Origin of the sequence: Butyricicoccus pullicaecorum (assembly GCF_002160355.1) — a bacterium.
Classification (GTDB): domain Bacteria; phylum Bacillota; class Clostridia; order Oscillospirales; family Butyricicoccaceae; genus Butyricicoccus; species Butyricicoccus pullicaecorum.
On sequence record NZ_NFKK01000014.1, the window covers coordinates 1 to 57,256 of the forward strand.

The window sequence follows — 57,256 nt, forward strand, 5'->3', positions numbered from 1 at the left end:
TTTTCCCGTTTTTCGTGAGAAAAATCTCACCGGAAACGGTTTTTTGTTTTTTTGCATACTTCAATAGCTTGCGGCACAGCTTATTCGGCAGTAAAATCACACGAATCTTGCCCTTGAGTGCAATTTCCGCCCGTCCGGCTCTGGCCGCTTCAACCGTCAGATATTTGACCTCAGACACCCGGATTCCGGTGGCGGCGATGGATTCCAGCAGCAGTGCGAGGCGCTCTTGTCCCTTGCGCTCGGCAGTCTGGACAAGTCGTTCATATTCTTCTCGGGTTAATTCTCGTTCCTGACTGCGGAATAATTTACGCTGGATGCGCAGCGTATGCACCCGACAGTCCGAACGATCGATAAAGTCCAGAAAACGATTGAGTGCGATGATCATCGAGTTGACCGTTTCCGGCGCGTAGCCATCGGCAAGCAGCGTCGTTTTCCATGCACAGACCTGCACTTTTTCCAGCGCTTTATCGGCCAACCAGCAAAAAAAATTGCGCACATCGCGCATATATTTTTCAATCGTACCCTCGCTGCGTTCATCCTCCCGGAGCTGTTCTGCAAAAGCTGATAATTGGTTCGTTGCATCGTGCATGGCCATTCTCTCCATCCTTGTAAATATCAAAGTATCATATTTATTTTACTGGAAAGATCAAAGCTGTGCAGCAATTGGTTCTCATACACGCAAAAACCAAAAGAGACACCGCTTACGCGACGTCCCTCCACTTAAACTTCATATTTTCCTGTCAGAACACTTTCCCTCGCACAAGATAGAACAGTTTATTTTTTATACTGGTTACGCACAATGGGTAAGACATACAACTGCTTTATACAATGAGCGGCTGCACAAGAGGTACAGCCGCTCAAAAAAAGATTTGGGTAAACAGTATAGGGTTAGAAATCGTAGCCGCGCTCTTCGAGCAGCTTACGGGCAGCGCATCTTTGAACGACTGCACCTTTCTTTTCGATTTTCAGCAGTTTTTCATCATCATAATTGCGATAACAGTACATCCAATGCTCCACATCTTCATTGAACTTCTCCATCTTTTCGCATGCTGATTGACCCAGCGCACTTGCTTTTTCCCAGAATGACATAAAAAACCTCTCCTTGACTGCAAATTACAATTATTTTTTGGACAGAAAGCGTGAGAAAGGAGTTTTTTTGCTCTCGCGAGAGACAATACGACCGGTGCTGCGGATGAGATCAGGCACGGTGTCGCGCGTGTCATCCTGCTTGGAGCGGTTGCAGTGCCTGCACATACATTGCAGGTTCCATTCTCCGTCAGCACCGCCTCTGCTTTGGGGGATGATGTGATCGATATCCACATCGCCGCGCCGCAGTTTCCGACCACATCTGACACACGTGTACCAACCGTGGTCGCTGGGATTGCTGCCAAAATAAGTATCACGGTAATTTGCCATCTGCTGCACCTCTTTCGTACATGGAATTAGAGGGAATCATTTGTAGCTTACAAGCATATATTATCTCAAAACGAGATAAAAGTCAATGCCATGGTACAGCATCTTTACAATTGATATAAGGAGGCTGCCCATGTATCCAAATCGAATCAAAGAACTGAGAGAAGACCGTGATATTACCCAGCGGGAAGTTGCAGAATATCTCCAGGTTGCGCAGAACACCTACTGCAACTATGAAAATGGGGTGCGAGAGATCCCGATTGAACTTTTGATCCGTTTGTCCCGGTTTTACAAGGTCAATGTGGAGTATCTTCTGGGATTGACCGATCAGGCAGCCATGCTGCCACCGTCCAAAACCTTTCATTCTCGCCATAGCATGTTTTCAAAAGAACCGAAAAAGTGAGACTCAAATCAAATCGAATATATAGTATAGAAGTGAAGCCGAAGGACAAATCCTTCGGCTTTTACTATTCTATAAGGAGCTGATCCCTATGAAATCCCGTTACATCACCCATGGTATCCAGACCACCATTCCACCTTGGCTGCAAACGCTCTTATGGTATATGAGAGACAGCATAGAAGTCCCCGAGCGGGATTATCTGCAAATCTTCCGATTATCCTGTGATGGTGACCGCCAGCGCATTGAGCATGTTCAGGAGCAGCCGGAATACCAGCACGTTGTCGTGATCCCGGGCGAGCAGCCTGTTGATGCCAAGGTGTACATCATCGAAGATCCCGATCACATCACCATGTTGTTAGCAGAAGAATATTAAAGGAGGACTGCATTATGAACGATCATTTTTATGTCTGTGAGCGCTGTGGTGAACGAGTCCCGGCGGATGCCTGCACGATGGTAGCCGATACGATTTTGTGCCCAGACTGCGTGGATACCTCTACCACAGTCTGTGATTGCTGCGGAGAGCGGTTATTTCTGTCGGATGACCACGGAGACGAAAACATCACTCTGTGCGAGCATTGCTACGAGCGGCATTATACGCACTGCGAACGCTGCGGGCGCGTCATTTCATACAGCGATGCCTACTACGAGGACGACGATGAGGACGAACCGCTGTGCTACGACTGTCTGCAAGCTCGTTTGCAGCAGGCGACCATTCACGATTACAGCTACACACCGCGGCTGGTTTTCCATGGCGAGCGCGACAATGCACGTTTCTTTGGTGTAGAACTGGAGATCGACGGCAATGGCAAGAGCCGCAAGAATGCCGGAGAAATCCTGAGTGTCGCCAACGAGGACGCGCAGAATTTATACATTAAAAGCGACGGTTCGCTCGACTGCGGCATGGAACTGGTCACGCATCCGATGACCTTGCAGTACCATCTAGAACAGATGCCATGGAAAAATGTCCTGCGCAAGGCGGTCGGGCTTGGCTATCTCAGCCACCGCACGACAACCTGCGGACTGCACGTTCACATCTCCCGCGCCGCTTTCGGCGAAACCGAGCAGGAGCAGGAACTGTCGATTGCGCGGCTGATCTACTTCGTTGAGAAATTCTGGACGGAGTTGCTGCGGTTCTCCCGACGCACCGAGCGGCAGATCAACCGCTGGGCAGCACGCTATGGTATGAAATTATCGCCGAAAGCTGTGATGGAGTCGGCAAAGGACTCCCGTGCGGGACGCTATACCGCCGTGAATCTTACCAACGAGGACACCGTAGAAATCCGAATTTTCCGCGGCACGCTCAAATACAACACCCTGATCGCCACGCTGCAGTTGGTAAACGCCATCTGCGATGTGGCTGTCTTATTGTCTGATGGGGAATTGCAGGAGCTGTCCTGGCATGGATTCCTTGACCGGATTCATGAACCTGAGCTCATCCAGTACTTAAAAGAACGGAATCTCTACAAAAATGACCCGATTGCTTACGAGGAGGATGAATAAATGTGCAGTTTGTTTGGACTGATCGACTATCAAAATGCCCTGACAACACGGCAAAAGAACCACATTTTACAGGTGCTTAGTAAAGAATGCGAGGTGCGCGGAACGGACGCGACGGGTATCGCGTATAACTTTGGCGGGAACATTAAGGTATTCAAGCGCCCGTTCGCCGCGCATAAGCTAAAGTTTCATGTGCCCAATGGTGTGAGTGTCGTCATGGGACACACCCGGCTTGCCACTCAAGGCAGACCGGCAGACAACTTCAACAATCACCCGTGGTCAACCGGCTCTTTCGCCTTGGCACACAATGGCGTATTGTGGAACGACAGAGAGCTCCGGCAGACCGAAAATCTTCCGGATACCCGGATTCAGACCGACAGCTATGTCGCTGTGCAGCTGCTCGAACAACAGAAAACCCTGGATTTCACGGCCATCAGCGCAATGGCGGAGAAAATCCAGGGTTCTTTTGTATTTACGGTGCTCGACCGGGACGACAACCTGTATTTTGTTCGTGGCGATAACCCGCTCGCGATCTTTGATTTCGGCGGCTTCTACTTATATGCGTCCACCGAAGAAATTCTGCGGCGGGCAATGCGAAAGCTGCGCCTGCACCATCGGGAAGAAATCCATACCGAAGAGGGCGATATTTTGAAGATTGATCGAACCGGCCAGCGCAGTTTTGGACGCTTCACTCCAAATCACAGCATGGAACACTTTTGGCGCAATCCACGGTTTCGCATGCTTTCATGGTTTGATGAAGTGGACGAGCCGGAAGCAATAGATGGGCAAACCGACCTTCTAATTCAGACTGCGAAATCTATGGGCGTGTCCGAAGATGAGGTGCTGGCGCTGGTCGATCTGGGATACGACCCGTGCGAAATCGAGGAACTGCTGTACAATCCGGCACTGCTGCACGAAGCCGCGGCCGAGTTGTTATACGCATACTACTAATAAGAAAGGGGAGTGAACCTATGGGTCTAGGAACCATTCTGGTCGTGATCGGTGAGATCATTGATCTGCTGGAAGACGAGGACGGAGATTAGACAACCCATCATTTGAGTTCTCTCAAGATGTACTCCGAGGTCAACAGAAAGGGAAGGTGCATATACACCTTCCCTCATGTTGGACTTATAACGGATTATGATTCCGTCGTATCCTCAGCATAATATGGTGCGATTCTGACCAGCTCCGCAAAATAAAAACCAACTGCGCACATAGCCTCATCGTAGAGTAGTTCTTGCACACTTTCCTCATCCTTTTCAGGAAGTGACTCGTACTTGTCCCACTCTATAACTTTGACCTTCTCTTTTTCACGTTCAAGATCGTTCAAATACTTCTGCTTGATCTTTTTCCAGTGTTTCTCTGCCTCTGATTTAAATGAGGTGGGTTTATCTTCGTGAAGCGTCACGAGTTTAATCGCATCGCGCACGGTCAGATGCTGTTGAATCCTTTTTCGAATTTCTTTTTTACCGCTCGATGTTCCCCAGAAGTTATCTATACTTTTTCTATAGTATTTAGGAAGATTCTTTCCGCTGCCTGTATAGGGACGATACGGTGCAGAACGATAAATTAACTCCTTACCCAGCTTCGTATACATGAAGTACTTATCAAAGAATTTCTTTACGGCCTTATCACGCGTCGGATTCTCACGTGTGATAAAGAATTTAAGTTCATCTTTTTCAAGATTGTCCAAGTTATTATTAAAAATTACGTTTAATGCTGTCTTGCCGTAATAAGTATCTGGTTTGGTAAATATCCGAAAGAATTGAATCAAATGAAGTACAGTTTCACCATATTCTTCTTTAATATTATCTCCATTGTAATTGAAGTCCAACAAATAATTTGTGATGTTTTCATACAGTTTCGCTGTCTTCTGAGAATCTAACTTGGCAAACTTGGCCACTTTCGATGCTACTAAATGTACGCGGCAAACTGGAGTTGGAAATTTCAATTGTCTAGAAAAGTATTTATTCCAGTCTTTGATCTCCTCATCTAGGTTTTCCTCATAATCTTCAGGCCAAAAAGCTTGTTTGCAGATATTCATTTTGGTAACATGCTGCAAACCAATGGTATGATACAACTCTCCTAGCTGATCTACTAGATCTGTTCCCAGTTTTTTGGTCAAATCGATTAATTCCTTATAAATCACTCTTGTATCCGCAATTTTGATATCAGCGATATGTGGAGTGACATTGATTTTGAGCAAGCTTTCTTTACTCGGAGATCGATTGTAAAAGATTTGGACTGCTGCGGACAGCGCAAACAATGCGGGAAGCGCTGGATAAATCCAATAGTCTGAGAATAGTAGTTGAAGCAGAGGTTTTTTGCACTTTGCTTTTCCTTTCAACAAAGTGGATGTCGTTAATTGGTGCTCCAATTTCTGATAAAATAACTGATACTGCGTATTAATACGTTCTTCCAACGGTTTAAGGATTTCATCCTTCGCTATTCCTGCCGGAAGCTCAATATTTTGCTCTGAACGTTTAAGCTTAGAGTTGAGTCGAGCTAAAAATACTTCCAGATATGCTTCCAGCTCTAAACGATCATCATATTCTTTCAGGTACTCAAAGGATACTTCCTCTATAATTTTCCCGTATTCGTTATACTCACCGAAAACAAACGGTACTATCGCTTGGAAATCCTTTAAATTATCTCGTATTTTTTCGTTGGAAGACAATAGATTGAGCACTTCAAAAATCTGGTGTAAAACAGATGCATTGTTTTCTTGCTCATTCAAAAATGCCTTTAATCTTTCGTTTTTATCTAATAATTCCTTGATGCGAAGACTTCTGTAAAGATCCTTTTTCAAAAAATATGGAGATACCGGGACAGATACGAGTGTATTTAGATTCACACCAATTCCTCCTCTCTGTTTGTTTTATTGTAGCACTCGCGATTAATCTTGTACAGAATCTGTCATCCAAATGACTTAAACTTGTATAGACTTGATACATATTTCTTTCATCAAGTTCACATGCAGAAATATGTCAATAATCGAGTATTATTTCAAAAGAAAGTCAATATATTCTTGGTATACAGCTATAATTTGTGTGTAAATCATAAATCAAGCGATTTTTTACTGTTACAAACTCCCGTCAAAAATCCGTTAAATTTGGCAGAAAAATGCATATTTTTTGACGAGATATCTTATCCATCACCGTGTTATCATACACTTGTCATCGATGAGATTCACACCCGGCGATCGTGCACAATCGCCGGTATACATCACAGGCGCTGGGGGATCTGGAAATTTCGCCCAGATCCCCCAGCAAATTAAGGAGATATCAATGAAAAAGCACGGAATCTGCGACTTCGTCCCCGACTTTCCCGGGGGTAAGAAGGCACGCAAAGACATGGTCGTCAAGGTCGATCTGACCCCGTTGATGAGGCAGATGTACAACGACAATCTTGAGATGGCCGAGAAGCTGGGTCGGTTGGAAGCCCGGCTGGAAATGATGCAAAACAAGCCCACGGTCGAAATCGACCCGGCTGACATTGAAGAGATCGAAAACGAGGAGGAGAACGAAAATGCGTAACAAAGTAACTGTGATTGAAGGCCGAGGTCTGTATGTAGGCGACCGCATGATTTGTAATGGAATTCCGGAGATTGTTGAGGCATTCCATCGCCCAGGCGACTCTGCGCCTACGTGCATCCGGGTTCGCATCCGTATCGGCAGCTTCGTAGACCAATGCGTCGATGTCGCGGTGGGCGATCTGGGATACAGGGCACTGCATCGGGCGATTCCCCTACTGCAGTGCTCGTCATCTCGTCATCGTGCTGTGCTCGACACGTATCTAGTCGAGATTGCGCAGAAATTTCTTGAAAATCCCGAGAAAAACACCGTCAGAGCATACTTTTTCGCCCAAAATGGCATCGTGCATCTTGATAATGGAGCGACCTGCGTCGTGCTCGGCAACCGCGTCCTCGGATACAAGGGTAACCGGTGTATCGCTGAACCCATATGCTCGTGGCGCATTCCTGAAGGCACCCCAGATGCGTGTGTTACCCTTGCCAAGCTGCTCACGAACCAACCGTCTGCGGTGCTGCTGACCACGGCGTACACGCTGCTGACCACCGTTCGCTCGGCAGTTATCAAGTCCGGCGTTGACCTGCAGGCAGTTTTGTACATTACCGGTGCACAGGGCCTGGGCAAGACCACCCTTGCACGGCGTGTTGCCGGTTTCGTAAACAATATCGACACCGACCGACCTGCGTTGTTGTTCGACGCCGGCAGTACGCTCGCTGCCACCCGGGACGCCATGGCCAGTGCACGCGACCTTCCGATCGTTGTGGATGATCTCTGTCTCTCGGCCAGCCGTGCCGCCCAGCAGCGGCGCAAAGATCTGGGTGCGCAGCTCGTACGCGAAGCGGCCAACGTAACCAAGATCATTAAAAAGGCCCCCGGTGGACAGACAATGACGCTCCATAATGTTGCTGGCGTCATCATGACCGCAGAATTCCTGCTGGAAAACGCATCGGACGTGACCCGCTGCGTGATGGCTCCCATTACACAGCCGCTGGACTTACCGGACGCACTGACTCCAAGAGTCATGGCAGGCGCGGTTGAACTATTTCTGCAACATTATCTGCTTGATTCGGAAAAATTACTCCGCCGATTACATCATCTCCTGAAAAACAACGAGCAGATTCCTGCACTGCAAAACTGCCCCGAACAGCGTGTTCGCACCAACCTGACCGCACTGTATTGGGCTTTCCAGGAGTTCGTCGCCATTTTTGCAACAGATATCCAATTTGACAACTTGGCACGCGATCTTGTCCAGAATTTTAACCGTGCGCTCGCCGACTCAGTTGAGCAAACAAATGCAGCGCTTGCCCGTGTGCGCAGTCTGACACCTGAGGGCAACATTGCCTACGTCCTGCTGAATGCATACCACAGGCAGCAATTCAACCTGATGCCAGAAGGTAAAAAGATCCGCAAACTGCTAAAATACGACGGTCTGCTGATCAAAAATAAGCTCTGCCTTCGTACATGTGCGCTCCAGCAGGTAGTAAACCAGAGTCCCGGATACCGAGGTTGGACCCTCAATCGCATCGTTGCAGAACTTGTTTCCTGCGGTGCATTGTGCATCCAAGAACAGGGGACCTACCAGATCAAGGTGTCCGATGACTCGGACGCTCTGCGGGTCTACTGTATCAAAATTGACGTTCTGGAACAAGCCGCAGAGCGTTATTGAGTGCAATTCCATGCGGTGCAGCTTGATGACTGCACCGCATGGATTCTCAGACCTTTCAATCCGTTTTGGTGTATAAACCCGCTCAAAACGGTGGAAAATATTGTCACGGAGGTGAACGCCCATTGCAGATGCAAGTAAACGAAAAGACAAAAACCATAGAGCTCTGGCTGACCCGTGCCGAGAAAAACGACCCGGCTTTTCGTGCGTCACTCAAGCCGCTGTATCAGCAGTACACAGCGCAAAAATATATTGTCGCGGTGTTCCTGTCCGGCGATGGCGATTTGTACCAGCAAACGCGCGATTTATTGATCTATAACCGCAAGCGCCTCGCCGAACAAGAAGTACAAAAGCAGCGTCAGTCAGCCATATTTATGTGATATCGGGCAGCAGCCAAAAACTGCTGCCCTGTTTTTTCACGCGGTGCTTGCAATTTACCGCAATCCGTTTTACAATGTTGTCTGTAATATAAATTCAAATTTTGTTTTGTGTTGATAAGAGGAGGGCATCATGGAACAATCCCCCATGCAGCAGGGTCAGATCCTGCTCTACAACAATGGCAGTGAGAAGGAGTTCGTCAACGTCGTGTTTCAGGACGAGACCTTCTGGCTGACGCAGAGTGGTATGGCCGAGCTGTTCGACTGCTCGACCGACAACATTTCTGTACACCTCAAAAACATCTATGCCGAGGAAGAGCTATCCCCCGAGGCAACTACCGAGAAAATTTCGGTAGTTCGTCAGGAGGGTTCCCGACAGGTGCGCCGTACGCTGGACCACTATAATCTTGATGCCATTATCGCCGTGGGCTATCGGGTCAACTCCAAGAAAGCCACCCGCTTCCGCCAGTGGGCAACCAAGACACTCAAAGAGTACATCCAGAAAGGCTTTGTACTCAACGATGACATGCTCAAAAACGGTAATCCCTTTGGTCGGGACTACTTTGATGAACTGCTCGAGCGCATCCGTGAGATCCGCGCCAGCGAGCGCCGCGCCTACCAGAAGATTGCCGATGTATTTGAGCAGTGCAGCTATGACTACGACAAGAATAGTCAGACGACCAAGGATTTTTATGCCTTCGTGCAAAACAAGCTGCACTTTGCTGTAACCGGCAAGACCGCTGCCGAGCTGATCGCTGAGCGGGCAACACTGGACAGTCCGACCATGGGACTGACCACTTGGAAGGGTGCGCCCGACGGCAAAATTCTTAAGAGCGATACGCTGGTGGCCAAAAACTACCTCAATGAAAAAGAGCTGTCCAAGCTCAACCGACTGGTAGCCATGTTCATCGACTACGCCGAACTGATGGCAGAGGACGAGCAGCTGATGAGCATGGAGGATTGGCTGCACGAGACCGACCGCTTTCTTACAAACAATCGCCGCAATGTACTCGATCACAAGGGGCATATCTCGCGGGAGGCGGCAGTCAAAAAGGTCAGCGAGATCTATGCCGAGTTCCGCAAAAAGCAGGACGAGGAATATGTCTCGGAATTTGACCGTGTGATGGAACAATACCTGAAGGGAGGCAACCATACATGATCGAAAAATTTGACATTGCAGGCTACTGCCGAATTTCGGTCGATGACGATCTGGATCGGGACAACGTGTCCATCGAAAACCAGAAGGCGATCATTCAGGACTTTGTCAGACAGAAATTCCCGGGCAGCACCCTCACCTTCTACGAGGATCGTGACCGCTCCGGTTACACGTTTGAACAGCGCGAGGGCTATCAGGCACTGCGCAAAAAGCTGATGGGACACAAGTATGAAATCCTCATTGTCAAGGATTTTTCCCGTTTTTCGCGCCGCAACAGCCGTGGTCTGGTTGAGCTGGAAGATCTGCGTGATGCCGGCGTGCGCATCATTTCCATCGGTGACGGCATCGACTTTCCCAACGATGATGACTGGCTGAAAATCCAGTTTCAGTTCCTCATCAACGAGATGCCGGTCACGGATACCAGCAAAAAGGTAAAAAATGTCATCAAGCGCCGACAGGCTGACGGCAAGTGGATCTGCGCTGCACCCTACGGATACATCATCAACAAGCGGCAGGAGTTTGAGATCGTCCCCACTGAGGCCGACATTGTGCGCACGATCTTCCGTCTGTACAACGAGGAAGGGTGGGGTTACAAAAAAATTGCAAACTATCTGACCGAGCAGGGCATCCCGACCCCGCGTATGGCCGAGCGTGACCGCAAAGAGGCGGCTGGTGAGGAATACAAGCGTGCGGTTAAGGCATCCTGGGCGATTGTGACCGTACAGGGTATTCTGGACAACGATTTCTACATCGGCACGCTGCGTCAGGGTAAGTACACGCGCAAGAAGATCAACGGCAAGGATGTCCGGCAGGCCGAGGACGAACAGATCGTGATCGAGAACCATCATCAGGCGATCATTGACTACCGCACGTTCGCGGTCACCCGGGCCCTGCGCGAAAAGCGCACAACTTCTCACTATCGCGGCATCAAAAAATACGACAATGTCTACTCTGGTTTTCTGGTCTGCGGCGACTGCGGCAGTCCCATGTTCGCCATGAGCCGCAAGGATCTCAAGAGTGCGTACACCTGCGGTTCCTACCACCGTCGCGGGCGAGCGGGATGTACCTCGCACCACATCCGGACGGACAAGCTCGACGAGCTGCTCAAAAGCTACATCCGGCAGGTGATGGAACATTCCGCAGACATGCTCGAGCGACTCAATCAGGATCTGGCCCGTGAGCAGGGGGACGTGACCGAGACCGAACAGAGCGCCGATCATCTGGCAGAGGTTCTGGTCGATCTGCAGAGCGAATTAAAGGCGACCAAGCGCCAGCGCATCCGCGACCTGATGAAGCACCCCGATCAGGAAGAACTGCTGGAGGAAACCTATGATGAACTCGAGGCAGAGCTGCAAAAGAAGATCGAGGGCATTCGCCATCAGATTGATATGCTGTCGGACAAGCGCAACACCATCATTCAGGTCAACCGTGCAGCCCGCACGGCGATGGATGTCTTTGCCGACATCCTGAACAAGGATCCGCTCGAGCGGAATGATCTGGAGCTTATTATCCGACAGATCAAGGTCTTTGAGGATCATCTGGAGATCGAGCTGCAGGCCGATGTCGATGCCATCCTGCGGGCGGGTACGCTGGAGGACGCCGTAAATTTTAAGAACGGCATGGAGCATATCGCACCCGTCACCATTGTCCAGTCGTCGAGCAAGCGCCCGGACAAGGTGTTTCATGCCAATGTTATCAGTGACGGCGATCCGCTGGAGATCTACACCGACCGCGACGGCGAGGTCATCTTCAAGAAATATTCGCCCATGGGCGAGCTGGGCACCTTCGCGGGCGAGCTGGCCGAGGCACTGTCCCGAACAGCCGGTCTGTCGTGCGCCATCTGTGACCGCGACGCGGTAATCGCTGCGGCGGGCGGCGCCAAGAAGGATATCTTCGAAAAGGCCATCTCAAACGACCTGGAAACCCTCATGGAGCAACGCCACGTCTACGAGCACACCGGCTCGGATGACACCCTGCACGTATCTGACAACGACCCCTACCAGGTCGTTGTCGCTGCACCCATCATCTCCGAGGGCGATGTGACCGGCTGCGTAGCACTCCTGTCGGACAGCACCGACATGGTTGCCACCGAGGTCGAGAGCAAACTCAGCCAGACCGCCGCCAGTTTCCTCGCGCGGCATGTAACCATGTGACCGTCAGGACTGTCTCTTGTCAGGGACAGTCCTTTTTTCCGTCCGCTATTGACGTGCCTTTTCGTATTTGTTACAATAATGCAAGAAAGCGGGGCATTTTCCCCGCATTTTTTCGCAAAAGGAGACCCTTTCATGGATTCACACGCACATGCACGCTATGAGCGGATGCCGTTCTTCCTCTGGGGCTATACTGCCCTGCTTTTGGTTGCCGGTCTGCTGCTCGGCCCGCTCTCTCAGCTGCCCGCCGGTCTGTCCAAGATCATTTTGACTGAAACCGCGCTCATCACCGACTATGTGCTCGTCGCAGGCCCCGGTCCCGCGCTGGTGAATGCTGCGCTGGTCACGGCCATCAGTATCCTCATTCTGCATTTTGCCCGCGTACCCTACAACGGTATCACGATGGTCGTCATCGGTCTCATGTCCGGTTTTTCGCTGTTCGGAAAAAACTTCCTCAACATCTGGCCCATTCTGCTCGGCGCATGGCTGTACGCCAAGAGCCGTCACGAGCCCTTTTCCAAGTACGCACCCACCGGTCTGATGGCAACCGCGCTGTCTCCGGTCGTCAGCTACTTTGTACTCGACAACGGCTGGGGTACCCTGCCGACCGGCATCCTCGCCGGTATGATTATCGGCTTTATCCTGCCCGCCCTGTCGGCCTATACTTATAAAGTACAAAACGGCATGAACCTTTATAATGTCGGTTTTGCCTGCGGTCTGGTCGCCTTTCTGGTCGTGCCGCTCATCAGCTCGCTCGGTGCCACCCCGACCACCCAGTACCGCTGGGCAACCGGCTGCACCCTGCCGTTCACCGTTCTGCTCGTCGTCCTGTGCGCCGTGCTCATCCTGTCCGGCCTGCTGCTGTGCGGTCAGCGCCCGGCGGCTGTGCTCTCGACCTATCGCCGTCTGCTGCGCACCAGCGGACGCGCTCCCAGCGATTACCTGCGCATGTTCGGTCCCGCACCCACGCTGGTCAACGCTGGCATCAACGGTCTGATCGGTTTGGCACTCATCCTCGCCATCGGCGGCGACCTCAACGGCCCCACCGTCGGCGGTATCCTCACCATCATGGGCTTTTCTGCTTTCGGTAAACACCCGGCAAACATGTTCCCGGTCATGTTCGGTGTCCTGCTCGGCAGCGTGGTCATGCACTGGTCGCTCGCGGACAGCGCCGTCCAGCTTGCCTGCCTGTTCTGCACCACCCTCGCACCCATCAGCGGCTATTTCGGCTGGCCGTATGGCGTGCTCGCTGGTTTTATCCATGCATCGGTTGTACTCTATACCGGTTCCCCGGTCGCAGGTATGAATCTATATAATAATGGATTCTCCGGCGGTCTGGTCGCCATCGTATTGTACGCAATCATTATCGCTGTCATCCGTCACCGTCGACCGGAAATTCAGGACGAGGATTACTTCGATATCGTCACACACGATGAACCCGCAACGCCGCGCACCGCTTATCAGGTAACCGAAAAGAAGGAATAAGGAAAACCCGCCGAAGGCGGAAATCGGGATTCTCAAGGGACGCGTCCCTTGAGCCCGTCCAGGTGGAACCTGGTCGCCGTCCGCAGACGGCGAAATCCCCTCTTGATTCCGGTCTTTTGGCCGGAATCAACTAAAATAAAAAAGAAAAGCGCGACCCGCAGGTCGCGCAATCTCTGAAAAGACCGTCCATGTGGACGGTCTTTTCTTTTTGTTTGTTTTGGTTGAAACCCGGGTCGGACACCGGGTTTCAAAGGGGGATTTCGCCCGTTGCGACGGGCGACTCAGGGCTCTGCCCTGAGAACCCGCAAACCTTTGAAAAGGTTTGATCCAAACTTCAATATTTGGTGCGGTGCTTTCTGTTAGATCTTTACCAGTTCATAAGTTCTGGTACCCAGTCCCAGCTTTTCCGCGTGCTCGAGTGCACTCTGCCAATTGGTCTCCGGGTGTGCTGCATGGAAATGATCGTGATGATCGTGTTCTGCACCCTCGTCAAACAGTGCCGACTGCGGGTTTGCAGGCATTGCATTGACCGCATCTGCGCATGCCTGATCGAGTGCAACCGGGTCAAACGATGCGAACATACCGACATTGGGTACGATCGGCACATCATTTTCTGCATGGCAATCACAGTTGGGCGAAACGTCCAGAACCAGCGAGATATGGAAGCACGGACGGCCATCGACGACCGCCTTGGTGTACTCGGCAATCTTGCGGTTAAGTACGATATTGGACTCATCGTAATCGCACGCGATGGCATCCTGCGGGCACATACCGATGCAGCGGCCGCAGCCGACGCACTTATTATGGTCAATGCTTGCCTTGCGGTCTGCGATGGTGATTGCACCATGCGCACACACGCGGGTACACATGCTGCATCCGACGCATCTCTTTTCATGCACGCGCGGCTTGCCTGCGTTGTGCATCTCCATCTTGCCGGCACGCGAGCCGCAGCCCATGCCGATATTCTTGAGCGCACCGCCAAAGCCGGTGTTCTCGTGACCCTTGAAGTGGCTCAGCGAGATAAATACGTCGGCATCCATAACCGCCGTACCGATCTTAGCTTCCTTGATGTACTCACCGCCCTCGACCGGGACGTAAACCTCATCCGTACCCTTCAGGCCGTCACCGATGATGACATGGCAGCCGGTGGACAGTGGCGAAAAGCCGTTGAGATAAGCCGAATCCAGATGATCAAGCGCGTTCTTACGTCCGCCGACGTACAGGGTATTGCAGTCGGTCAGGAAGGGCTTGCCGCCGTGTGCCTTGACGTAATCTGCAACCGTCTTTGCCCAGTTCGGACGCAGAAACGCCAGATTGCCTGGCTCACCAAAGTGCATCTTGATTGCGGCGTACTTTTTATCAAAGTCAATCGTTCCCATTCCCGCCTTGTCCAGCAGTCTCCACAGCTTCTGCTGCAGGTTCTCGGTCAAGGTCGTGCGGAAATCGGCAAAATATACCTTTGAAGCTTCCATAGTCAAAAAAACTCCTCTCTCTGTCTCTTTTTCAAAAGACCTCTCGAATCAGTTTTAGTATACACCATGGAGTCTACTCCAAGTCAAGCCATCCCGCTTCCTTTTCCCTCTTTTCTCTGCCGCATTGCAATACTTCGCAAAAAATGCCATTTTCTTGCGTTTAATAGTTGTCCTGACGCATAAAAAACGGTATAATAAAGAGTGCCCGACGGCATAGCCGTCACAAGATGTCAAAATCTGAATCATGAAAGAGGATTGAAATTTATGGAGAGAATGATCGGTACTGTATCGCGCGGTGTACGCGCCCCTATCATCCGTGAGGGCGACGACCTGGCACAGATCGTAGTCGATTCGGTGCTGGCCGCTGCCGAAAGCGCACCGTTCACCATCGAAGACCGTGACGTTATCGCAGTCACTGAGGCAGTTGTCGCACGTGCACAGGGCAACTACGCAAGCGTACAGAACATCGCTGCTGATGTCAAGAACAAGCTGGGCAGCGGCACGGTCGGCGTGATCTTCCCCATCCTGAGCCGTAACCGTTTCGCGATCTGCCTCAAGGGCATCGCAATGGGCTGCAAGAAGGTCGTGCTGATGCTGAGCTATCCCTCTGACGAGGTCGGCAACCACCTGATCGATCTGGACGAGATGGACGAAAAGGGTGTAAACCCCTGGACCGACGTGCTGACCGAGGAGAAGTACCGCGAGCTGTTCGGCTACAAGACCCACGTATTCACCGGCGTTGACTACGTTGACTACTACAAGAAGCTCATCGAGTCGACCGGCGCTGAGGCTGAGGTCATCTTTGCAAACGACCCGCGTGCAATTCTGGAGTACTCCAAGAATGTTCTGGCCTGCGACATCCACACCCGCGCACGCACCAAGCGTCTGCTCAAGAAGGCTGGCGCAGAGGTTGTCTGCACCCTGGACGACATCATGACCGCAAGCATCGATGGTTCGGGCTACAACGATCGTTTCGGCCTGCTGGGCTCCAACAAGGCAACCGAAGAGACCGTTAAGCTGTTCCCGATTCACTGCGACGAGATGGTTTCCAAGATTCATCAGATGATGGCCCTGAAGACCGGCAAGAACGTCGAAGTTATGATCTACGGCGACGGCGCATTCAAGGACCCGGTTGGCAAGATCTGGGAGCTGGCTGACCCGGTTGTCTCCCCGGCATACACCGCTGGTCTGGAAGGCACCCCGAACGAAGTCAAGCTCAAGTATCTGGCTGACAACGACTTTGCAGACCTCAAGGGCGATGCGCTCAAGGAAGCAATCAAGGGCTACATCCACGAGAAGGATGAGAAGGCTCAGAGTCTCAAGGGCACCATGGTAACCCAGGGTACGACTCCCCGCCGTCTGACCGATCTGATCGGTTCGCTGGCTGACCTGACCTCTGGTTCGGGCGATAAGGGTACCCCGATCATCTACATCCAGGGTTATTTCGATAACTATACCAAGTAATTATCACCGCACCCCTAATAAAAGCTTTCGCCAGCCTTTCTCGAAAGGCTGCGGGTTCTCAGGGCAGAGCCCTGAGCCGGACTCCGCAGAGTCCGGAATCCCCTTTTGAAACCCGGTGTCCGACCCGGGTTTCAACCAAAACAAACAAAAGGAAAAGACCGTCCATCAGGACGGTCTTTTCAGAGATTGCGCGACCTGCGGGTCGCGCTTTTCTTTTATATTTTAGTTGATTCCGGTCAAAAGACCGGAATCAAGAGGAGATTTCGCCCGTTGCGACGGGCGACTCAGGGCTCTGCCCTGAGAACCTGCAAGCCTTTCGAGAAAGGCTTGAGCGAAAGCTTCATTTCGCCTGCGGGCGGGATTCCGTCTTTTCGGGCGGGATTCCGTCTCTTTAAGAATGGTGGTAGACGTGCTGGCCGAAGGTCGTTTGTTCGAGTGCACGTCTTAAAACAGGCACCAGAACCAATGCGACAACCACGCCTGCCGTTGCGTTAATGAGCGATGCGGTGATATTGGTCGTAACAGCCAGCACAGCATTGGTCACGGACGATGCACCGAGTGCCATCTGACCGATGATCTTACTGCCGATGTACATTGCCGAATAGCTATATGCGCCGACGATTGCTGCGACGACATTGCGCGGGAAAGATTTACCGGCAGCGCCATGCCAATGTGCAATGGTACCGCACAGGCCGGCCATAATAAAGTAACGAATGAATGTGATCCATGCTTCCTTTGCATAGACGGGGTCGAGCAGGTCAAACAGTGTACAGCCGATTGCCGCCGACAGTGCACCGCGCCAGCCGCCGAGCAGCAGTGCAGCGAGGATGCAGATGCCGTTGCCGAGTTTAATACTGGTCTTACCTCCGATGGTGGGCAGGTCGATCTTGAAGAAATAGGTTGCGACGAAGACAAAGGCCGCCATCAGCGCAATCGCTACGATATCGTAGGTGCTGATTCCCTTTTTTTGCGTGTTCATGGTGTTTACCTCCCTGTTTTGTGTGATCTTTTATTGCACTAAAGTTTATCAGGGAACTGACCTCTTTTGAATAGTCAATTTTATATATTTTTATAGGGTCAGAATAAAATGCTGGCAGGTGCTCCATACTATACCGGAACTCCCAAATGACTGAAACCTGAGAGGAAGTGTCTTCCATGAAGCTGACAAAAGAAGAATACGCCGAAATGCTGGGCAGTCAATCTCCGCCGTCCAACCTGCTGCTCGACATGGTCTGGGCGTTTGTGGTCGGTGGTCTGATCTGCACGATCGGTCAGGCGGTGTCCGAGTTTTACAAATCCCGGGGTCTGGACCAGACCGCTGTCTCGGCTGCGACTGCAATCACGCTGGTATTCCTCGGCGGACTGCTGACCGCCCTGCATCTATATGATAAGATCGCCAAAAAAGCAGGTGCCGGTACGCTGGTGCCCATCACCGGTTTTTCCAACGCCATCGTCTCCCCTGCCATGGAATTTAAGTCCGAAGGCTTTGTGCTCGGTCTGGGCGCCAAGCTGTTCGCCATCGCCGGGCCGGTTCTGGTCTATGGCATTTCGGCCAGCGTCATCTATGGACTCATCCTGTTTTTCATCTCCTAACGGCCGCAAATATTTTTACCATTTTGGTGTACAAAGCATTGACGGCAGGCGCGATGCGGTGTATCATACCCCTAGATTCCCATTTTCGACAGAAAGGAAGTTTTCTCCATGGGTATGTTTATGCAGACCTTTCACACCATCTCGCCCGAAGAGGCCAAGAAGATGATGGATGAAAAGCCGGTCACCATTCTGGACGTGCGCGAGCCGTCCGAGTACGCGACCGGTCATATTCCGGGTGCACGCAATCTGCCGGTTGGCTCCATCCGCCGCACCGCGCAGGCCGAGCTGCCCGATCTGGACGCAACCATTTTGGTCTACTGTCTGACCGGTGCGCGTTCGGCGACCGCATGCACAATTTTAACCGAACTCGGCTACACTGCGGTGTACGACTTTGGCGGGATCGCACTCTGGCCATACGAAATCGAGGACTAAAACCACATAATTTGTCGAAAAGACCGCGGCAAGCGGTCTTTTTACTGTCGTGAATAAAAAATTTTTGTTTCCTTTTGTAGAACTCGGTCTTTTCTCCGTGTTCTACTCCATCAAAAGATGACTTTTCGTTGTGTTTCTCAACATTTCACCCGTTGTTGTTTTATGAATGTATCAGATAAAAGCGTTAAAATGTTGCGTATTTTCCTACATTTCCGTAAAATGACATTGATTTTAGTCTAAGAAAGTGTTAAAATTGTCACATCGTGATGTTTGGAAAAACCGCTTCCCGGCGATTTTCTTTGACACAATCTACTAGCAAAGGGATGTATTACGTATGACTTATAAGATTACCGGTTATCAGCCCGAGCGGCTGTTCCACTTCTTTGAGGACATCAGCGCAATCCCGCGCGGATCGTCCAACGAAAAGGCTGTCAGCGACTATCTGGTTGCCTTCGCTAAGGAGCGCGGTCTGTGGTATCACCAGGACGCGCTGCACAACGTCATCATCAAGAAGCCCGCAAGTGCAGGCGCTGAGGACAAGCCGGCTGTTATGCTCCAGGGTCATCTGGACATGGTATGCGAGAAGCTGGCCGGTGTTGACCACGACTTCGAGAAGGACGGCATTGACCTGATCGTCAAGGACGGCGTGCTGACCGCAAACGGCACCACGCTGGGCGGCGACAACGGTGCAGCTGTTGCGCTCATGCTGGCAGTTCTGGACGACGATGCGCTGGCACATCCGGCGCTCGAGTGCGTCTTCACCACCCAGGAGGAAACCGGTCTGACCGGTGCTGCCGGCCTGGACAAGTCGCTGATCTCGGCGCGCACCATGATTAACCTGGACTCCGAGGAAGAGGGCATCGCAACCGTCAGCTGCGCTGGTGGTATGCGCTTCACCATGACCCGTCCCATCACCCGTCACACCGCTTCTGGCAAGCTGCTGACCATTGACGTATCCGGTCTGCTGGGCGGTCACTCGGGCACCGACATCAACAAGGAGCGTCAGAACGGCATCATCCTGCTGGCGCGTCTGATTAACCGCGTGCTGCACGAGACCGGTGCACAGCTGGCTTCCTTCGCAGGCGGTTCCAAGGACAACGCAATTCCGCGTGAGGTCAGCGCTGTTCTGGTCTGCTCGGATGCTGACATCGAAAAGGCACAGTCCATCGCAGACGCGCTGGCTGCTGATTTCGCTGCCGAGCTGGTTCCCTTCGAGCCCGACTTCAAGTGCGCTGTCTCGGTTCAGGATGGTGCAGCTGAGGTTCTGTCCGAGGCTGACGCCAAGGCATTCATCAGCGCAATCTGCCTGGCACCCAACGGTGTACGCCGCCGCAACCTCAAGCAGGACGGCTTCGTCGTAACTTCGCTCAACTTAGGCGTTGCCCGCATGGACGACACCACCGCGTCTCTGGTCTTTGCACCCCGCTCTTCGGTTGCATCGCTGCAGAACTACACCACCGACTGCCTGTATCTGTTGGCTGAGACCTTCGGCTTTGACTGCGACATCGCAGGCGCATATCCGGGCTGGAGCTTTGCAGAAGAGTCCCCCATCCGTGACACCTTCATCGCAAGCTATCGCGAGCTGTTCGACGCAGACCTCAAGATCGAGGCAATCCATGCCGGTCTGGAGTGCGGTCTGTTCTCGGATGCACTGCCCGGTCTGGACGCGATTGCAGTCGGCCCGACCATCCGCGGATGCCACACCCCCGACGAGTATCTGCCCCTCGATTCCTTCGAGCGCTTCTACTCCCTGCTGACCGACGTGCTCTCTCGTCTGGCAAAGCACTAAAAAACCGGTCACATTTTGACTAAATCTTATGCACCTCTGCATAAATTTCCATTTCTGTCACCAAAAGGACTTTCCTTTTGACAGCTAAAATGGTATAATGACCAAGTTCGTCAAACATTTGCTGCTTCTCAGAGGCAAATTACGGCAAAACACAAAATAAAGAGGAATTTTAGAAAGGAAAAGATTCCATGCCAAACAACAAGAATGATTTCAAGCCGTATATCCCGGCCGAACGTGTTGTTCCCGAGTTTACGGTGACTTCGATCTTGATTGGCGTCCTGCTGGCCATCGTTTTCGGTGCGGCCAACGCATACCTCGGTCTGCGCGTCGGTATGACCATTTCCGCTTCCATTCCCGCGGCGGTCATCTCGATGGGTATTATCCGTATGATCCTGCGCAAGGACTCCATTCTGGAAAACAACCTGGTTCAGACCATCGGTTCTGCCGGTGAGTCCGTTGCTGCCGGTGCCATCTTCACCCTGCCCGCACTCTTCCTGTGGGCAAAGGAAGGCGTCATCGATCCCCCGAGCATGGTAACCATCTCTCTGGTTGCTCTGGTCGGCGGTCTGCTCGGTGTTGCATTCATGGTTCCGCTGCGTCAAGCCCTCATCGTTGAGGAGCACGGCACCCTGCCCTTCCCCGAGGGTACTGCTTGTGCAGAGGTTCTGCTCGCTGGTGAGCAGGGCGGCTCCAAGGCAAGCACCGTATTCGCTGGTCTGAGTATTTCTGCTCTCTACAAGTTCATTGCAGACGGCATGAAGGTATTCCCCAGCGAAGTAAACTACGACATCACCGCTTACAAGGGTGCAGCTGTCGGCGTACAGGTTCTGCCTGCACTGGCTGGCGTTGGCTACATCTGCGGTCCCAAGATCTCGAGCTACATGCTCGCTGGTTCTACCCTGAGCTGGCTGGTTCTGATGCCCGCGATCGCTCTGTTCGGCGGCGACGCCATCATCTTCCCCGGCGACGTTCCGATCTCCACCCTGGCTCCTGGCGATCTGTGGGGTACTTACATCAAGTACATCGGCGCTGGCGCAGTTGCTGCCGGCGGTATCATCAGCCTGGTTAAGAACCTGCCTCTGATCGGCCGTACTTTCGCACAGGCGATGCAGAGCATGAGCAAGAACCACACCGCTTCCAAGACCCTGCGTACCGAGCAGGATCTGCCGATGCCCGCTCTGCTGGTTCTGATTCTGGTTCTGGCTGTTGTCGTTTGGCTGGTTCCGGCGTTCCCGGTTAACCTGGTCGGCGCTCTGATCGTTGTTGTATTCGGTTTCTTCTTTGCAACCGTTTCCTCGCGTATGGTCGGTCTGGTCGGTTCGTCCAATAACCCGGTTTCCGGTATGGCAATCGCTACCCTGATCATCGCTACTCTGATTCTGAAGTCCACCGGCGTTACCGGCACCACCGGTATGATGGGTGCAATCTGCATCGGCGGTATCATCTGTGTTATCGCTGCAATCGCTGGCGACTGCTCGCAGGACCTCAAGACCGGCTTCATCGTCGGTGCTACCCCGAAGAAGCAGCAGATCGGTGAGATGATCGGTGTTATCGCTTCCTCTGTTGCAATCGGCGGCGTTATGTACCTGCTCGATCAGGCTTGGGGCTACGGCTCTGACCAGATCCCCGCTCCGCAGGGTACTATGATGAAGATGCTCGTTGAGGGTATCATGAACGCTCAGCTGCCGTGGGCACTGATCCTGATCGGTGTATTCGTTGCAATCGTTGTCGAAATCCTGAAGATTCCGGTAATGCCCTTCGCAGTTGGTATGTACCTGCCCTTCAGCCTGAACGCTGGCATCATGTGCGGCGGTATCGTCCGCTTCATCATGGAGCGCCGTAAGGCTCCGGAGCAGGAGAAGAAGGAAGGCATCGACCGCGGTATCCTGTACACCTCCGGCCTGATCGCAGGCGAAGGTCTGATGGGCGTCGTTCTGGCAGTTCTGGCTGTCGTCGGTGTCGATAAGGTTGTCGACGTTTCCGGCTCCTTCTCGATCGGAAACATCGGTGCGCTCGTCGTATTCGTACTGCTGCTCCTCTCTCTGGTCCGCGTTTGCCTCGGCGGCAAGAAGAGCAAGTAATTTTTCACTCTGAGATACAGCATTTGCCCCGATGCAGCCCGCCCGCTTTTGGGCCGGCTGCATCTTTTTCCCTCACGACAAAGGAGTTTCACTATGGCAAAAAAGAAAGACGCCGGGAAGAATTATCTGGACTTTGTCCCGGTGCGCAACCCCTCGTTCGACTTCACCGTTGCCGATGACGGCATCGTCACCATCGCGGTCGAGTGGCAGGGCTTCTACCATCGCATCGCCCAGCGCTTTTTCCGCCGTCCGCGCGTCAGCGACATCAAGCTCGACGCTTACGGCAGTTTTGTCTGGCAGGCGATTGATGGGGAAAAGAACGTATATACCCTCTCGCAGGAGCTCGAAGCACACTTCGGTCAGATGGACAAGGCGCTGTCGCGTCTGATCAAGTTCCTTGAGATCATGCACGATCACAAGATCATCTCCTGGAAGGAGGAAGGTCAATGACCTACTTTGAGTATCTGAGCTATGTGCCCTATGTGCTGCTGTTTGCACTGGCGACTGCGCTCATTTACGCCTGGGGCTTGTGGCGTGCACGCAATCAGGCGCATGACCTCAACAGCATGCTTTCGGCCAAGGGCGTGAGCCATGTCCGCAAGGCACTGAAGAAGAACGGTGCGATGACCCGGAAGGAGCTGGAAAAGGTTGTTTCCGGTCTGTCTGCGCGTCAGCCGTTCTCGCGCAATGGTATTGCGGTACAAGATCCGAAGAAGTTTCTGGATTCGCTGCTGCCGTATATGGTGAAGCAGAAGCTGATCGAGGAACGAACGGAAGATAAAAAGGTCGTGTACGTGTATCGCAAGTGAGCCTTGCACCGCACCCCTATTGAAGTTTGGATCAAACCTTTTCAAAGGTTTGCGGGTTCTCAGGGCAGAGCCCTGAGACGCGTCCCGCAGGACGCGGAATCCCCTTTTTGATTTTCGCCCCTGCGAAAATCAACTAAAAAAGAATAAAAAAGCGCATCCCGCAGGATGCGCAATTCTTAAAAAGACCAACCATCCGGTTGGTCTTTTTTCTTTCGTTTGTTTGGGTTGATTCCCGGGTCGGACACCGGGAATCAAAAGGAGTTTCGCGCTCTGCGGAGCGCGACCAGGTTCCACCTGGACGGGCCAGCCTGCGCGGCTGGACCGCGCCGGGCCGCAGGCCCGGACCCGCTTGTCGCCTGCGGGCGGGATTAGTTCATCCGTCAATGTTCATGCATACACAACTTCGGACAAGTCACCTCGATCAAGGTCTCGATCATACGATGCAGCAGTTCGGCTTCCCGCGTTTCCGCCGCCTTATAATAGACCTCTTTTCCCTCTCTCCGACTGACAACCAATCCCCCGGCTTTGAGCTGTTTCAAGTGATGGGACACCGCCGGACTGCTCATATCCACCAGTGCCGACAAATTCATCACACATTCCTCGCAATGGCATAAAATCCAGAAGATACGCAGGCGGCTGCTGTCACCGAGCTGCTTGAACACGTCGGATACCATCTGAAACGCATCCGAACCCGGCATGTGGTCAAACATGGCCTCCACGTTCTGACCATGATCGTGCGGTAATTGAATCTTTGACATAGGGTGCATTCCTCCTGCTTTATCCCTATTTTAGCACATTTTCCCGCCAAACGGAACGGTCTTTTGCTGTCCTGCAATTCGGTGAAAAAAATCCGGTCTGCCCTGTTGACTTTCCCCGAGGGCGCGGGTATAATGAAAGCACAAAGATTAAATATATGTTTAATCGTTCAAGTGTTTTGAGAGGAGCTACCTTCATGAAAAAGACATACAAGATCGACGTCGACTGCGCAAACTGTGCCAACAAGATGGAGCAGGCCGCAAACAATACCCCCGGTGTCAAGGCTGCAACCGTCAACTTTATGACCCTCAAGATGATCGTCGAGTTTGAGGACGGTCAGGACCCCAAGGCTGTCATGCAGGAAGTTCTCAAAAACTGCAAAAAGGTCGAGGACGACTGCGAAATCTTCCTCTGATCTCTCATCTTGTCCGATCGAAAGCACTCTTTTCACCGGTCTGTCCGCTGCGGGAGTGCTTTCTCTCAGATGAATATATGAGCAGCCATTCACATATAATCTACGTTGCGGAGGACAATCTTCCATGAACAAAAAACAAAAAAAGATGCTCATACGCATCCTCATCGCCGCCGTGCTCATGGTGGTGCTGCACTTTGTCCCGGCGAGCGGCATTCTGCGCTTTGTCCTGTACATGATCCCCTACGCCATCATCGGCTATGATATCCTCATCAAGGCCGGAAAAGGCGTCAAAAACCGTCAGCCCTTCGACGAAAACTTCCTGATGGCGGTCGCCACCGTGGGCGCCATTGTGCTCGGACTGACCCAGAGCGGCGACTACACCGAGGCCATCGGCGTTATGCTGTTCTATCAGGTCGGTGAGTGGTTCCAGAGCTACGCGGTCGGCAAGAGCCGCCGCAACATCAGCCAGCTCATGGACATCCGCCCCGACTATGCCAACATCGAGCAGGACGGTGCACTCGAGCAGGTCGACCCGGACGAGGTCGAGGTCGGCACGATCATCGTCGTGCAGCCGGGTGAGAAAGTCCCGATCGACGGCGTGATTGTCGAGGGTTCGTCCACGCTGGACACCAGTGCCCTGACCGGCGAGAGCCTGCCCCGCGAGACTGCACCCGGGGATGAGATCATCAGCGGCTGCATCAACCTCAGCGGCGTGCTCAAGATTCGCACGACCCGCGAGTTCGGTGAGTCGACCGTGTCCAAGATTCTCGATCTGGTCGAGAACGCCAGCTCGCGCAAGTCGCGTTCCGAGGCGTTCATCTCCCGCTTCGCCCGTGTCTACACCCCCGCCGTCTGTTACAGTGCCCTTGCCCTGCTCATTCTGCCCCCGCTGGTGCGCATGTTCCTGCTTGACCTGCCCGCCGATTGGGGCGACTGGCTGTACCGTGCCCTCACCTTCCTGGTCATCAGCTGCCCCTGTGCGCTGGTCATCAGTATTCCGCTGAGCTTCTTTGCCGGTATCGGCGGTGCAAGCAACGCTGGTGTGCTCATCAAGGGTTCCAACTATCTGGAAACGCTGTCTCAGGTCAAAGCCATTGTGTTTGACAAGACCGGCACGCTCACCCAGGGCGTATTCGAGGTCAGCGGCATCCATCACAACAAACTTGTGGACGAAAAGCTGCTCGAATTGGCTGCGCTCGCAGAGAGTGCGTCCTCTCACCCCATCAGCCGCAGCTTGCAGCGTGCCTACGGCAAGCCGGTCGACCGCAGCCGGGTCTCCGACATTCAGGAAATCAGCGGCAACGGTGTGATCGCCAAGGTGGACGGTATGGAAGTCGCCGCAGGCAATGACAAGCTGATGAAGCGGCTCGGCATCGACTTCATTCCCTGTCATCACGTCGGCACCATCATTCACATGGCGGTAAACGGCGGCTATGCCGGTCATATCGTCATTTCCGACGTCATCAAGCCCCATTCCAAGCAGGCCATCCGTGACCTGCACCGTGCGGGCATCCAAAAGACCATCATGCTCACCGGCGATATCGACCCGGTTGCCCGTCAGGTAGCCGACGAGCTGGGCATTGACGAAGTATACAGCGAGCTTCTGCCCGCAGACAAGGTGGAAAAGGTCGAACATCTGCTGCAAAACAAGCCATCCGGCGGCAAGCTGGCCTTTGTCGGTGACGGCATCAACGATGCGCCCGTACTGTCCCGTGCGGACATCGGCATTGCGATGGGTGCGATGGGTTCGGATGCGGCCATCGAGGCGGCAGACGTGGTACTCATGGACGACGACCCGCTCAAAATTGTCAAGGCGGTCAAGATTTCGCGCAAGTGTCTGCGCATTGTCTATCAGAACATTGTATTTGCGATCGGCATTAAGCTGATCTGTCTGGTGCTCGGCGCGCTGGGTCTGGCCAACATGTGGCTTGCGATTTTTGCCGATGTTGGTGTGATGATTTTGGCGGTGCTGAATGCGATTCGTGCGCTGTTTGTGAAGAATCTATAACAATAAGAAAAGACCGTCCGAAGGGACGGTCTTTTTGTTGGGTTTATTTAGATTGAAACCCGGGGCGGACACCGGGTTTCAAAAAGGGGGTTCCGGACTCTGCGGAGTCCGGCTCAGGGCTCTGCCCTGAGAACCCACAAGCCTTTCGAGAAAGGCTTGAGCGAAAGCTTCAATTCGCCCACGGGCGGGATTACTCTGCGTCGTGCGGGCGTTCATCGGGCAAACTGCTGGCGATAGTGAGTCCGGTCTCGCCGAGCTCTGCATTCAGAGCATCAAGTGCGTTCTGTGCCTCGCTCTCGCTCTGGTACTCGCCCACGGTCACGATATAATTGCCCTCCTCGGTGCGAACCTGCGTTGTCTCCTGACCCCAGAAGCGTTCTGCCGCAATGCCAAGGCTTTCGCCGTAGGGCATCGCCTCGGTACGCAGGTAATAGACCGGTGCGGAATCGGTCTGGGTATCGTCCTTGGTGAACGTAAAGGTCAGACCAGCCGGTTCGGCGCGCTCGGTGATCTCATAGGTATAGCCGGGTTCCAGTTCGATGACCAGCTGCATGGCCGAGTCGTCCAGCACCATGGCAAAGTATGCGTCGCGCACGCCTTCGGTCTGGGTCAGAGTATCGCAGACCGCCTGACGGTCGGCCAGGCGCACGCCGCCGAGCGACAGAACCACGCGGTTCGGTGCGCGATAGGTCTTTGCCGTATAGGACGGTGCGAAATCTGCGCTGCCCTCGGTCTCGGTGAACAGGATGTCGGCCTTGCTGCCCTCCCCTGCTGCATGGACGGCCAGACCGTCGGTCTGCACGCCGCCGCTGCCGATGTGCAGCATCTGTACGACCGTACCCAGTACCGGAATGTGTACTGCCTGTGCGGCCAAAGGTGAATTGGCAGTCACGGTCAGCACGCACAGTGCGGCAGCGGCACAGATACCGGTACGCACGAGCGGACGGCGGCGGCGCTGGTGCTTGGCGCGTGCGGCTGCGCGGTCGATAACATCTCCCAGTGCGTCCGGGATCGGGATATCCTGATAGCGTTCGGGCTGATGGCGTTTCATAACGATTCCTCCTTCAAGTGTGCACGCAAGCGGTGCAAAATGCGGTAAAAACGGGATTTGAGCTTTGCTTCCGGCATGGACAGGATTTCTGCCATCTCGGGAAAGCTGCGCTCTTCAAAATAATGTAAGATCAGGTACGTTCGTTCCTCGGTCGGCAGACTGTCCAGCAAGTGGTACAGGTCCATTTGTTCTTCCGGGGTGAGGTCTGGCTCGTGTGCCGGGATGATATCCAGCACTTCATGCTCGGTCGGAACCAGCCGTCGATTCTTGCGCGGCCAGTCCAGCGCGGTATGAATGACCAGACTGGTCATCCAAGCGTCAAACCGGTCGGCGCGCTGCAAGGTATGCAGGGAAACCAAGGCTTTATAGGTCGCCTCACCGACGATATCCAGCGCATCGTGCTCGTTTTTGACGTAGCAATAAGCCAGACGATACAGTCGATCCTGTGACGCGTGAATCAGCTGTCCGCAGGTGTCAAAGTCAATCACTGAGGTATGCATCATGCTCCCTCCTTTTTTATTTTGGGTTGTTGGGCTGTTCTTCCTGCCCACTGTGTTTTCTGCCTGTTAGACGTTTGGCAAGGTGCAATCGTTTCAAAAATTTTTGCAGAATAAAAAAAGAGCTGTCCGCAGGGGGACAGCTCTTTGCTGGGGTTTTCTTATTCGGACAGCAGCATGCGGTCGTTTTCGATATTGAACTTTTCCAGCAGGTCGCGCACGGTCAGGTTCTTCTTCTCCTCGCCGCGGATATCCACGACCACCTTGCCTGCATCCATCATAATCAGACGGTTGCCGTACTGGATGGCGTTCTTCATGTTGTGGGTGACCATAAGCGTGGTCAGCTTGTCGCGTGCCACGATCTCTTCGGTCAGCTGCAAAACCTTGTCAGCGGTCTTGGGGTCGAGTGCTGCGGTGTGCTCGTCGAGCAGCAGCAGATCGGGCTTTTGCAGCGTTGCCATCAGCAGGGTCAGCGCCTGACGCTGACCGCCCGACAGCAGGCCGACCTTACTGGTCATGCGGTCTTCCAGACCCAGACCGAGGGTTGCCAGTCGCTCGCGGTAGATCTTGCGCTCCTCGTTGGTGATGCCGTAGCTCAGGCCGCGCATCTTGCCGCGGCGGTAAGCCAGTGCGAGGTTTTCCTCGATGCCCATGGTTGCCGCAGTGCCGCGCATGGGGTCCTGGAAGACACGGCCGAGGAAGCGTGCACGCTTGTGCTCGGGCAGGTTGTTGAGGGTCAGACCGTTGAGCACGATCTTGCCCGAATCGACCGGGAACACGCCCGCGATGAGGTTGAGCGTGGTGGACTTGCCCGCGCCGTTGCCGCCGATGACGGTGACGAAATCGCCGTCCTCGAGCGTCAGGTTCAGGCCGTCGATGGCCTTTTTCTCGTTGACCGTACCCCGGTTGAAGGTCTTGTAAACGTCTTTGAGTTTAAGCATTTTTTGCCTCTCCCTTCTTGCCGGACTTGTTCCAGTACTTGCCCTTCCAATACGGTACAGCGAGGAAGACGGCGACGACGATTGCCGAGAGCATCTTGAGGTCGTTGCTGTTCATGCCCAGGGTCAGGACGATCTGGATGACCAGGTAGTAGATGATTGCACCCAGTGCGACTGCGAGCAGCTTGAGTGCGAAATTGCGGAAAATACGGCTGAAGACAACCTCACCGATGATGACGGCTGCCAGACCGATGACGATGGCACCGCGGCCGGCGTTGACATCGGCAAAGCCCTGATACTGGGCATAGAGTGCGCTGGCCAGAGCGACCAGACCGTTGGACAGCATGAGACCCAGAATCTTATTGAAGTTGACGTTGATACCCTGTGCACGGCTCATATCCGGGTTTGCGCCGGTGGCACGGATGCCGCAGCCGAGCGAGGTACCAAAGAACCAGTAAAGCAGCGCGATGAGGACAACGGTGAAGATGGCAGCGACCAGAATCGGGTTGGCAATCGACACTTCCTTGACGTTGCGCAGCGATACCAGCAGGTCGTACTTGTCCGGGTTGATGCCCTGGTTTGCCTTATTGCCCAGAATGCGCAGGTTGATCGAATAGAGTGCGAGCTGGGTCAGGATACCGGCTAAGATAGCCGGGATGCCCATGCCCGTATGTAAAATACCAGTCACAGCGCCAGCGAGCATACCGGCGATGAATGCGCACAGCATGGCGACCCACACATTTGCCCCGTTCATCATCAGCATGACGCACACCGCGCCGCCCATACTCATAGTGCCGTCGACGGTCAGATCGGCAAGGTCTAAGACCTTATAGGTGATGTACACGCCAATCGCCATCAGACCCCAGATCAGTCCCTGTGCGACCGCACCCGGCAGTGCGTTCAGCAGGTTTGAAACGAAATCCATACTTTCCCTCCATGATGTGAAATAATCCGGGACAACCGCCCCTGGATAGCAAAACCAGGCGGAAAAGAGTGCTCTTTCCCGCCTGTCGGTCTGCAATTTTACTTATTCGGCAGCGATTGCCTCATAGCCCTCGGGTACGGTTAACCCCAGCTCCTGACAGATGCTCTCGTTATACATCTTGGTAAAGGTCGGTGCGGGCTGAATCTCCATCTCGCCCGGATTCTGACCGCCAACCAGAATGTCATATGCCATCTGACCGGTCATCTCGCCGAGTTCGTAGTAGTCGATGGACAGGGTTGCCACGCCGCAGCCCGAGCAGATGCCCTGCTCGCCTGCGATGACCGGTACGCCTGCCGGTACAACGACGTTGCGGATGGTCTCGGTGCAGGTTGCCGCCGTGTTATCGGTCGGGATATAGATGACGTCGCTCGATGCGCTCGCGTTGGTTGCGATGGATGCGACATCGTTCGAGTCGGTGAACGCATACTCGGTGCAGGTGTAACCCATTTCCTCGAGCATGGGCTTGATGGTATTGATCTGGTATGCAGAGTTCGGTTCTGCCGAGCAGTACAGCAGGCCGACGTTCTTGGCATCCGGGAACAGCTCCTTGAGCATCTCAGCCTGACCGTCCAGCGGTGCCAGGTCGGTCGTACCCGAAATGTTGGTGCCGGTCGTGCCCGTCCAGTCGCTCATATCCAGTGCGGTTGCGTAGTCGGTGATGGACGTACCCAGGATCGGGATATCCGCCGTGCCCGACTGTGCTGCCTGCAGCGCTGCGGTGCCGTTGCCCATGATGAGGTCAACGCCCGAGGACACAAAGCCGTTTACAATGGTCGTACAGGTTGCCGAGTCACCCGACGCGTTCTGCACGTCGAACTCGACCGATTTGCCATCTGCTTTGACCAGTTCGGTCAGTTTATCCTGAAAGCCCTGAGTTGCAGCGTCCAGTGCCGCGTGCTGCATCAGCTGGCAGACGCCGACTGTATAGCTGTCACCGCTGGCGGTTGCGCTGTCGGTGGTGCTGTCGCTAGTATCTCCATTCGAGCTTCCGCAGGCCGTGAGCGAGAACGCCATAGCACCTGCGAGCAGGGCAGCGAGCAATCTTCTCTTTTGCATGTCAAAAAACCCCTTTTATATTGATGGTTGTAAACAGCGTCTTGTCCGCTGTCTACTTTGTCATTTTAGCAGTTAAAAGCGACAAGGTCAAGTAATATCTGAAATTTTTTGACGCACCGCAATTTTTTTGTTTTTTATGGGGCAGAAGTTGTGGGAATGCGCAAAACCGAATCCCTGTCCGGGGTGCGATTTTAGATGGTTTCGCGCACACAAAAGCCCCGTCCGGGATGGATCGGGGCTTGGTTTTTGGGGATGGCAGCTCATTCGCGTTCCAGTTTGGCGCGGAACGTGATATCGCGCGGTGTTTTCATGTCGTCAAACTGGATGCGGTAGACCGCGCGGGTCTGGTCGACCGCCTCTATGGTGCCCGGACCGAACACGCCGTGCACGATGCGGTCACCGGCGGCCAACGGCAGCTCAGCATTCTCGTCCAGCAGGTACTTCTCGCGCAGACTGATGTAATCGCGCGCCTCGGCCAGCATGGCTTCGGGCGGCTGTTCGGTATACTGCAAGAGATCGGGGTCGATATCCAGCAAAAAACGCGAGGGATACCGGCACGAGCCGTCAAAGTTGCGTCCCTCGGCCTCGGACAGGTACAGACCGTCCTGTGCACGGGTCAGGGCGACAAAGGCCAGTCGGCGTTCTTCCTCCATGCCCGGCCAGGTGTGCACCTTTTTAGAGGGGAAAATGCCGTCATTCATGGCGCACAGGAAAACATAGGGAAATTCCAGACCCTTTGCCGTGTGCACGGTCATCAGGCGCACCTGATCGCGCGTTCCGCCCGCGTCGGTGTTGGTCAGCAGCGCCACACGCGCCAGATAGTGTTCGAGTGTGCTCTCTTCACCGCAGGTCGTCTCGTACTCGTAGACCGACTGTTTGAGCTCGGCCAGGTTATCCAGACGTTCCTGACTGCCCTCGGTGCGCAGCATCTTCTCGTATCCGCTGCGGTCAAGCGTCTCGGCCAGCACCTCGGAGATCGGGCGGTCGGCGTAATCCGACGCGAGCGACTGGATGAGCTGGACAAACTGCCGCGCCTTGGTACCCTTGAACAGCTCGTCGTCCAGATGGGCGCACAGCGTGTCATAGAGCGACGCACCGGTCTGCTGCGCTGCTTCGCGCAGGAACTTGATGCGGCGTTCTCCGATGTTGCGCCGGGGCTGGTTGACGATGCGCAGGAAGGAAAGATCGTCGCGGTAGGCAATCATACGCAGATAGGACAGCGTATCCTTGATTTCCGCCCGGCAAAAGAACTGTGTGCCGCTGTAAATGGTGTACGGAATCTCCTCGTGCAGGAAAACGGTCTCGATCGTGCGCGTGACATAGTGCGCGCGATAGAGCACGGTCATGGCGCGGTAGGGCACGCCCTGTTTGTGCAGGGCATCGATCTCACCCGCGATCCAGGCAGCCTCGGCCTCGGCGGTACGCGCATGGTGACAGCGGACGGGCACGCCGTCCGGTCGGGTAGGCTGAAGGATTTTATCCATGCGGTTGTGGTTTTTGTCGATGAGGTCGTTTGCAACCGCCAGAATCTGCGGGGTCGAGCGGTAGTTTTGCAGCAGCATGATGGTGCGCGTGCCCGGAAAAGCGCGGTCAAAGTCCAGCAGATAGCGGATATCGGCGCCGCGCCAGGTGTAGATCGTCTGGTCGGGGTCGCCGACTACAAAGAGGTTCTTGTGATAGCCGCACAGGACGGTCATCAGCTCATATTGCAGCTTGTCGATGTCCTGAAACTCGTCCACCATGATATATTCCAGCCGCTGCTGCCATTTAAGCCGAATATCGGCATCCCGCTCGAACAGGTAGAGCGTAACCTTGATAAGGTCGTTATAGTCCAGCCCGAAGCACTTCTTTTGCTGGTACAGATAGCCATAAAAGATGATATCGGACACGGTCTGCGCGGCGCGGTACTTGTCCTCGAGTGCGCCGAGCGGCATGGCGATGAGGTCACGGTAATAGTCCGGATTTTGGAACAGCTTGCGCATCTCGATCATGTCGCGCGCCTTGCTGTACGTCATGTGGCGCAGCGTCAAGCCGCGTTCCTCGTAGATAATGCCCAGCATCGCGTCGATATCTGCATTATCCAGCACCAGAAAGTTCTTGGGATACTGCACGGCATGGCTGTCCTCCTGCAAGACCGACACGCAAAAGCTGTGGAAGGTGCAGATATAGCCGGTGTCATTGTCGCCGGTCAGTTTGTGAATGCGCTGGCGCATCTCGGCTGCCGATTTATTGGTAAAGGTCACGCACAGGATGTTCTCGGGCAGAATGCCCGCCTCACACACCAGATACGCAAAACGGTGTGCCAGTGCGCGGGTCTTGCCCGAGCCTGCGCCCGCGATCACCCGCACATAGCCCTCGGTCGTGGTCACGGCCTCGCGCTGCGCCGGGTTGAGGCTGTCCAGCAGGTCGCTCATCGCTCCGCCCTCCTGTCTGCAAAATTCCGATTGTTTGTTCGGTTATCAGCAGTATACCATGTTTGCGCTTTCCGTGCAATCGAACAGACAGAAAACCGCCCGGCAAGCAGGCGGTTTTGGGCATCAAAATATGGACTTAATGCTGTTTCCAGCGTTCAAGCATCGGGAAATAGGCTTGCATCTGAGCGCGTGCCGCGTCGATGTCTCCATACATCTCGGGTGCATAGGTCAGACAACCCTCGATCATCTCCTCCATCGTGCAGTCCTGCACGAACGCACCGTCCTTGCGGCAATAGCAGCAATATGCCTTGCTGGGTTTGCCGTCCCGCTCGGTGCCGTAGTCCTCTGGTCGGGTCATGGGCATGCCGCACGACTGACACACATCGGCCAGTGCAACATAAATGTGAACTGTACCGCTGCCCTGTGCGTCCATAGCGGTGTATTCTTCAAAGTCCACCGTATACGCACGCGGCATCCGCGTATTCCAGATTTGCTGCCACATCGCGCCTACACCTGCCATCTGGCCGGTATAGGTAAACTTTGCGTACTGCCCTGCCGGGATGTCCACCATCACGCAGCCATCCGGGCAAGTCTCGCTCTCGCAGCCGACAACGGCCAGATAGCTCATGTCGTCCCGGTGGTACTGGGTGTACAGTCCGTAGCATACCGCGTTTTCGCCTGCATGCAGGGCTTCGTGTACGCCCTCCTTCCAGTATCGCTGCCACAGGGCATCGATCTTCTGTCCGCAGTCGGGCGCCTCATTGGACGTGCGCACGGCAATTCCGGTCACACGTCTTGCGGGCAGGCTGACAACCTCGTACTTCATCTCTTTCATCATTGCTGCATCCTTTCTTTATTGGGATGGCTCTAGGATAACAGCAAAAACCGGTCAGGGTCTGACCGGTTTTAAACATCATCGAAAATCTATGTTTTCTTTGTCATGTGCGTACTGGGCGGCAATCTTTTTCGCTTCCTGTGCCAGTGCGTGGCGCAGTTCCTCGGGCCGGATGACCTCGGCGGTGCTGCCATAAGACAGCAGATAACTCACGCCCCACAGGCCGGGCGGCCAATCGGTATGCACGATCAGCGAACCGTCGGGCTGGGGTGCAATCCGGGCGCGGTCAAACTCGTCATACACCCGATAGGCGATCTCAGGTGCAAACCGGACAACCACGCTCGTCATATTGGTTCCGAGTGCGATCTGGTCAGGCAGAGGCGGCAGCTCACGCGGTGTAAAGTGCTCGCCCTGCACCAGTTCTACATCATCCATGCGGTTGAGCTTAAAGGTGCGGAAGTCCTCTCGCAGGCGGCACCAGCCCTGAATGTACCATGCCATGCCCTTGAAACTCAGCCGGACGGGTTCGATTGTGCGTGAAGTCGCTTCACCCTCGGCGCTGTAATAGTCAAAACTGATGGGGATATGGTGCAGAATGGCCTCGCGCAGCAGGTCGAACAGGGCACGGTCTATACCGCCGTTCCACGGCGAAAAATCGGCGTCAATCCAGCGCTTTGCCGTTTCCCGACGGAACAGCCGGGAAAGCTCGCGCAGCAGGTCATCGGTCGCGTCCATGCCGGTCGCGTGCAAGGTCTGCAAGCCGTACAGGATGGTGTCCTGTTCCTGTCCGCTCAGCAGCGAGCGGTCGAGCACAAAGCCGGGCAGCAGCCGCACACCGCCGCCTCTTCCCTGCACGGTATAGACCGGGATGCCCGCCGCGCTCAGCGCGTCCAAATCGCGCCGAATGGTGCGCTCGGAAGCCTCCAGACGCTCGGAAAGCCTGCGCACCGTCCAGTTTTCTCCCTCTAAAAGCAGATATAGCAGCCGAAACAATCGTCCGCTCTGCATGCGCTCACCTCCCTGTCCGTCACATCACTCGAATGCAGGCGATGAGCAGCGCGAGCGCCGCAAGGCCCAGTGCCACACCGACATAGAGGTAGGGTTTTTCGCGATATACGGTGTATTTATGAATCAAACCGACCGCGCAGCCGGTCAGGGCGACCGACAGAAAGCCGCGCCAGAGCGGACTGCCCTTCACCAGTGCGGCGATCATCAGAATCTCTGCCACGGTGACCATGATTTCTGCCGCGTAGCTTTTGGACTGCACGTCAATCTGCCGGTCGCGTTCGTCCTTTCCATAGCGCACGCGCCGCTGTGCGCTGATATTCTGCGTCGATTTCACCGGAAAACACCTCCTCAATATCGCTTTTCATAGTAGATCGTTGCTGCAATCTCGCACACCGTGGACAGGGTGAGAATCAGACCCGTGGCTATGCCCATGGCAAGCAGCGGCAGATAGGTTTTGACCGCACCGGCCACAACCAGCGCAATGGTCAGCACCAGACAAATCTGTTGTGTCAGGGAAAATGCGCGGCTTCTGGCCTTGCTCTCAATAAACGCCGTGCGCTCTTCCCGGTCTTCGATGGCCTGCTGCCGGGACATGGCGCTGCCCAGCTCGCCGAGGCCGATCGTCACGAGCACGACGACCAGCGCGACGCTCTTGGCGCGAAATCCTTTGATACACATGGTCACAAGCAGCAAGGCCGCCAAAACCAGCAGTCCTACGCCCGACCACAGTCTCTTTTTACTGTAAATCTTCATATTGCCGATCCTCCAGCGCTTTATTTTCCGCCAAACAGTACAGATCTTCTACCGTTGTACCAAATACACACGCGATGCGGTACGCGAGCAGCAAAGACGGATTGTACTGTCCTTTTTCCAGTGAGATGATCGTGCGCGACGACACATAGACCAGCTCGGCCAGCTGCTGCTGGGTCATATTGGCAGCCTGCCGCAGCTGTCTGACCTTATTTTTCAATCCCTTCCGGTCTCCTCTCCGTACATGAAGTTTCCTTCACATGAAGGATGCTTCATATTATAATCCGATTGTTTTTTCTGTCAACTACCGGACGGCATTTCACACAGATTTAACCAAACTCTGATCAAGTTTGCACAGTCTTTACAAAACACTTTTGTGTAAAAATTTTTTGACCGACTACTTTCGCACTTTTACAAAGGATTCACCGGGATATGCTAGTGGATTTTGCAGGCCTCGTCTATACTGGTAACCGTTCCGAAAATCAAAGGACAAACGATAGGGGCAGCGCTCAGGCGAGCGTGGAAACTGCCCGTCCAGACAAAAAGGAGACATTTGTTATGAAACTCAGACGTATCTTCGCAATCTTTACCGCTTGTGCACTGGCTGCAAGCCTGACCGCTTGCGGCGGCTCTCAGGACACCGAATCTCAGGCCGATGCAGGCGAGACTTCCGAGTCCACTACTCTCAGCGGCGCAATCGCAACCGGCGGTTCCACCAGCGTTGAGAAGGTCATCGGCGCACTGAGCGAGTCCTTCATGGAGCTCAACCCCGACGTTGACATCACCTACGATCCCACCGGTTCGGGCGCAGGCATCACCGGTGCTGCTGACGGCACCCTGGATCTTGGTCTGTCCAGCCGTGACCTGAAGGAAGAGGAGACCGCTCAGGGTCTGACCGCTACCACCTTCGCACTCGACGGTATCGCAATCGTAGTTAACTCCGAGAACCCGGTTTCTGACCTGTCCCTCGAGCAGATCAAGGGTCTGGCAGACGGCACCATCACCAACTGGAAGGATGTCGGCGGCAACGACGCTCCGGTTGTTCTGATCGGCCGTGAGGCAGGTTCCGGTACCCGCGACGGCTTCGAGAGCATCGTAGGCGTTGAGGATGTCTGCAAGTACGAGCAGGAGCTGACCAGCACCGGTGCTGTTATCGCAGGCGTTGCTGCGAACCCGAACGCTTTCGGCTACGCTTCCCTGTCCGCTGTTGATGAGACCGTCAAGGCTGTCACCGTAGACGGTGTTGAGGCTACCGAGGAGACCGTTCAGGACGGTACCTACAAGATTCAGCGTCCCTTCATCTTCGTCACCAAGGACGGCGCTGAGCAGACCGAGCAGACCAAGGCCTTCATGGAGTACGCTACCAGCGAGGAAGTTTCCGACCTGATCGCTCAGGCTGGCGCTGTACCGCTCAAGTAAGCCTATCGCTCCCTTACACTTGATACCTCTTCAATTTCCAAAATCTTTTTCCAATCTTTTCTCTGATCCCTTCGGAAGCCGCGGTCAAAACGCCCGCGGCTTCCCCCGTCCAGCCAAGGAGTGCCTATGAAAGTCAAACATGTCATCGAACGTGTGATGAATACCGTGTTTTTCATTTGCGGCATGGTTTCCATCGCTGCCGTTCTGCTCATCACTATTTATATGGTCATCGCCGGTCTGCCCGCCATCCTGGAAATCGGCCCCATCGATTTCCTGCTCGGTCAGGTCTGGCAGTCCACCGCAGCCGATCCTCAGTTCGGTATCCTGCCCTTTATCATGACCAGCGTCTGGGGTACGCTGGGCGCGGTCGTCATCGGTGTGCCCATCGGCCTGTGCACCGCGATCTTCCTGTCCAAGCTCGCACCCCCCAAGCTCGCCGCCATCGTGCACCCGGCAGTTGAGCTGCTCGCGGGCATTCCTTCGGTCGTTTACGGTCTGATCGGTATGATGGTCCTCGTCCCCGGCGTCATGAACCTCTTTGACCTCAAGAGCGGCAGCACGCTGCTGACCGCCATCCTGGTTCTGGCTGTCATGATCCTGCCCAGCATCATCTCGGTCAGCGAGACCGCCCTGCGCGCTGTGCCGCCCGAGTACGAGGAGGCAAGCCTGGGTCTGGGCGCGACCTGGATCGAGACCGTGTGCAAGGTCAGCGTGCCCGCTGCCAAGAGCGGTATCGCCGCAGGCGTTGTCCTGGGCGTCGGCCGCGCCATCGGTGAGGCCATGGCGGTCATGATGGTCGCCGGCAACGTCGCCAACATGCCCGGTCTGTTCAAGAGCGTCCGCTTCCTGACCACCGCGGTCGCGAGCGAAATGAGCTACGCCGCAGACGGCAGCCTGCAAAAGCAAGCGCTGTTCAGCATCGGCCTCATCCTCTTCATCTTCATCATGCTCATTAACCTCCTGCTCGGCCGCATCCTCAAGAAAGGAGCTGCAACCAAATGAGTCAAGCTGCATCTACGACAACGACCCGCTCCCGTACCCAGTCGTGTACGGTCGGCAAAATGAATCACGCCGCTGTCCGCCGCGTCAAGGGCGGTCTGATGACCGGCATCATGTACGCCTGTGCGGCTTTCACCGTGCTGCTGCTCGTCGGTCTGCTCGGATACATCTTCGTGCGCGGCCTGCCTGAGGTCACCTGGGAGCTGCTCTCCACCAAGCCCAGCACCCTCAAGGGCACCATCGGCATCCTGCCCAACCTGCTCAACACCCTGTACATCATCCTGCTGACCCTGCTCATCGCGCTGCCTTTGGGCGTGGGCGCGGCCATCTATCTGACCGAATACGCAACCAACAAGACCTTCTCGCGCATCATCGAGTTCGCCACCGAGACCCTGGCCGGTATCCCGTCCATCATTTACGGTCTGGTCGGTATGCTGGTCTTCAAGCAGGTACTCGGCCTCGGCACCAGCCTGCTGTCGGGCAGCCTGACCCTGGTCATCATGATTCTGCCCACCATCATCCGTACCACGCAGGAAAGCCTCAAGACCGTTCCCCAGAGCTATCGCGAGGGTGCGCTCGGTCTGGGCGCAACCAAGTGGCACATGATCCGCACCATCATCCTGCCCTCTTCCATGCCCGGTATCGTCACCGGCTGCATCCTGTCCATCGGCCGTATCGTCGGTGAGAGCGCAGCGCTGCTGTTCACCGCAGGCAGTGCGACCATCATCGCCGGCAACATCATCGAAGCGTACTCCCGCGGCGGCGGCACGCTGTCGGTCGCACTTTACATCTATGCGGGCGAGCGCGCTGAGTTCGAAGTCGCTTTCGCCATTGCCGCCATCCTGCTGATTCTGGTCTTTCTCCTCAACTGCGCCGCAAAACTCGCGCAGAGGGGTCTGGCCCGCAAGTATCAGTAACGTCTGTTTGATCCAAACGCAGCAAAGGAGTCTGTCTCATGCTTGATAACGCAAAGCCGCAACCCATTCTGGAATCTAAAAATCTGCACCTCTACTACGGTGAGACCGAAGCCCTCAAGGGCATCGATATGAAGATCGGCAAAAACGAGATCACCGCGCTCATCGGCCCGTCGGGCTGCGGCAAATCCACCTTCCTTAAGACCTTGAACCGCATGAATGACCTCATCCCCTCGGTGCGCATCACCGGCGAGGTCACCCTGCAGGGCAAGGATATCTTCTCTCCCGACGTGGACGTCACCGCCCTGCGCCGTCAGGTCGGCATGGTCTTCCAGAAGCCCAATCCCTTCCCCATGAGCATCTACGACAACATCGCTTACGGCCCGCGCCTGCACGGCAATCACAGCAAACATGAGCTCGACGAGATCGTCGAGAACGCGCTGCGCGGCGCAGCGCTGTGGGACGAGGTCAAGGACCGTCTCAAGAAGAGCGCGCTCGGCCTGTCCGGCGGTCAGCAGCAGCGTCTGTGCATCGCACGCGCACTGGCCGTACAGCCGGATGTACTGCTCATGGACGAGCCCACCTCGGCGCTCGACCCCGGCAGCACCCTGCGCATCGAAGACCTGATGGCCGAGCTCAAAAAGAACTACACGGTCGTCATCGTCACCCATAACATGCAGCAGGCGACTCGTATTTCCGACAAAACCGCCTTTTTCCTGGTTGGCGAGCTGATCGAGTTCGGTGACACCAAGCAGATCTTTACCAATCCTCACGAGAAGAAGACCGAGGATTACATCACCGGCCGTTTCGGCTGATTTTTCAGGAGGAACCACACACTATGCGCAATCTCTACACCGCAGAGCTGGAAGCCATCACCCATCGCGTCCTCAAGATGGGCACCACGCTCGAGCAGTCCATCAATGAAACCATCCGCGTGCTCTCCGACGTGGACGCCGTGGGCGCACAGCGCCTGATCGACGGCGACGACGTATTCGATCAGATGGAGCGCAGCATCGAACAGCACTGCCTCAATCTGGTCGCCATGCAGGCACCGGTCGCAGGCGACTGGCGCCGCATCGCCTCCATCATGCGCATGATCTCCGACCTTGAACGCATCGCTGACCATTGCAGCGACATCGCAGAGTATGTTTTAAAGCTCTCCGCCCTGCCGCGCGTCTCGCAGCCCGACGGTCTGGCTGACATGCTCACCCGCGTCAAGGACATGCTGCGTGCCACCGTACTGGCCTACGTCGAGCTGGACGTTGACTCTGCCCGCGCTGTTGTCCGTCAGGACGACAATCAGGATGAGGCGTTTGAAAACATGGTCACCTCGCTGTGCACGCTCATGGAGCAGGAGCCCGAGCACATTCCCCAGTATGTCGATTATCTGATGATCGCCAAGTACCTCGAGCGCATGAGCGACCACACGACAAACCTTGCCGAGTGGATCAGCTACATCACCGACGGCGTGCTGACCAAGTAATCTGCAAATCTCGCAAAAGAACCGGAATGGGTCACGTTCGTGATCTGACCGGTTCTTTTTTTCTTCCCTTTTCCCCGGTTTTGATCTGCCCGCTGCGCTTTTGTGCAACCCGCGCGTCCCAAGCCCCTGCCGCCCGGTTTTTTCTGGGAAATGTGCAGAAATACAAAACAAATCGCGCCTTTCCCTTGACGCGGCGTGCACGCCGGGATACAATAAGAACGGACAATGGCGTCCGCAGAAGTTCGGCAGTGCTGTCATCGCTGCCTCTTTTTGCGGACGCTTTTTCTATTTTTCTGCACGGTCAGGAGGATTTTTTCTATGCTGCACTACACCACGAGCGAGGCCATCGAGTTCATCGAGGAAAATGACGTCAAGTTCATCCGTCTCGCCTTTTGCGATATCTTCGGCGTACAAAAGAACATCTCGATCATGCCCGGCGAGCTGGCGCGTGCCTTCCGCGAGGGCATCAGCTTTGACGCTGCCGCCTTCCCGGGCTTCGCTTCCCCGGACGGAAGCGATCTTTTGCTTTTCCCCGATCCCACCACGCTCTCGATCCTGCCCTGGCGGCCCAGTCAGGGACGTGTCGTGCGCTTTTACTGCGATATCCGTCAGCCCGACGGCCAGCCCTTCCCCGGTGACGGCCGTTTCCTGCTCCGGCAGGCCGTGCGCCGCGCACGCGAACGCGATCTGACCTGCAAATTCGGCACCGAATGTGAATTTTACCTGTTCCAGCGCGACGAGGCCGGCTATCCGACCCACATCCCGCACGATCGCGCCGGTTACTGCGACATCGCGCCCCTCGACCGCGCCGAGAACGTGCGCCGTCAGGTCTGCCTGACGCTCGAGGAAATGGGCATCCAGCCCGAGCGCTCGCATCATGAGCAGGGACCTGGGCAAAATGAAATTGACTTCCAGTATGCCTCCCCGCTCGCAGCCGCCGATAACCTGACCACCTTTAAGTCGGTTGTCAAGACGGTGGCAAGTCTCAATGGACTGTTCGCCTCCTTCCTGCCCAAGCCCATCCCCGGTCAGCCGGGCAGCGGCCTGCACATCAATATCTCGCTGTTCCAGGGCGGACGCAACATCATCGAGACCGAAAAGGGCGTGCACTCGGAGATCTCCGAGCAGTTCATCGCGGGCATCCTGCGCCGTGCGCATGAGCTGGCCGCCTTCCTCAATCCGCTGACCAACTCCTATGCCCGCTTCGGTGAGTTCGAAGCGCCGCGCTTTGTGTCCTGGTCGCACCAGAACCGCTCTCAGCTCGTCCGCATCCCGGCCGCGCACGGCGATTTCCGCCGCATGGAGCTGCGTGCACCCGACCCGACGGCCAACCCCTATCTGGCCTTCACTCTGCTCATTCATGCCGGTCTGGAGGGCATCGCCGACCGTCTGACCCTGCCCCCGGCCTGCAACCACGACCTGTTCACCGCACCCGCCGACGTGCTCGCACAGTACGAGCTGCTGCCCGGTACGCTGCACGAGGCGCTGGAGTACGCACAGCACAGCGCGTTCATCTCGTCCATCATCCCCGAGCCGCTTTTGAGCAGCTATCTGGCCGTCAAGGCGCGCGAGTGGGAGACGGTGTCACGTGCATCCGACTGCAAGGCCGCCGAGGACGACCTGTATTTCGCACGCTGGTAACAGACACCCATGAGGAAAGGAGGGGGCGGGCTTGGATCGCGTATTGCTCGTCGCACACACCAAGCGCAGCGCTGCGGCGCTGGAAAATTTCCTGCGCGAATGTGGCGTGCAGGCTGAATTTCTGGTCTCTCTGAGCAGCGTGGATGCGCGGCGCAGGCTGGCAGACCAGGACTTCGACCTGGTCATCATCAACGCGCCCCTGTCCGATGAATTCGGGCATGAGCTGGCGCAGGACATGGCACAATATACCGTAGCCGGGGTTTTGCTGCTCGTCGCCGCCGATGAGGCCGACGCGGTCGCGTCTAAGGTCACCGACACCGGCGTGCTCATCCTGCCCAAGCCGGTCAGCCGTCTGCTCCTGCAGCAGTGCATCCGTCTGGCGCAGGCCTCTCATCGCCGTCTGGGCAAACTCATCGACGAAAACCGCCGTCTGCGCCAAAAGCTGGAAGATCAGCGCCTGATCAGCCGCGCCAAGTGCATCCTGATCGAGTGCTGCGGCATGACCGAACCCGAAGCGCACGCCTACATCGAGCGCCGCGCGATGGATGAGCGTAGACCCAAACGGGCGGTCGCCTGCGACATTTTACAGGCGGATACCGACTAACAGAGAAAGGGACGTTTCACATGACCAAATATATTTTCGTAACCGGCGGCGTGGTCTCCGGTCTGGGCAAGGGCATCACCGCCGCTTCGCTCGGCCGTCTGCTCAAAAGCCGCGGGCTCAAGGTCGCAGCCCAGAAGCTCGACCCCTATATCAACGTCGATCCGGGTACTATGAGCCCGTTCCAGCACGGTGAGGTGTTCGTCACCGAGGACGGCGCGGAAACCGACCTGGATCTCGGACATTACGAACGCTTTATCGACGAAGACCTCAACCAGTTTTCCAACCTGACCACCGGTAAGGTGTACTGGAACGTGCTCAATAAGGAGCGCGCAGGCGAATATCTGGGCGAGACCGTGCAGGTCATCCCGCACATCACCGGCGAGATCAAGTCCTTTATCTACGGCGTCGGTCAAAAGACCGGCGCGGACGTGGTCATCACCGAAATCGGCGGTACGACCGGCGATATCGAGTCCCAGCCCTTCCTTGAGGCCATCCGTCAGGTGGCAGCCGAGGTCGGACGGCGCAACTGCCTGTTTTTGCACGTCACCCTCGTGCCCTTCATCTCGGGTTCGGATGAGCCCAAGTCCAAACCCACCCAGCACTCGGTCAAGGAGCTGCGCGGCATGGGCATCCAGCCCGACCTCATCATCTGCCGCGTCGACCGTCCGCTGGATGAGGATATTAAGGCCAAAATTTCGCTGTTCTGCAACGTCGCACCCGACTGCGTGATCGAAAACCGCACGGTACCCGAGCTGTACCGCGCACCGCTCATGCTCGAGCGCAGCCATCTGTCCGATATCGTGTGCCGTGAGTTGGGTCTTACCGTTCCCGCACCCGACCTCGGCGAATGGACCGAAATGCTCGCCCGTATGGACGCACGAGACGGACGGGTCAAGATCGCACTGGTCGGCAAGTACGTCAAGCTGCACGACGCTTATCTGTCGGTTGCCGAGGCGCTGCACCACGCAGGCTATGAGGTCGGCTGCTTTGTCGATATCGACTGGGTGGACTCCGAAGCCATCACCGACGACACGGCAGGCCAGCTGCTCGCCGGTGCCGACGGCATCATCCTGCCCGGCGGCTTTGGCTCGCGCGGCATCGAGGGCATGCTGTGCGCGGCAAACTACGCCCGCAAGCATGGCATTCCCTATTTCGGCATCTGTCTGGGCATGCAGATCGCCGTCATGTCCTACGCCCGCGCTGTGCTGGGCTGGCAGGACGCGCACTCGACCGAGTTCGACCCCGACACCGCCCATCCGGTCATCGCCCTGATGAACGAGCAGCAGGAAGTCACCCAGAAGGGCGGCACCATGCGCCTCGGCGCTTATCCCTGCCGCGTTTTACCCGATTCCATCCTGTCGCACGCCTATGCGGCAGAGGAAATACAGGAACGTCACCGCCACCGCTACGAGTTCAACAGCACCTTCCGTGACACGCTCGAGCAGGCCGGTCTGCGCGTGACCGGCGTTTCGCCCAGCGGCAAGCTGGTCGAGGCCGTCGAGATCCCCGACCACCCGTTCTACGTCGGTGTACAGTTCCACCCCGAATTCAAGTCCCGCCCCAACCATGCGCATCCGCTGTTCCGGGCGTTTATCGCAGCCGCTGAGAGGAGAAATCAAAACCATGCAGATTAACCGACACTATGAAGACCTGACCGAGAGCTATCTGTTTTCCACCATCGCACACAAGGTATCGGCGTTCCAGCAGGCACACCCTGAGGCTGACATCATCCGTCTGGGCATCGGTGACGTGACACGTCCCCACGCACCCGCGGTCATCCGCGCACTGCACGATGCCGTAGACGATCAGGGCCGTCAGGAAACGCTGCACGGCTACGGCCCCGAGCAGGGTTATGACTTCCTCAAGCAGGCGGTACAGAAGTATTACGGGGATCGCAGCATCGAGCTTGATGCTGACGAGATCTTCATTTCCGACGGTGCAAAGAGCGATCTGGGCAATATTCTTGATCTGTTCTCGTCCGATAACACCGTACTCGTTCCCGACCCGGTCTATCCGGTCTATGTCGACACCAACCTCATGGCTGGCCGCAAGATCGTCTATGTCAGCGCGACCGAGGACAACGGTTTCCTTCCCCTGCCTGACGTGAGACAGCATGCTGATATTATTTATATGTGCTCGCCCAACAACCCGACCGGTGCGGTCTATGACCGCGCTGGCCTGACCGCATGGGTCAACTATGCAAACGAGCAGGGCGCTGTCATCCTCTTCGACGCGGCTTACGAGTGCTTCATCAGCGAGCCCGACCTGCCGCGCTCCATCTTCGAGATCGAGGGTGCCAAGACCTGCTCGATCGAGTTCTGCTCGTTCTCCAAGATGGCAGGCTTCACCGGCACACGCTGCGGCTGGACCATCGTCCCCAAGGCACTGGCCGAGGGCAAGCTGCACGCCATGTGGCTGCGCCGTCAGACCACCAAGTTCAACGGCGTGCCCTACATCGTACAGAAGGGTGCCGCTGCTGTCTTTACGCCCGAAGGTATGGCAGAAATTCAGCACACGCTGGACTACTACCGCGAGAATGCCCGCGTGCTGTCCGAGACGCTGGACGAGCTGGGTATCTGGTACACCGGCGGCAAAAACAGCCCGTATCTGTGGCTCAAGTGCCCGAACGGCATGGATTCCTGGACCTTCTTCGACTATCTGCTCGAGGAAGCGCACGTCGTGGGTACGCCGGGCGAGGGCTTCGGCGCAAACGGCAAGGATTTCTTCCGTCTGACTGCGTTTGGCGATCAGGAACGTACCCGTGAGGCTGCTGAGCGCCTGCGCTGCCTGCTGCGCAAATAAATTCGCTTTCCTTTACATTCCTCTTTTTGATTGCCGCGATTCTGTCTTTGATGGGGTCGCGGTTTTCTTTTTGGGAAAAGCACCGCACCAATTCCCGCCCGCAGGCGAAATAAAGCTTTCGCCGGCCTTTCTCGAAAGGCCGCAGGTTCTCAGGGCAGCGCCCTGAGCCGCTGTCCGCAGACAGCGGAATCTCCTTTGATTCCCGGTGTCCGCCCCGGGAATCAATCTAAACATACAAAAAAGGAAAGACCAACCCTTCGGTTGGTCTTTCCCATGAGCGCACTTTGTGCGCAAAGAGTATTTCGCTCGCTGCGGCGAGCGATTATTTTTTATTTTGGTTGATTTTCGCAAAAGCGAAAATCAAAAAGGGGATTTCGCGTCCTGCGGGACGCGACTCAGGGCTCTGCCCTGAGAACCCGCAGCCTTTCGAGAAAGGCTGGCGAAAGCTTCAATTAGGGGTGCGGTGCTTAATCTGCGACCGTCGGTGCGTCCTGATAGTTCTTACCAAACAGCAAATCATATTGCAGCAGCCACTGTTTTTCATACATTTCCTGCTGTTCCGGGGTCATCTCCGCGTCTCGGGTATACGTTCCATCCGGTTCCACCGTCGTACCCAAGGTTCTCGCGCGGTACAAATCAAGTTCCTCGCGCAGCAGGTCAAAGTATGCGGGCTGGTCCAGACCGTACAGGTCGTCCGTCACCGTCGTGATCTGATACGCTGCGACCGTGCCCAAATCGACCGGTTCCTTCCAGTAGTTACTCCAGATGAGCAGCGGAGTCTGATGGACACGCGGGTCGTTTGCGTCCTCCGAGCCGTAGCCGGTTGCGCTGTAAATGTTCATGCCGTTGCCGATGGGGTTATAGTGGTCGCCCCACATAACCAGAATGACCGGCTCGTCTACCGTGTCAAAGTAATCGGTCAGCATGCCCCACATGGCGTCGGTATCGCGCACGCCGGTCGCGAAGTCCTCCAAACAGCCGATGGTATAGTCGGTCACGCCCTCGGGTGCGCTGGTCACATGCACGCGCTCGTTATCCGGGTAGTTCTCCGGGGTGTATGCGAGGTGGTTCTGGATGGTCACCGCGTGCAGGAACAGCGGGGTGTCCGCGTCCTTGTTCTCAAACGCGCTGATGATCTGTCGGCCGGTCTCGGCCTCGGTCACCAGACCGCCCTCCCAGTCGCACGGACGCTTGCGCTCGGGATCGGTCATGTCCTCCAGGCTGATGAAGTCGTCGAAGCCGAGGTCTGCATACGCTTCCTCACGGTTCCAGTACTTGCCGTAATAGCCGTGGATGGCCAGCGTGTCATAGCCCTCGGTCTTGCGGAAAGACGCAATGGAAGCCGTCGGGCTGTGGATGTACTCGACGTAGGGTTTGCACGAGCTGGGCAGGTATTCCATCGAAAAACCGGTCAGTGCTTCGCACTCTACGTCGCAGGTGCCGCCGCCAAAGCGCGGCGAATAGCACTTACCGTATGCCATTTCGCTCTTGGTGCGCTGGATGTTGGGCGTCAGCTCCTGATCGTAGGTCACACCGGGGACTTCGGACGGGTCCCAGAATGCCTCGGCCTGAATGTAGATAACGGTCGGCTTTTTGACCGTGCCGTCGCCCTTGGCCGCATAGCTCGCTGCAAAGTACGGCTCGGAATCTCCCGTACCGTTTACCACCTGCTGCACGTGCTCGGCGTTATATCCCTCAGGTGCGTCCACCTGCATGACCTGCATATTGGTGAAAAACGCGGTCACCAAGCTATAATTTCGATAATAACGGTCCTGCATCCAGGCATCGGGCGAGATGTACAGGATATCCTGTGTAGCGTGCTGCTGTAAGAACACGCCGAACACCATGGCGATGGCACCTGCAAGCGGTACCACGCTGCGCACGATCCAGCGCACCCAGCCAAAGCGCAGGCGCGGCAGGAAGCAGGAGATCAAGGTCAGCAGAAGCAGGACAACCGCAGCGCCGCACATGGATTTGGTCACCCACAGGTTGACCTTACCCGCCACGTCGAAGGCCTCGCTCGCCTGTGCGAAGTCCCACGGCAGGAAGGGCTCGCCGCGCAGCTGCAATTTATAATAGCAGATGACTGCCGGGACGCACAGGAAGATCGACGTACACACGGTCGCGACCGGTGCACGGTTGGTCAGTCCCAGAAAGAAGAAATAGACCAGCGTCAGGAACACCCAGCCCACAAACCAGGCTGCACGGTGCCACCACAGGCTTTCTACCCAGAAAAACTGATACTGAAAAATCTGGTCTTCAATCTGAATCCAGGTGGCGCACAGCGTAATGATCGCCGCCGCCAGCGGGCCAAACAGCCAATGGCACCAGCTGGGCAGCATCGGTCTGCGCACAGACACCCGTTCGTGTGCGGACGAACGGGTGCCCACCTTTGATTTTGCTATGGTTTCCATGAATTTTGTCTCCTCAGAATACACGGGGCTTTACATAGTTTTTACTATTATATCATAGAAACGAGACAAAATTTATGGACAGAAGCGACGAAAAACAGGGCTTTTCCACGCCCCGGAATTGGTTTACCGGTCAAATTACGACTCAAAGCGCGTTCAGGCAGTCCTGCCAGATATCCAAAAACAGGTCGTCGTGCAGATAGACAAAGTTGAACTCCCGGCGAATGTCCAGCCCTTGCAGCGTAAACGATGCCAGACTGCCTGCGTCCAGCTCAGCCTGTGCGACTGGTGCGTACACGAAGGTCACGCCGATGCCCTGCGTCGCCAGCGACTTGAGCACGGTAAAGTCACTGATCTCCAGCACGCGCACAAAGCTGTCCAGCGTGTGATTCCTCTCGTGCAGCACGTCCTCCAGAATCGCGCGCGTACCCGAACCCTGCTCGCGCACCAGAATGGTCTGGGAAAACAGCTCCTCAAAGGTCACTTCCCGACCAGCAAAGGGATGATCGGGCGCACACACGCCGAAAAACCGCTCCTGCCGCAGCAAACGGTGTCCATACTTATCCTTGTCGAAAAATCCCTCGACCAGTGCAAAGTCCAGCTCGCCCTGATCGAGTGCGCGCAGCAGTACCTGCGTATTGTCCACCGCGAGCGACAATGCGGTCGTCGGGTGCTGGCGCACAAACTGGCTGATGAGCGGTGCGATGACGTACTCACCGATGCTCTTGGTCGCACCGACGCACAGACGCACGGGTGCAGGCTCGTTCATCGCCTCGTCCATCTTGCGGCTGTTATAGGCCAGCGAAGCCGCCATGCGCCGGAGGCGCTCGCCCTCCTCGGTCAGGCGCAGCGTCTTGCCCTGATAGACAAACAGGCGGCAGCCGTAATGCTGCTCCAAAAAGTGGATGTGCTGGGTGACGGCGGGCTGGGTGATGCACAGCCGCTCAGCCGCGCGAGTGTAGTGCATGGTCTCGCATAAGGTCAAAAAAGTCTGCAAACGATAATCTAGCATGCGGGTTTCCTCTCTTTACGATAATCTATTTATTTTTCTTATCAATCTATAATAACTTATCATTTTATTTTATCAATAATCTGTGCTATCATCAAGACCAGATCAAGAAAACCTACCCAAAGGGGGATACATTTACATGGAACGCATCAAACAGCATTTACCCGGTCTGGCGCTCTGCCTGCTCCTCTCTGTTCCCTGCTGGCTGGCCGGTCAGGCCTTCCCGGTCATCGGCGGCCCGGTCTTTGCCATCCTGCTCGGCATGGTCATCTCTCTGTTCTGGCATGATAAGGGGCGCGCGGCCGACGGTATCGGCTTTACCTCCAAAAAAATCCTGCAATACGCGGTCATTCTGCTCGGATTCGGACTGAACCTGTCCGATATCGCCCGTGTCGGCGCCGAGTCCCTGCCCATTATCGTCTCCACCATCTCGATTTCGCTCATCATCGCCTTTATCCTGTGCCGTGTCCTGCACATTCCCGGCAACATCTCCACGCTGGTCGGTGTCGGCTCGTCCATCTGCGGCGGTTCGGCCATCGCAGCCACTGCGCCGGTCATCGAGGCCGACGACGAGGAGATCGCGCAGGCCATCTCGGTCATCTTCCTCTTTAACATCCTCGCCGCCCTGATTTTCCCATCCTTCGGTCAGGCGCTCGGTCTGTCCGAACACGGTTTCGGCCTGTTTGCCGGTACGGCGGTCAACGACACGTCCTCGGTCACCGCGGCAGCTTCGGCCTGGGACGGCATGCACCCCGGACACAATGCGCTGGACATCGCAACCATCGTAAAGCTCACCCGCACGCTGGCAATCCTGCCCATCACGCTCGTGCTCGCCTTCTACCGCGCCCATCAGGCCAAAAAGCAACACAAGGCAAGCGGAAACACCTTCCACTTCTCCAAAATCTTCCCGTTCTTCATCCTCTTCTTCCTGCTCGCCTCCATCATCACCACGGTGTGCACCATGTCGGGCATTCCGGCTGTCGTGTTCCACCCCTTCAAAGAGTTATCCAAGTTCTTCATCATCATGGCCATGCTCGCCATTGGTCTGGGCACTGATTTGGTAAAACTGGTCAAGACCGGCGGCAAGCCCATTCTCATGGGTCTGTGCTGCTGGATCGGTATTACCTGTGTCAGCCTGGGCACGCAGCATGTGCTGGGATTGATGTAAAAGTCTCCATTCCTGTCGTACTGAGGGAGCTTCGGCTCCCTCAGGCTCTTTTTCCCGTCTGAATTCCGCCATATAAAAATTGCGCCGTACCGCACGGCGCTTTTTTTCATGCCCGCTTTTGACAGTCGTCCTGTGCAAACGGTATAATAAACCTATCAGTTTTGTCTTGTGTGAAAGAAGGTCGTTTTTCCTTGATCTACACGGTTACCCTCAATCCATCCCTCGATTATTACCTCTCCCTGCCCGCCCTGCATCCGGGTACCCTGCACCGCGTGCAGGACGCCCAGCTGCTGCCCGGTGGAAAGGGTGTCAATGTCGCGATCGTGCTGTCCCGTCTGGGTGTCCCGGTGCGTGCGCTGGGCTTTGCGGCCGGTCACACCGGTACGCTGCTCACCACCCTGCTGCGCGAAATCGGTCTGGACACCGACTTTGTGACCGTCCCGGGTGGTATGACCCGATTGAATGTCAAAATCTCCACCGAGAGTGAAACCGAGCTCAACGGCGCAGGGCCGGACATCCCATCCGATGCCTTTGAAGCGCTGCTCTGCAAGATGGACGGACTGGAACCGGACGATATTCTGGTCTTGTCCGGCTCGGCACCGGCCTCGCTGCCCGCCGATGCGTACAATCAGCTAGCGCAGCGAGCACAAGCGCGCGGTGCGCACATCGTTGCCGACACGACCGGCCAGCGGCTGACCGACCTGCTGCCCTGCCGTCCCTTCCTCATCAAACCCAATGCCCTCGAACTGGCCGAGGTCAGTGGTCAGACGGCGGACACGGTCGCAGAACGTGCCGCACAGGCGCGGCAGCTGCAAGCGCTGGGCGCGCGCAATGTGCTGGTGTCCTGCGGTGCCGAGGGTGCGGTTCTGGTCACCGAGGACGGCGACGTTCTGACCGGTCAGGCACCGCAGGGCACGGTGCGCAGCACGGTGGGCGCGGGTGATTCCATGGTCGCAGGATTTCTCGCGGGCTGGCTGGGCGGTGGTTCCTACGAGGCCGCTTTGCGGCTGGGACTGTCAGCCGGCAGCGCAACCGCTTTCCGCGATGGTCTGGCCGAGCGCGGCGACATCGACCGCCTGTTGTCCGAGGTTTGCGTCACAGCGTGAGCGTCAGCCCGTCAAACGCGATTTCATAACCGTGCGCACGCGCAAACGCGGACATTTCCTCGTGCGGCAGCATATTTTCGTGCGACAAGTGGGTCGCAAAGACATGCCCGCGCGGCGTGAGCAAGCCCTGCGCACGCAGACGCGCCGCGGCTTCGGCCACGTCCCGGGCGTTCATGTGGTCGGTCGGATAGCCGGTCTCGGGCATCAGGCCGTAGGTGTGGTCTAAAATCACGCACGCAAACTGTGTCCCAGCCTGCTCCAGCGCCTGCCACACGTCTTCCCCGAACGCCGGACTGTCTACACCGTAGAAAATCGCGGTCTGGCCATCTGAAATGAGGTACATACGGCTGTCACAGTCGGGTGCATGGTGGGAGTAAATACCGGTGACCGTGTACTTTCCGGCAGAAAACGGCGTGCCGACCTGCACTTCGTGCACGGTCAGGTTGAGCTTTTCCCGCCCGGACGGCGTGGTCAGGTCGGTGCCTGACTCCTCACCCTCGAGCCACTGTCCCAGCCGGGTCAGAGAAGCCCCGGAGGCTGCAATCAGCAGGGGCGGCGTATCGGCACAGCCATATTCGGGCATGCGCGTGACCAGATGACCGGGGTCGAAGTGGTCCCCGTGCGCATGGGTGACCAATAAGGTGCGCACGCGGGTCAAGTCCTTGCCCAGCCGGTGCGCCGAAGAAACCGCATCCGCGCCGCAGTCGATGAGTAAGTCGTCATTGATGAGCAGCGCCGAACGAGTGCGCAAGTCCTTCCCGCCCTGCGCACGGGCTGCGCGGCAGGTCGGACAACTGCAAAACGGCAGCGGGACTGCGGTCGCTGCACCGGTTCCCAAAAATGTAATCTGCATGTGCTCTCCCCTCACTTTCGGGCTCAGCATATCACGTTTTCCACCCCTTTACAAGCGGCAAACCCGCCAAATCCCAGGAGGAATTTTTATGGATACCCGTATCGCCATCGCTCAGATCAACGCTTCGTCCGATCCGCAGCAAAATCTGCGCACTGCTGCCCGCATGGCAGCCGAAGCCGCGCAGAAACAGGCGCACCTGCTCATGCTGCCCGAATATACCATGACCTACCCCGACCACCGCCTGCCGGACGGCGTTCCCTTCCCCGGCGGTCAGCCGCTGGACGGCCCGTTTGTCAGCGGTCTGCGCGAACTGGCCGCCACACACAGGCTGTGGATTACCTGCGGCGTGATCGAACAGACCCCGGACGACCCCAGACCGTATAACACAACGGTCGTGATCTCCGATCAGGGCGAATTGGTCGCGTCCCACCGCAAGTGCCAGCTCTATGACGCGTTTTCCTACCGCGAATCCGACCATTTCCGTCCGGGTATGTCCCGTTTTACACCCATCCAGACCCCGTTCGGCACGCTGGGGCTTATCGTGTGCTATGAATTGCGCTATCCTGAGCTCGCACGCTTGCAGGCCATCGAGGGCGCGGAGTTTTTGCTGGTCACGGCAGCGTTTGTCTGCGGCAAGCAGAAGGCGCAGCAGTGGCATACCCTGCTCGCCGCCCGTGCGGTGGAAAATGGGTGTTTTGTACTCGGGTGCAATCATGTTAAACCAAAGGTGTTTTTGGGTGAGAGTTCGGCGTATGCGCCGGATGGCCAGACGATCATGGAATGCGGCGATACACCCGAGCTTATGGTCGTGACCTGTGACCGATCGCAGATCGGCGCGGTGCGGGAGAGTTGCCCGGTATTGCGGCAGAGACGAGAGGATTTGTACTCCCTCAAATAAGCACCGCAACCCTACTGAAGTTTGGATCAAACCTTTTTAAAGGTTTGCGGGTTCTCAGGGCAGCGCCCTGAGTCGGACTCCGCAGAGTCCGAAACTCCCCTTTTGATTCCGGTCAAAGACCGGAATCAACAAAAATAAAAAAGAAAAGCGCGACCCGCAGGTCGCGCAATACTTCGCGCACAAAGTGCGCTCATGAGAAAGACCGTCCGACGGGACGGTCTTTCTTTTTTGTTTGTTTTGATTGAAACCCGGGGCGAACACCGGGTTTCAAAGGGGGATTTCGAGCCTGCGGGCTCGACCAGGTTCCACCTGGACGGGCTCAAGGGACTCGTCCCTTGAGAATCCCGTTCTCGCCTGCGGGCGGGATGGGTGCGTCCGTTAACGTGTGATCTGTTTAATCCATTTCTTCGACCGGACGCGCAGGAAAATAACCGGGCACTTACCAAGCTGTTCCATCTTCAGGCAGAAGAATACGACCACGGGCGAAAAGTGGAACACAAAGGCAGACAATGCTGCGCACGGCAGGCAAATCAGCCACACGAAAACAAGATTATTCCACATTGCAAATCTGGTATCGCCGCCTGCGCGGAGGATGCCGCAATCGGCCGCCATTTGGTAGCATGTACCGACCGAAGTGATGGCAAGGACGGTGATAAACTGGCGGGTAAGTTCAGCAGCCTCGGGTGAGAGCGTATTATAAATCTGCAAAACCGGTCCGCGTGACAGCAAGATGATGAGTCCAGTGAACACGCCGATGATACAGAACATGATCTGGAAGGTAAAAGCGGTCTGGTCGATGCGCTCCTTGTGTCCCTCGCCCAGTGTGCGGCCGGTCATGATTGCCGCAGCGCTGGCTGCGCCGTATCCCACGACCGACAAGATCTGGAACACCAGAACCGAGATGGAGTTTGCCGGGACGACCATTGCCGCGTTCTCCATATTACCCAAGATAGCCGTTTGGATGATGGAGGATGCGCCCCACATGGTCTGTGTGACCAGCATGGGCAGTGAGACATGGATATAGTCTTTAATGTAGCTGGTGTCGATAAAGAGCAGTTTACGCCAATTGAGGCGCAGGGTATGCTCGCGGAATTTGAGGAACCAAATGACGATCAGCAGCTCAACCGTGCGCGAAACCAGGGTGGCAATCGCTGCACCGCGTACGCCCAGTGCCGGTGCGCCGAAGTGGCCGTAAATCAGGACATAGTTGAGGCAGATATTGATACACAGGGTGGATGCCGAAATGATGTAGCCGATCTTCACGATACCGATACTGCGCAGCGAGGCGGTCAGCATATTAGTCAGGGCAAAAATTACGTAGGTAAAGCAGATGATCTGCAAATACTGGACGGCCTGCTCCATGATCACCGGGTCGTTTGTCATCAGGCGAATGATCTGGGTGGGAAACAGCAGCGCGAGCACAAACAGCACCGCCGCGATGCTCACACCGAAGCGCAGTCCTGCGCCGATGATATCCGGGATGGGCTTTAAGTCCTTCTTGCCCCAATACCGTGCGCCCAGCACGACAACGCCCTCACCGACGCCCTGCACCAGCATCTGCAAAAAGAATTGCAGCTGGTTGCACAGCGATGCGCCCGACAACGCGTCCTGTGAAAATCGGCCGAGCATGATGTTATCGGCCAGGTTGACCGAGTAGGTCAGCAGGTTTTGCAGCGCCAGCGACAGCGTCAAAATAGCGAACGTCCTATAAAATGTCTTATCGTGCAGCATGCGGCTCATGATTCGATATCCTCTCTTTTGCGTCTTTCTCACAATCCACTGAAAACAGCATACCACATCTCTTTGGGTGCGCAATAAAAAAAAGCCGCAATCTATTTATATTTTATGCTATAATGTACCCATCCAGCCCGCCCATCTGTGCGCGAGCCCGCGAAAGGAGCATTCTGCATGAACGCTGTTCTCAAATCCTGCCGAACCAACACCGAGCGCGGTGTTTTGCCCGAATCCCGGCAATATTACAACACGCCTTCGGCCATCGCACGGCAATTATTCTACTATCCCACCGAAATCGGACGATACACGCTGGACACGCGCTATCATTTCCTCGACACCTCGCCGGGTGCCGAGCGCGAAAGTCACAAAAATTTTATGCTGATCTACATCGACTCGGGCGGCATGGAAATCTTTAACGATGGCCGTCGTGCGCTGGCCGCGCCCGGTCAGATTGCGCTCATCAACTGCCGCAAGCCGCACCACTACCGCGCGCTGCGCGACACGCGCATGATTTTCCTGCACTTTGACGGTGCCAACACCGCGGCCTTTTTCGATCAGATTATCTCGGTGCACAGCGGCAAATGGGTGTTGTCCGTGCCCGCAGGCAGTCACATCCGCGCCGATCTGCTGCACATCTTTGACGCGCAGGCGCGTGCTGCCGACTTCCAGCCGCACACGCCGAGCGAGTCCGAGCTGTCCCAGACCATCTACCGCATTCTATGCGAACTGCTCGTCCCACCGCGCGACGCGTCGCTGACCCCCGATCAGGATCTCATCGCGCAGGCCATCCGCTACATCCTCGACCACTTATTCGAGCCGTTATCGGTCGAGGACGTTGCATCCGCGGTCAGTCTGAGCGCGTCGCACTTCTCCCGTCTGTTCAAGGCGCGTACCGGCTACTCGCCCCACGAGTACATCGTCCTGCGCCGCATCGATGAGGCCAAATCCCTGCTGCACACGACCTCGCTTTCGGTCAAGCAGATCGCTTTCCGCGTCGGCTACCACAGTGAGGTCAACTTCATTTCCTCATTCACCGCAAAGACCGGCATGTCCCCGGCGGTCTTCCGCCGGATGCCAATTTGACCCGTCTGAACCCCTGCAAGCCCATCGAATGATACCATTTTGTCGGTTTACGCACTCCGGGCACTGTGCTATAATGGTACGTTGTACGGAAACAACCACTTAAACCCCACCCGAAGGGAGGAATCTTAGTTTGACTGAAACTTTTACCGGTGTGAGCGGTGCCTTACAGGCCGGTATGGACAGTCTGTACAGCCTGTCCCAGCAGTTTCCCGAGATCAGCGCATGGTATACGACGGTCATCCGTTTTGTGCTGCCTGTGCTCGGTCTGCTCATCCTGCTCACCGCCATCCGCTCGCTTTTATCGGTCAAGCACACCGCTGAGGTCTGGGCTTACCTGAACTTCGGCGAACAGCGCATCCCGCTGACCCACTGGGAGAACATCATCGGCCGCCAGAAGACCGCCGATGTCGTCATCGACGATCCGGCCGTTTCCCGCACCCATGCCGCCCTCATCCGGCAGCCCGACGACACCTGGAACCTATACGATTTGGGTTCGACCTCGGGCACCTATGTGCGCGGACGCACTGCGCCCGCCGAGGAGCCGCTGCCGGTCGAATTCGGCGACGAAATCTCCTTTGCCGACATTCCGGCATGGCTGGAAGCGGTGTCGCCCGAGGAAAAGCAGGCGCGGCGCAAGCGTCGTGCCGGTCTGGACAAGCCGGTCTCGCCTTGGGGACTGCTCATTCTGATGAGCTTTTTCCAGATTCTGACCTGCATCCAGCTCATCATCTCGACCGGCGAAAAGGCCGATCCGGCACTGCCGCTCATCTTCCTCGGCATGACCGCCGTCATGTGGATTTACTGTCTGACCCTGCGCGCCTTCCGGCGGGTGGGCTTCGAGATGGAAATGATCGCCTTTTTCCTGTGTACCATCAGCCTTGCGGTCACGGCATCCTTTGCCCCAGCCTCGGTGCCCAAGCAGTTCTTTGCCATCCTGCTCGGCATGGTCGGCTTCCTCGTGCTCGGCTGGTTCCTGCGTGACCTCAGCCGTGCAAACGCGCTGCGCAAGTTCATGGCCGTGCTGGCCGTGCTCCTGCTCGCTGCAACCCTGGTTCTGGGTTCGTCGAGCGGCGGTGCGAAAAACTGGATTAAGCTCGGCGGCATGTCG

55 protein-coding genes (1 of these 55 cut by a window edge) are annotated in these 57,256 nt (G+C 55.8%); 33 read left to right on the top strand and 22 right to left on the bottom strand.

From position 1 onward, the window contains the following. The 3 genes from B5F17_RS10740 to B5F17_RS10750 all read right to left on the bottom strand — a co-directional run. The coding region (locus B5F17_RS10740) for a tyrosine-type recombinase/integrase (RefSeq protein WP_087373854.1) at positions 1–589 on the bottom strand (589 nt) is incomplete at its 3' end. A gap of 299 nt (positions 590–888) precedes the next feature. Beyond that, positions 889–1,089: a hypothetical protein gene (locus B5F17_RS10745; protein WP_087373736.1), complete on the bottom strand. Its 201-nt coding sequence runs from the start codon at positions 1,087–1,089 to the stop codon at positions 889–891. Between the two features lie 30 nt (positions 1,090–1,119). Then, positions 1,120–1,416 carry an HNH endonuclease gene (locus tag B5F17_RS10750; protein ID WP_087373739.1) on the bottom strand — a complete coding sequence of 99 codons (297 nt, stop codon included), beginning with the start codon at positions 1,414–1,416 and terminating at the stop codon, positions 1,120–1,122. 130 nt (positions 1,417–1,546) lie between these two features. On the opposite strand from B5F17_RS10750, the gene B5F17_RS10755 reads away from it, so the two are divergent. From B5F17_RS10755 to B5F17_RS10770, 4 genes are all read left to right on the top strand, one after another. Then, the gene (locus B5F17_RS10755) at positions 1,547–1,816 is read left to right on the top strand and encodes a helix-turn-helix domain-containing protein (RefSeq protein WP_016148220.1); all 270 of its coding nucleotides are present in this window, start codon (positions 1,547–1,549) and stop codon (positions 1,814–1,816) included. Positions 1,817–1,904: 88 nt separating this feature from the next. Continuing rightward, a complete protein-coding gene (locus B5F17_RS10760) occupies positions 1,905–2,186 on the top strand; it encodes a DUF960 family protein (RefSeq protein ID WP_087373741.1) in 282 nt (93 codons plus the stop codon). A gap of 14 nt (positions 2,187–2,200) precedes the next feature. Then, positions 2,201–3,313 (top strand): amidoligase family protein, encoded by a 1,113-nt coding sequence (locus B5F17_RS10765; RefSeq protein ID WP_087373746.1) that lies wholly within the window; start codon positions 2,201–2,203, stop codon positions 3,311–3,313. Further along, positions 3,314–4,261 (top strand): class II glutamine amidotransferase, encoded by a 948-nt coding sequence (locus B5F17_RS10770; RefSeq protein ID WP_087373748.1) that lies wholly within the window; start codon positions 3,314–3,316, stop codon positions 4,259–4,261. Positions 4,262–4,448: 187 nt separating this feature from the next. Here B5F17_RS10770 and B5F17_RS10775 read toward each other — a convergent pair whose 3' ends face one another. Next, a complete protein-coding gene (locus B5F17_RS10775; RefSeq protein WP_087373750.1) occupies positions 4,449–6,164 on the bottom strand; it encodes a hypothetical protein in 1,716 nt (571 codons plus the stop codon). A 433-nt stretch (positions 6,165–6,597) separates the two neighbouring features. Between B5F17_RS10775 and B5F17_RS10780 the strand changes: the two genes are divergently transcribed. The 6 genes from B5F17_RS10780 (at position 6,598) to B5F17_RS10805 (ending at position 13,671) form a co-directional block, all read left to right on the top strand. Continuing rightward, positions 6,598–6,846, top strand: coding sequence for a hypothetical protein (locus tag B5F17_RS10780; RefSeq protein ID WP_087373753.1), 249 nt, complete (start codon positions 6,598–6,600; stop codon positions 6,844–6,846). 10 nt (positions 6,847–6,856) lie between these two features. After that, positions 6,857–8,506: a hypothetical protein gene (locus B5F17_RS10785; protein WP_143287725.1), complete on the top strand. Its 1,650-nt coding sequence runs from the start codon at positions 6,857–6,859 to the stop codon at positions 8,504–8,506. Between the two features lie 38 nt (positions 8,507–8,544). Then, positions 8,545–8,883, top strand: coding sequence for a hypothetical protein (locus B5F17_RS10790; protein ID WP_143287726.1), 339 nt, complete (start codon positions 8,545–8,547; stop codon positions 8,881–8,883). Positions 8,884–9,013: 130 nt separating this feature from the next. Next, positions 9,014–10,039 (top strand): virulence RhuM family protein, encoded by a 1,026-nt coding sequence (gene rhuM, locus B5F17_RS10795; RefSeq protein WP_087373759.1) that lies wholly within the window; start codon positions 9,014–9,016, stop codon positions 10,037–10,039. After that, positions 10,036–12,189: a stage V sporulation T C-terminal domain-containing protein gene (locus B5F17_RS10800; protein ID WP_087373761.1), complete on the top strand. Its 2,154-nt coding sequence runs from the start codon at positions 10,036–10,038 to the stop codon at positions 12,187–12,189. The genes rhuM and B5F17_RS10800 overlap by 4 nt, the downstream gene beginning before the upstream one ends. Positions 12,190–12,321: 132 nt before the next feature. Next, the gene (locus B5F17_RS10805) at positions 12,322–13,671 is read left to right on the top strand and encodes a DUF1576 domain-containing protein (RefSeq protein WP_016148605.1); all 1,350 of its coding nucleotides are present in this window, start codon (positions 12,322–12,324) and stop codon (positions 13,669–13,671) included. Between the two features lie 359 nt (positions 13,672–14,030). On the opposite strand, the gene B5F17_RS10810 is transcribed toward B5F17_RS10805, so the two are convergent. Then, complete coding sequence (locus B5F17_RS10810; protein ID WP_016148606.1) at positions 14,031–15,143, bottom strand: DUF362 domain-containing protein; 1,113 nt, start codon at positions 15,141–15,143, stop codon at positions 14,031–14,033. Between the two features lie 264 nt (positions 15,144–15,407). On the opposite strand from B5F17_RS10810, the gene B5F17_RS10815 reads away from it, so the two are divergent. Further along, positions 15,408–16,607: a coenzyme F420-0:L-glutamate ligase gene (locus B5F17_RS10815; protein WP_087373763.1), complete on the top strand. Its 1,200-nt coding sequence runs from the start codon at positions 15,408–15,410 to the stop codon at positions 16,605–16,607. Between the two features lie 391 nt (positions 16,608–16,998). On the opposite strand, the gene B5F17_RS10820 is transcribed toward B5F17_RS10815, so the two are convergent. Then, positions 16,999–17,586, bottom strand: a complete 588-nt coding sequence (locus B5F17_RS10820) for an ECF transporter S component (protein WP_087373765.1) — start codon at positions 17,584–17,586, stop codon at positions 16,999–17,001. A 176-nt stretch (positions 17,587–17,762) separates the two neighbouring features. On the opposite strand from B5F17_RS10820, the gene spoVAC reads away from it, so the two are divergent. From spoVAC to B5F17_RS10850, 6 genes are all read left to right on the top strand, one after another. Further along, positions 17,763–18,200, top strand: a complete 438-nt coding sequence (spoVAC, locus tag B5F17_RS10825) for a stage V sporulation protein AC (protein WP_087373767.1) — start codon at positions 17,763–17,765, stop codon at positions 18,198–18,200. A gap of 108 nt (positions 18,201–18,308) precedes the next feature. Next, a complete protein-coding gene (locus B5F17_RS10830; RefSeq protein ID WP_087373770.1) occupies positions 18,309–18,632 on the top strand; it encodes a rhodanese-like domain-containing protein in 324 nt (107 codons plus the stop codon). A 334-nt stretch (positions 18,633–18,966) separates the two neighbouring features. Next, positions 18,967–20,421 (top strand): aminoacyl-histidine dipeptidase, encoded by a 1,455-nt coding sequence (locus B5F17_RS10835; protein ID WP_087373772.1) that lies wholly within the window; start codon positions 18,967–18,969, stop codon positions 20,419–20,421. 188 nt (positions 20,422–20,609) lie between these two features. Then, complete coding sequence (locus tag B5F17_RS10840; protein ID WP_087373774.1) at positions 20,610–22,502, top strand: OPT family oligopeptide transporter; 1,893 nt, start codon at positions 20,610–20,612, stop codon at positions 22,500–22,502. 93 nt (positions 22,503–22,595) lie between these two features. Continuing rightward, positions 22,596–22,952 (top strand): PqqD family protein, encoded by a 357-nt coding sequence (locus tag B5F17_RS10845; RefSeq protein WP_087373776.1) that lies wholly within the window; start codon positions 22,596–22,598, stop codon positions 22,950–22,952. After that, positions 22,949–23,311, top strand: coding sequence for a hypothetical protein (locus B5F17_RS10850; protein WP_087373778.1), 363 nt, complete (start codon positions 22,949–22,951; stop codon positions 23,309–23,311). The genes B5F17_RS10845 and B5F17_RS10850 overlap by 4 nt, the downstream gene beginning before the upstream one ends. A 380-nt stretch (positions 23,312–23,691) precedes the next feature. Here B5F17_RS10850 and B5F17_RS10855 read toward each other — a convergent pair whose 3' ends face one another. After that, a complete protein-coding gene (locus B5F17_RS10855; RefSeq protein WP_087373780.1) occupies positions 23,692–24,069 on the bottom strand; it encodes an ArsR/SmtB family transcription factor in 378 nt (125 codons plus the stop codon). A gap of 194 nt (positions 24,070–24,263) precedes the next feature. On the opposite strand from B5F17_RS10855, the gene B5F17_RS10860 reads away from it, so the two are divergent. Together B5F17_RS10860 and B5F17_RS10865 are read left to right on the top strand one after the other, a co-directional pair. After that, on the top strand, positions 24,264–24,482 hold the full coding sequence (locus tag B5F17_RS10860) for a cation transporter (protein WP_016148616.1): 219 nt from the start codon (positions 24,264–24,266) through the stop codon (positions 24,480–24,482). Positions 24,483–24,606: 124 nt separating this feature from the next. Beyond that, the gene (locus B5F17_RS10865; RefSeq protein WP_087373781.1) at positions 24,607–26,490 is read left to right on the top strand and encodes a heavy metal translocating P-type ATPase; all 1,884 of its coding nucleotides are present in this window, start codon (positions 24,607–24,609) and stop codon (positions 26,488–26,490) included. Positions 26,491–26,680: 190 nt separating this feature from the next. On the opposite strand, the gene B5F17_RS10870 is transcribed toward B5F17_RS10865, so the two are convergent. The 11 genes from B5F17_RS10870 to B5F17_RS10920 form a co-directional block, all read right to left on the bottom strand. Then, positions 26,681–27,541 carry a DUF4179 domain-containing protein gene (locus tag B5F17_RS10870; RefSeq protein ID WP_087373783.1) on the bottom strand — a complete coding sequence of 287 codons (861 nt, stop codon included), beginning with the start codon at positions 27,539–27,541 and terminating at the stop codon, positions 26,681–26,683. Then, positions 27,538–28,044: a sigma-70 family RNA polymerase sigma factor gene (locus tag B5F17_RS10875; protein ID WP_087373785.1), complete on the bottom strand. Its 507-nt coding sequence runs from the start codon at positions 28,042–28,044 to the stop codon at positions 27,538–27,540. Before B5F17_RS10875 ends, B5F17_RS10870 begins: the two co-directional genes overlap by 4 nt. Positions 28,045–28,199: 155 nt before the next feature. After that, positions 28,200–28,979, bottom strand: coding sequence for an ABC transporter ATP-binding protein (locus B5F17_RS10880; protein ID WP_016148620.1), 780 nt, complete (start codon positions 28,977–28,979; stop codon positions 28,200–28,202). Continuing rightward, positions 28,972–29,901, bottom strand: coding sequence for an ABC transporter permease (locus tag B5F17_RS10885; protein WP_016148621.1), 930 nt, complete (start codon positions 29,899–29,901; stop codon positions 28,972–28,974). Before B5F17_RS10885 ends, B5F17_RS10880 begins: the two co-directional genes overlap by 8 nt. 102 nt (positions 29,902–30,003) lie before the next feature. Then, a complete protein-coding gene (locus B5F17_RS10890; protein ID WP_087373787.1) occupies positions 30,004–31,017 on the bottom strand; it encodes an ABC transporter substrate-binding protein in 1,014 nt (337 codons plus the stop codon). Positions 31,018–31,277: 260 nt separating this feature from the next. Beyond that, a complete protein-coding gene (locus tag B5F17_RS10895; RefSeq protein ID WP_087373789.1) occupies positions 31,278–33,431 on the bottom strand; it encodes an ATP-dependent helicase in 2,154 nt (717 codons plus the stop codon). A gap of 136 nt (positions 33,432–33,567) precedes the next feature. Continuing rightward, positions 33,568–34,266, bottom strand: a complete 699-nt coding sequence (locus B5F17_RS15095; RefSeq protein ID WP_242968742.1) for a zinc ribbon domain-containing protein — start codon at positions 34,264–34,266, stop codon at positions 33,568–33,570. Positions 34,267–34,344: 78 nt separating this feature from the next. Then, positions 34,345–35,274: a helix-turn-helix transcriptional regulator gene (locus tag B5F17_RS10905; protein WP_087373791.1), complete on the bottom strand. Its 930-nt coding sequence runs from the start codon at positions 35,272–35,274 to the stop codon at positions 34,345–34,347. Between the two features lie 19 nt (positions 35,275–35,293). Continuing rightward, entirely contained in the window at positions 35,294–35,608 is a 315-nt protein-coding gene (locus B5F17_RS10910) for a DUF6442 family protein (protein WP_087373793.1), read from the bottom strand. A gap of 14 nt (positions 35,609–35,622) precedes the next feature. After that, positions 35,623–36,027, bottom strand: a complete 405-nt coding sequence (locus B5F17_RS10915) for a hypothetical protein (RefSeq protein ID WP_087373795.1) — start codon at positions 36,025–36,027, stop codon at positions 35,623–35,625. Further along, the gene (locus B5F17_RS10920) at positions 36,011–36,244 is read right to left on the bottom strand and encodes a helix-turn-helix transcriptional regulator (protein ID WP_087373797.1); all 234 of its coding nucleotides are present in this window, start codon (positions 36,242–36,244) and stop codon (positions 36,011–36,013) included. The genes B5F17_RS10915 and B5F17_RS10920 overlap by 17 nt, the downstream gene beginning before the upstream one ends. A 338-nt stretch (positions 36,245–36,582) precedes the next feature. Here B5F17_RS10920 and B5F17_RS10925 point away from each other — a divergent pair, with 338 nt between their 5' ends. The 9 genes from B5F17_RS10925 (at position 36,583) to B5F17_RS10965 (ending at position 45,886) form a co-directional block, all read left to right on the top strand. Then, positions 36,583–37,443, top strand: a complete 861-nt coding sequence (locus tag B5F17_RS10925; protein ID WP_087373800.1) for a phosphate ABC transporter substrate-binding protein — start codon at positions 36,583–36,585, stop codon at positions 37,441–37,443. A 126-nt stretch (positions 37,444–37,569) separates the two neighbouring features. After that, a complete protein-coding gene (gene pstC, locus B5F17_RS10930) occupies positions 37,570–38,445 on the top strand; it encodes a phosphate ABC transporter permease subunit PstC (protein ID WP_087373802.1) in 876 nt (291 codons plus the stop codon). Beyond that, on the top strand, positions 38,442–39,359 hold the full coding sequence (pstA, locus tag B5F17_RS10935) for a phosphate ABC transporter permease PstA (RefSeq protein WP_087373804.1): 918 nt from the start codon (positions 38,442–38,444) through the stop codon (positions 39,357–39,359). Before pstC ends, pstA begins: the two co-directional genes overlap by 4 nt. Before the next feature lie 38 nt (positions 39,360–39,397). Then, positions 39,398–40,171 carry a phosphate ABC transporter ATP-binding protein PstB gene (pstB, locus tag B5F17_RS10940; RefSeq protein ID WP_016148632.1) on the top strand — a complete coding sequence of 258 codons (774 nt, stop codon included), beginning with the start codon at positions 39,398–39,400 and terminating at the stop codon, positions 40,169–40,171. A 23-nt stretch (positions 40,172–40,194) separates the two neighbouring features. Continuing rightward, positions 40,195–40,839, top strand: a complete 645-nt coding sequence (gene phoU / locus B5F17_RS10945; RefSeq protein WP_087373806.1) for a phosphate signaling complex protein PhoU — start codon at positions 40,195–40,197, stop codon at positions 40,837–40,839. Between the two features lie 318 nt (positions 40,840–41,157). Further along, positions 41,158–42,480 (top strand): glutamine synthetase family protein, encoded by a 1,323-nt coding sequence (locus B5F17_RS10950; RefSeq protein WP_087373808.1) that lies wholly within the window; start codon positions 41,158–41,160, stop codon positions 42,478–42,480. Between the two features lie 31 nt (positions 42,481–42,511). Next, positions 42,512–43,084, top strand: coding sequence for an ANTAR domain-containing response regulator (locus B5F17_RS10955; protein WP_016148635.1), 573 nt, complete (start codon positions 42,512–42,514; stop codon positions 43,082–43,084). Between the two features lie 20 nt (positions 43,085–43,104). Further along, on the top strand, positions 43,105–44,718 hold the full coding sequence (locus B5F17_RS10960; protein ID WP_087373810.1) for a CTP synthase: 1,614 nt from the start codon (positions 43,105–43,107) through the stop codon (positions 44,716–44,718). Then, entirely contained in the window at positions 44,708–45,886 is a 1,179-nt protein-coding gene (locus B5F17_RS10965) for an LL-diaminopimelate aminotransferase (RefSeq protein WP_087373812.1), read from the top strand. Before B5F17_RS10960 ends, B5F17_RS10965 begins: the two co-directional genes overlap by 11 nt. 467 nt (positions 45,887–46,353) lie before the next feature. Here B5F17_RS10965 and B5F17_RS10970 read toward each other — a convergent pair whose 3' ends face one another. Both B5F17_RS10970 and B5F17_RS10975 read right to left on the bottom strand, forming a co-directional pair. Continuing rightward, positions 46,354–48,300, bottom strand: a complete 1,947-nt coding sequence (locus B5F17_RS10970) for an LTA synthase family protein (protein WP_087373814.1) — start codon at positions 48,298–48,300, stop codon at positions 46,354–46,356. 142 nt (positions 48,301–48,442) lie between these two features. Continuing rightward, a complete protein-coding gene (locus B5F17_RS10975; RefSeq protein WP_087373816.1) occupies positions 48,443–49,309 on the bottom strand; it encodes a LysR family transcriptional regulator in 867 nt (288 codons plus the stop codon). Positions 49,310–49,445: 136 nt separating this feature from the next. Here B5F17_RS10975 and B5F17_RS10980 point away from each other — a divergent pair, with 136 nt between their 5' ends. Both B5F17_RS10980 and pfkB read left to right on the top strand, forming a co-directional pair. Beyond that, positions 49,446–50,474: a YeiH family protein gene (locus B5F17_RS10980; RefSeq protein WP_087373818.1), complete on the top strand. Its 1,029-nt coding sequence runs from the start codon at positions 49,446–49,448 to the stop codon at positions 50,472–50,474. Positions 50,475–50,665: 191 nt separating this feature from the next. Beyond that, positions 50,666–51,580, top strand: a complete 915-nt coding sequence (gene pfkB, locus B5F17_RS10985) for a 1-phosphofructokinase (protein WP_087373820.1) — start codon at positions 50,666–50,668, stop codon at positions 51,578–51,580. On the opposite strand, the gene B5F17_RS10990 is transcribed toward pfkB, so the two are convergent. Then, on the bottom strand, positions 51,570–52,433 hold the full coding sequence (locus B5F17_RS10990; protein WP_162608158.1) for an MBL fold metallo-hydrolase: 864 nt from the start codon (positions 52,431–52,433) through the stop codon (positions 51,570–51,572). The two genes, pfkB and B5F17_RS10990, sit on opposite strands and share 11 nt — an antisense overlap. A gap of 88 nt (positions 52,434–52,521) precedes the next feature. Between B5F17_RS10990 and B5F17_RS10995 the strand changes: the two genes are divergently transcribed. Then, on the top strand, positions 52,522–53,331 hold the full coding sequence (locus B5F17_RS10995; protein ID WP_162608159.1) for a nitrilase-related carbon-nitrogen hydrolase: 810 nt from the start codon (positions 52,522–52,524) through the stop codon (positions 53,329–53,331). 378 nt (positions 53,332–53,709) lie between these two features. Here the strand turns inward: B5F17_RS10995 and B5F17_RS11000 are convergent, their stop codons facing one another. Next, a complete protein-coding gene (locus B5F17_RS11000; RefSeq protein ID WP_087373826.1) occupies positions 53,710–55,071 on the bottom strand; it encodes an MATE family efflux transporter in 1,362 nt (453 codons plus the stop codon). 168 nt (positions 55,072–55,239) lie between these two features. Between B5F17_RS11000 and B5F17_RS11005 the strand changes: the two genes are divergently transcribed. Further along, positions 55,240–56,148, top strand: a complete 909-nt coding sequence (locus tag B5F17_RS11005; protein WP_016148645.1) for an AraC family transcriptional regulator — start codon at positions 55,240–55,242, stop codon at positions 56,146–56,148. 130 nt (positions 56,149–56,278) lie between these two features. Next, positions 56,279–57,256: the 5' portion of an FtsW/RodA/SpoVE family cell cycle protein gene (locus tag B5F17_RS11010; RefSeq protein WP_087373828.1), read on the top strand. 819 nt of this gene lie beyond the right edge of the window; 978 of the gene's 1,797 nt are visible here — the first part of the coding sequence; it begins with the start codon at positions 56,279–56,281; the stop codon falls past the right edge of the window.

What these genes read in the sequence shown, in the direction of transcription:
- B5F17_RS10745 (WP_087373736.1), bottom strand. Translation starts at nt 1,089, where the DNA reads ATGTCATTCTGGGAAAAAGCAAGTGCGCTGGGTCAATCAGCATGCGAA.
- B5F17_RS10750 (WP_087373739.1), bottom strand. Translation starts at nt 1,416, where the DNA reads ATGGCAAATTACCGTGATACTTATTTTGGCAGCAATCCCAGCGACCAC.
- B5F17_RS10755 (WP_016148220.1), top strand. Translation starts at nt 1,547, where the DNA reads ATGTATCCAAATCGAATCAAAGAACTGAGAGAAGACCGTGATATTACC.
- B5F17_RS10760 (WP_087373741.1), top strand. Translation starts at nt 1,905, where the DNA reads ATGAAATCCCGTTACATCACCCATGGTATCCAGACCACCATTCCACCT.
- B5F17_RS10765 (WP_087373746.1), top strand. Translation starts at nt 2,201, where the DNA reads ATGAACGATCATTTTTATGTCTGTGAGCGCTGTGGTGAACGAGTCCCG.
- B5F17_RS10770 (WP_087373748.1), top strand. Translation starts at nt 3,314, where the DNA reads ATGTGCAGTTTGTTTGGACTGATCGACTATCAAAATGCCCTGACAACA.
- B5F17_RS10780 (WP_087373753.1), top strand. Translation starts at nt 6,598, where the DNA reads ATGAAAAAGCACGGAATCTGCGACTTCGTCCCCGACTTTCCCGGGGGT.
- B5F17_RS10790 (WP_143287726.1), top strand. Translation starts at nt 8,545, where the DNA reads ATGGATTCTCAGACCTTTCAATCCGTTTTGGTGTATAAACCCGCTCAA.
- rhuM (WP_087373759.1), top strand. Translation starts at nt 9,014, where the DNA reads ATGGAACAATCCCCCATGCAGCAGGGTCAGATCCTGCTCTACAACAAT.
- B5F17_RS10800 (WP_087373761.1), top strand. Translation starts at nt 10,036, where the DNA reads ATGATCGAAAAATTTGACATTGCAGGCTACTGCCGAATTTCGGTCGAT.
- B5F17_RS10805 (WP_016148605.1), top strand. Translation starts at nt 12,322, where the DNA reads ATGGATTCACACGCACATGCACGCTATGAGCGGATGCCGTTCTTCCTC.
- B5F17_RS10810 (WP_016148606.1), bottom strand. Translation starts at nt 15,143, where the DNA reads ATGGAAGCTTCAAAGGTATATTTTGCCGATTTCCGCACGACCTTGACC.
- B5F17_RS10815 (WP_087373763.1), top strand. Translation starts at nt 15,408, where the DNA reads ATGGAGAGAATGATCGGTACTGTATCGCGCGGTGTACGCGCCCCTATC.
- B5F17_RS10820 (WP_087373765.1), bottom strand. Translation starts at nt 17,586, where the DNA reads ATGAACACGCAAAAAAAGGGAATCAGCACCTACGATATCGTAGCGATT.
- spoVAC (WP_087373767.1), top strand. Translation starts at nt 17,763, where the DNA reads ATGAAGCTGACAAAAGAAGAATACGCCGAAATGCTGGGCAGTCAATCT.
- B5F17_RS10830 (WP_087373770.1), top strand. Translation starts at nt 18,309, where the DNA reads ATGGGTATGTTTATGCAGACCTTTCACACCATCTCGCCCGAAGAGGCC.
- B5F17_RS10835 (WP_087373772.1), top strand. Translation starts at nt 18,967, where the DNA reads ATGACTTATAAGATTACCGGTTATCAGCCCGAGCGGCTGTTCCACTTC.
- B5F17_RS10840 (WP_087373774.1), top strand. Translation starts at nt 20,610, where the DNA reads ATGCCAAACAACAAGAATGATTTCAAGCCGTATATCCCGGCCGAACGT.
- B5F17_RS10845 (WP_087373776.1), top strand. Translation starts at nt 22,596, where the DNA reads ATGGCAAAAAAGAAAGACGCCGGGAAGAATTATCTGGACTTTGTCCCG.
- B5F17_RS10850 (WP_087373778.1), top strand. Translation starts at nt 22,949, where the DNA reads ATGACCTACTTTGAGTATCTGAGCTATGTGCCCTATGTGCTGCTGTTT.
- B5F17_RS10855 (WP_087373780.1), bottom strand. Translation starts at nt 24,069, where the DNA reads ATGTCAAAGATTCAATTACCGCACGATCATGGTCAGAACGTGGAGGCC.
- B5F17_RS10860 (WP_016148616.1), top strand. Translation starts at nt 24,264, where the DNA reads ATGAAAAAGACATACAAGATCGACGTCGACTGCGCAAACTGTGCCAAC.
- B5F17_RS10865 (WP_087373781.1), top strand. Translation starts at nt 24,607, where the DNA reads ATGAACAAAAAACAAAAAAAGATGCTCATACGCATCCTCATCGCCGCC.
- B5F17_RS10870 (WP_087373783.1), bottom strand. Translation starts at nt 27,541, where the DNA reads ATGAAACGCCATCAGCCCGAACGCTATCAGGATATCCCGATCCCGGAC.
- B5F17_RS10875 (WP_087373785.1), bottom strand. Translation starts at nt 28,044, where the DNA reads ATGATGCATACCTCAGTGATTGACTTTGACACCTGCGGACAGCTGATT.
- B5F17_RS10880 (WP_016148620.1), bottom strand. Translation starts at nt 28,979, where the DNA reads ATGCTTAAACTCAAAGACGTTTACAAGACCTTCAACCGGGGTACGGTC.
- B5F17_RS10885 (WP_016148621.1), bottom strand. Translation starts at nt 29,901, where the DNA reads ATGGATTTCGTTTCAAACCTGCTGAACGCACTGCCGGGTGCGGTCGCA.
- B5F17_RS10890 (WP_087373787.1), bottom strand. Translation starts at nt 31,017, where the DNA reads ATGCAAAAGAGAAGATTGCTCGCTGCCCTGCTCGCAGGTGCTATGGCG.
- B5F17_RS10895 (WP_087373789.1), bottom strand. Translation starts at nt 33,431, where the DNA reads ATGAGCGACCTGCTGGACAGCCTCAACCCGGCGCAGCGCGAGGCCGTG.
- B5F17_RS15095 (WP_242968742.1), bottom strand. Translation starts at nt 34,266, where the DNA reads ATGAAAGAGATGAAGTACGAGGTTGTCAGCCTGCCCGCAAGACGTGTG.
- B5F17_RS10905 (WP_087373791.1), bottom strand. Translation starts at nt 35,274, where the DNA reads ATGCAGAGCGGACGATTGTTTCGGCTGCTATATCTGCTTTTAGAGGGA.
- B5F17_RS10915 (WP_087373795.1), bottom strand. Translation starts at nt 36,027, where the DNA reads ATGAAGATTTACAGTAAAAAGAGACTGTGGTCGGGCGTAGGACTGCTG.
- B5F17_RS10925 (WP_087373800.1), top strand. Translation starts at nt 36,583, where the DNA reads ATGAAACTCAGACGTATCTTCGCAATCTTTACCGCTTGTGCACTGGCT.
- pstC (WP_087373802.1), top strand. Translation starts at nt 37,570, where the DNA reads ATGAAAGTCAAACATGTCATCGAACGTGTGATGAATACCGTGTTTTTC.
- pstA (WP_087373804.1), top strand. Translation starts at nt 38,442, where the DNA reads ATGAGTCAAGCTGCATCTACGACAACGACCCGCTCCCGTACCCAGTCG.
- pstB (WP_016148632.1), top strand. Translation starts at nt 39,398, where the DNA reads ATGCTTGATAACGCAAAGCCGCAACCCATTCTGGAATCTAAAAATCTG.
- phoU (WP_087373806.1), top strand. Translation starts at nt 40,195, where the DNA reads ATGCGCAATCTCTACACCGCAGAGCTGGAAGCCATCACCCATCGCGTC.
- B5F17_RS10950 (WP_087373808.1), top strand. Translation starts at nt 41,158, where the DNA reads ATGCTGCACTACACCACGAGCGAGGCCATCGAGTTCATCGAGGAAAAT.
- B5F17_RS10960 (WP_087373810.1), top strand. Translation starts at nt 43,105, where the DNA reads ATGACCAAATATATTTTCGTAACCGGCGGCGTGGTCTCCGGTCTGGGC.
- B5F17_RS10965 (WP_087373812.1), top strand. Translation starts at nt 44,708, where the DNA reads ATGCAGATTAACCGACACTATGAAGACCTGACCGAGAGCTATCTGTTT.
- B5F17_RS10970 (WP_087373814.1), bottom strand. Translation starts at nt 48,300, where the DNA reads ATGGAAACCATAGCAAAATCAAAGGTGGGCACCCGTTCGTCCGCACAC.
- B5F17_RS10975 (WP_087373816.1), bottom strand. Translation starts at nt 49,309, where the DNA reads ATGCTAGATTATCGTTTGCAGACTTTTTTGACCTTATGCGAGACCATG.
- B5F17_RS10980 (WP_087373818.1), top strand. Translation starts at nt 49,446, where the DNA reads ATGGAACGCATCAAACAGCATTTACCCGGTCTGGCGCTCTGCCTGCTC.
- B5F17_RS10990 (WP_162608158.1), bottom strand. Translation starts at nt 52,433, where the DNA reads ATGCAGATTACATTTTTGGGAACCGGTGCAGCGACCGCAGTCCCGCTG.
- B5F17_RS10995 (WP_162608159.1), top strand. Translation starts at nt 52,522, where the DNA reads ATGGATACCCGTATCGCCATCGCTCAGATCAACGCTTCGTCCGATCCG.
- B5F17_RS11000 (WP_087373826.1), bottom strand. Translation starts at nt 55,071, where the DNA reads ATGAGCCGCATGCTGCACGATAAGACATTTTATAGGACGTTCGCTATT.
- B5F17_RS11005 (WP_016148645.1), top strand. Translation starts at nt 55,240, where the DNA reads ATGAACGCTGTTCTCAAATCCTGCCGAACCAACACCGAGCGCGGTGTT.